At 54.4% G+C, this 57,671-nt stretch carries 52 protein-coding genes, 2 pseudogenes and 1 other annotated feature (2 of these 55 cut by a window edge); of the genes and pseudogenes, 2 read left to right on the top strand and 52 right to left on the bottom strand.

The window, feature by feature from the left end; translation table 11 throughout:
* From ysxE to hemA, 8 genes are all read right to left on the bottom strand, one after another.
* Positions 1–365: the start of a spore coat protein YsxE gene (ysxE, locus tag AP057_RS10420; protein ID WP_053532389.1), read on the bottom strand. It extends 664 nt beyond the left edge of the window; 365 of the gene's 1,029 nt are visible here — the first part of the coding sequence; the start codon lies at positions 363–365; the stop codon falls past the left edge of the window.
* Positions 366–409: 44 nt separating this feature from the next.
* Positions 410–1,456 (bottom strand): stage VI sporulation protein D, encoded by a 1,047-nt coding sequence (gene spoVID / locus AP057_RS10415; RefSeq protein WP_055358689.1) that lies wholly within the window; start codon positions 1,454–1,456, stop codon positions 410–412.
* A 118-nt stretch (positions 1,457–1,574) separates the two neighbouring features.
* Positions 1,575–2,864, bottom strand: a complete 1,290-nt coding sequence (hemL, locus tag AP057_RS10410; RefSeq protein ID WP_049624176.1) for a glutamate-1-semialdehyde 2,1-aminomutase — start codon at positions 2,862–2,864, stop codon at positions 1,575–1,577.
* Between the two features lie 16 nt (positions 2,865–2,880).
* Entirely contained in the window at positions 2,881–3,855 is a 975-nt protein-coding gene (hemB, locus tag AP057_RS10405; protein WP_011232119.1) for a porphobilinogen synthase, read from the bottom strand.
* Positions 3,856–4,623, bottom strand: a complete 768-nt coding sequence (locus AP057_RS10400) for a uroporphyrinogen-III synthase (protein ID WP_055358688.1) — start codon at positions 4,621–4,623, stop codon at positions 3,856–3,858.
* Entirely contained in the window at positions 4,620–5,552 is a 933-nt protein-coding gene (gene hemC, locus AP057_RS10395) for a hydroxymethylbilane synthase (protein ID WP_015375525.1), read from the bottom strand. Before hemC ends, AP057_RS10400 begins: the two co-directional genes overlap by 4 nt.
* Positions 5,553–5,567: 15 nt before the next feature.
* Positions 5,568–6,386: a cytochrome c biogenesis protein gene (gene ccsA / locus AP057_RS10390; protein WP_055358687.1), complete on the bottom strand. Its 819-nt coding sequence runs from the start codon at positions 6,384–6,386 to the stop codon at positions 5,568–5,570.
* A 10-nt stretch (positions 6,387–6,396) separates the two neighbouring features.
* On the bottom strand, positions 6,397–7,761 hold the full coding sequence (gene hemA / locus AP057_RS10385) for a glutamyl-tRNA reductase (protein ID WP_033014323.1): 1,365 nt from the start codon (positions 7,759–7,761) through the stop codon (positions 6,397–6,399).
* A gap of 166 nt (positions 7,762–7,927) precedes the next feature.
* Between hemA and AP057_RS10380 the strand changes: the two genes are divergently transcribed.
* On the top strand, positions 7,928–8,413 hold the full coding sequence (locus AP057_RS10380) for a LiaI-LiaF-like domain-containing protein (RefSeq protein ID WP_033014324.1): 486 nt from the start codon (positions 7,928–7,930) through the stop codon (positions 8,411–8,413).
* Between the two features lie 41 nt (positions 8,414–8,454).
* Here the strand turns inward: AP057_RS10380 and yihA are convergent, their stop codons facing one another.
* The 24 genes from yihA to AP057_RS10260 form a co-directional block, all read right to left on the bottom strand.
* Entirely contained in the window at positions 8,455–9,042 is a 588-nt protein-coding gene (gene yihA, locus AP057_RS10375; RefSeq protein WP_013144582.1) for a ribosome biogenesis GTP-binding protein YihA/YsxC, read from the bottom strand.
* On the bottom strand, positions 9,039–11,381 hold the full coding sequence (gene lon / locus AP057_RS10370) for an endopeptidase La (RefSeq protein WP_055358686.1): 2,343 nt from the start codon (positions 11,379–11,381) through the stop codon (positions 9,039–9,041). Before lon ends, yihA begins: the two co-directional genes overlap by 4 nt.
* Positions 11,382–11,611: 230 nt before the next feature.
* On the bottom strand, positions 11,612–13,285 hold the full coding sequence (gene lonB / locus AP057_RS10365; protein WP_050367631.1) for an ATP-dependent protease LonB: 1,674 nt from the start codon (positions 13,283–13,285) through the stop codon (positions 11,612–11,614).
* Between the two features lie 143 nt (positions 13,286–13,428).
* Positions 13,429–14,694 (bottom strand): ATP-dependent protease ATP-binding subunit ClpX, encoded by a 1,266-nt coding sequence (clpX, locus tag AP057_RS10360; RefSeq protein ID WP_033014328.1) that lies wholly within the window; start codon positions 14,692–14,694, stop codon positions 13,429–13,431.
* 229 nt (positions 14,695–14,923) lie between these two features.
* A complete protein-coding gene (gene tig, locus AP057_RS10355; RefSeq protein WP_055358685.1) occupies positions 14,924–16,210 on the bottom strand; it encodes a trigger factor in 1,287 nt (428 codons plus the stop codon).
* Between the two features lie 164 nt (positions 16,211–16,374).
* The gene (locus tag AP057_RS10350) at positions 16,375–17,355 is read right to left on the bottom strand and encodes a M48 family metallopeptidase (RefSeq protein ID WP_055358684.1); all 981 of its coding nucleotides are present in this window, start codon (positions 17,353–17,355) and stop codon (positions 16,375–16,377) included.
* A gap of 204 nt (positions 17,356–17,559) precedes the next feature.
* Positions 17,560–18,153, bottom strand: a complete 594-nt coding sequence (leuD, locus tag AP057_RS10345) for a 3-isopropylmalate dehydratase small subunit (RefSeq protein ID WP_011232131.1) — start codon at positions 18,151–18,153, stop codon at positions 17,560–17,562.
* Between the two features lie 96 nt (positions 18,154–18,249).
* Positions 18,250–19,665: a 3-isopropylmalate dehydratase large subunit gene (leuC, locus tag AP057_RS10340; RefSeq protein ID WP_055358683.1), complete on the bottom strand. Its 1,416-nt coding sequence runs from the start codon at positions 19,663–19,665 to the stop codon at positions 18,250–18,252.
* A gap of 20 nt (positions 19,666–19,685) precedes the next feature.
* Positions 19,686–20,801: a 3-isopropylmalate dehydrogenase gene (gene leuB / locus AP057_RS10335; protein WP_055358682.1), complete on the bottom strand. Its 1,116-nt coding sequence runs from the start codon at positions 20,799–20,801 to the stop codon at positions 19,686–19,688.
* Positions 20,802–20,818: 17 nt separating this feature from the next.
* Positions 20,819–22,366, bottom strand: a complete 1,548-nt coding sequence (locus AP057_RS10330) for a 2-isopropylmalate synthase (protein ID WP_055358681.1) — start codon at positions 22,364–22,366, stop codon at positions 20,819–20,821.
* Positions 22,353–23,378, bottom strand: coding sequence for a ketol-acid reductoisomerase (gene ilvC, locus AP057_RS10325; RefSeq protein WP_033014337.1), 1,026 nt, complete (start codon positions 23,376–23,378; stop codon positions 22,353–22,355). Before ilvC ends, AP057_RS10330 begins: the two co-directional genes overlap by 14 nt.
* A gap of 121 nt (positions 23,379–23,499) precedes the next feature.
* Positions 23,500–24,018 carry an acetolactate synthase small subunit gene (ilvN, locus tag AP057_RS10320; RefSeq protein WP_055358680.1) on the bottom strand — a complete coding sequence of 173 codons (519 nt, stop codon included), beginning with the start codon at positions 24,016–24,018 and terminating at the stop codon, positions 23,500–23,502.
* The gene (gene ilvB, locus AP057_RS10315) at positions 23,997–25,724 is read right to left on the bottom strand and encodes an acetolactate synthase large subunit (RefSeq protein WP_055358706.1); all 1,728 of its coding nucleotides are present in this window, start codon (positions 25,722–25,724) and stop codon (positions 23,997–23,999) included. Before ilvB ends, ilvN begins: the two co-directional genes overlap by 22 nt.
* A gap of 70 nt (positions 25,725–25,794) precedes the next feature.
* Positions 25,795–26,062 (bottom strand) — a binding site (T-box leader).
* A gap of 22 nt (positions 26,063–26,084) precedes the next feature.
* The gene (ilvE, locus tag AP057_RS10310) at positions 26,085–26,984 is read right to left on the bottom strand and encodes a branched-chain-amino-acid transaminase (RefSeq protein ID WP_033010640.1); all 900 of its coding nucleotides are present in this window, start codon (positions 26,982–26,984) and stop codon (positions 26,085–26,087) included.
* Positions 26,985–27,321: 337 nt separating this feature from the next.
* Entirely contained in the window at positions 27,322–27,828 is a 507-nt protein-coding gene (locus AP057_RS10305; RefSeq protein ID WP_033014339.1) for a metallophosphoesterase family protein, read from the bottom strand.
* On the bottom strand, positions 27,825–28,439 hold the full coding sequence (locus AP057_RS10300) for an XTP/dITP diphosphatase (protein ID WP_049624965.1): 615 nt from the start codon (positions 28,437–28,439) through the stop codon (positions 27,825–27,827). Before AP057_RS10300 ends, AP057_RS10305 begins: the two co-directional genes overlap by 4 nt.
* Entirely contained in the window at positions 28,436–29,209 is a 774-nt protein-coding gene (gene rph / locus AP057_RS10295; protein WP_033010643.1) for a ribonuclease PH, read from the bottom strand. The genes AP057_RS10300 and rph overlap by 4 nt, the downstream gene beginning before the upstream one ends.
* 384 nt (positions 29,210–29,593) lie before the next feature.
* Complete coding sequence (locus AP057_RS10290; RefSeq protein WP_033014341.1) at positions 29,594–30,670, bottom strand: GerMN domain-containing protein; 1,077 nt, start codon at positions 30,668–30,670, stop codon at positions 29,594–29,596.
* A 105-nt stretch (positions 30,671–30,775) separates the two neighbouring features.
* Positions 30,776–31,570 carry a glutamate racemase gene (gene racE, locus AP057_RS10285; protein ID WP_033014342.1) on the bottom strand — a complete coding sequence of 265 codons (795 nt, stop codon included), beginning with the start codon at positions 31,568–31,570 and terminating at the stop codon, positions 30,776–30,778.
* Between the two features lie 9 nt (positions 31,571–31,579).
* Positions 31,580–32,023, bottom strand: coding sequence for a MarR family winged helix-turn-helix transcriptional regulator (locus tag AP057_RS10280; RefSeq protein WP_033014343.1), 444 nt, complete (start codon positions 32,021–32,023; stop codon positions 31,580–31,582).
* A gap of 453 nt (positions 32,024–32,476) precedes the next feature.
* On the bottom strand, positions 32,477–32,701 hold the full coding sequence (locus AP057_RS10275) for a response regulator transcription factor (protein ID WP_049624963.1): 225 nt from the start codon (positions 32,699–32,701) through the stop codon (positions 32,477–32,479).
* 219 nt (positions 32,702–32,920) lie between these two features.
* Complete coding sequence (sdhB, locus tag AP057_RS10270; protein ID WP_049624962.1) at positions 32,921–33,682, bottom strand: succinate dehydrogenase iron-sulfur subunit; 762 nt, start codon at positions 33,680–33,682, stop codon at positions 32,921–32,923.
* Between the two features lies 1 nt (position 33,683).
* Complete coding sequence (gene sdhA, locus AP057_RS10265; protein ID WP_033014351.1) at positions 33,684–35,441, bottom strand: succinate dehydrogenase flavoprotein subunit; 1,758 nt, start codon at positions 35,439–35,441, stop codon at positions 33,684–33,686.
* Between the two features lie 151 nt (positions 35,442–35,592).
* Positions 35,593–36,201 carry a succinate dehydrogenase cytochrome b558 subunit gene (locus AP057_RS10260; protein ID WP_049624961.1) on the bottom strand — a complete coding sequence of 203 codons (609 nt, stop codon included), beginning with the start codon at positions 36,199–36,201 and terminating at the stop codon, positions 35,593–35,595.
* A 242-nt stretch (positions 36,202–36,443) separates the two neighbouring features.
* Here AP057_RS10260 and AP057_RS10255 point away from each other — a divergent pair, with 242 nt between their 5' ends.
* Positions 36,444–36,896 (top strand): YslB family protein, encoded by a 453-nt coding sequence (locus tag AP057_RS10255; protein WP_033010653.1) that lies wholly within the window; start codon positions 36,444–36,446, stop codon positions 36,894–36,896.
* 49 nt (positions 36,897–36,945) lie between these two features.
* Here the strand turns inward: AP057_RS10255 and uvrC are convergent, their stop codons facing one another.
* From uvrC to zapA, 20 genes and pseudogenes are all read right to left on the bottom strand, one after another.
* A complete protein-coding gene (gene uvrC / locus AP057_RS10250) occupies positions 36,946–38,718 on the bottom strand; it encodes an excinuclease ABC subunit UvrC (RefSeq protein WP_055358705.1) in 1,773 nt (590 codons plus the stop codon).
* 10 nt (positions 38,719–38,728) lie between these two features.
* Entirely contained in the window at positions 38,729–40,168 is a 1,440-nt protein-coding gene (locus AP057_RS10245) for a hypothetical protein (RefSeq protein WP_033014353.1), read from the bottom strand.
* Between the two features lie 183 nt (positions 40,169–40,351).
* Positions 40,352–41,275: an FTR1 family protein gene (locus AP057_RS10240; RefSeq protein ID WP_033014354.1), complete on the bottom strand. Its 924-nt coding sequence runs from the start codon at positions 41,273–41,275 to the stop codon at positions 40,352–40,354.
* 26 nt (positions 41,276–41,301) lie between these two features.
* A complete protein-coding gene (locus AP057_RS10235) occupies positions 41,302–42,063 on the bottom strand; it encodes a hypothetical protein (RefSeq protein ID WP_055358679.1) in 762 nt (253 codons plus the stop codon).
* 93 nt (positions 42,064–42,156) lie between these two features.
* On the bottom strand, positions 42,157–42,918 hold the full coding sequence (locus tag AP057_RS10230) for a glycosyltransferase family 2 protein (protein WP_033014358.1): 762 nt from the start codon (positions 42,916–42,918) through the stop codon (positions 42,157–42,159).
* Positions 42,915–44,375 (bottom strand): alkaline phosphatase family protein, encoded by a 1,461-nt coding sequence (locus AP057_RS10225; protein WP_152968876.1) that lies wholly within the window; start codon positions 44,373–44,375, stop codon positions 42,915–42,917. Before AP057_RS10225 ends, AP057_RS10230 begins: the two co-directional genes overlap by 4 nt.
* Entirely contained in the window at positions 44,372–45,304 is a 933-nt protein-coding gene (locus tag AP057_RS10220) for a lysylphosphatidylglycerol synthase transmembrane domain-containing protein (RefSeq protein WP_055358678.1), read from the bottom strand. The genes AP057_RS10225 and AP057_RS10220 overlap by 4 nt, the downstream gene beginning before the upstream one ends.
* Positions 45,294–46,238 (bottom strand): NAD-dependent epimerase/dehydratase family protein, encoded by a 945-nt coding sequence (locus AP057_RS10215; protein ID WP_033014381.1) that lies wholly within the window; start codon positions 46,236–46,238, stop codon positions 45,294–45,296. Before AP057_RS10215 ends, AP057_RS10220 begins: the two co-directional genes overlap by 11 nt.
* A 206-nt stretch (positions 46,239–46,444) precedes the next feature.
* A complete protein-coding gene (locus AP057_RS10210; protein WP_049626565.1) occupies positions 46,445–47,650 on the bottom strand; it encodes a hypothetical protein in 1,206 nt (401 codons plus the stop codon).
* A 205-nt stretch (positions 47,651–47,855) separates the two neighbouring features.
* A complete protein-coding gene (gene trxA, locus AP057_RS10205) occupies positions 47,856–48,170 on the bottom strand; it encodes a thioredoxin (RefSeq protein WP_055358677.1) in 315 nt (104 codons plus the stop codon).
* 265 nt (positions 48,171–48,435) lie between these two features.
* Positions 48,436–48,792 (bottom strand): annotated as a pseudogene (locus AP057_RS10200) (electron transfer flavoprotein subunit beta); the annotation flags it as partial.
* Between the two features lie 86 nt (positions 48,793–48,878).
* Positions 48,879–49,673 (bottom strand): enoyl-CoA hydratase, encoded by a 795-nt coding sequence (locus AP057_RS10195; RefSeq protein ID WP_055358676.1) that lies wholly within the window; start codon positions 49,671–49,673, stop codon positions 48,879–48,881.
* A 25-nt stretch (positions 49,674–49,698) separates the two neighbouring features.
* Positions 49,699–50,286, bottom strand: a complete 588-nt coding sequence (locus AP057_RS10190) for a TetR/AcrR family transcriptional regulator (RefSeq protein WP_055358675.1) — start codon at positions 50,284–50,286, stop codon at positions 49,699–49,701.
* A gap of 52 nt (positions 50,287–50,338) precedes the next feature.
* Positions 50,339–52,054, bottom strand: a pseudogene (locus AP057_RS10185) (long-chain-fatty-acid--CoA ligase).
* A gap of 86 nt (positions 52,055–52,140) precedes the next feature.
* The gene (locus AP057_RS17525) at positions 52,141–52,305 is read right to left on the bottom strand and encodes a hypothetical protein (protein WP_162839634.1); all 165 of its coding nucleotides are present in this window, start codon (positions 52,303–52,305) and stop codon (positions 52,141–52,143) included.
* A 13-nt stretch (positions 52,306–52,318) separates the two neighbouring features.
* The gene (locus AP057_RS10180) at positions 52,319–52,726 is read right to left on the bottom strand and encodes a DUF350 domain-containing protein (RefSeq protein ID WP_033010786.1); all 408 of its coding nucleotides are present in this window, start codon (positions 52,724–52,726) and stop codon (positions 52,319–52,321) included.
* A 14-nt stretch (positions 52,727–52,740) separates the two neighbouring features.
* A complete protein-coding gene (locus tag AP057_RS10175) occupies positions 52,741–55,095 on the bottom strand; it encodes an endonuclease MutS2 (protein ID WP_310794014.1) in 2,355 nt (784 codons plus the stop codon).
* Positions 55,096–55,115: 20 nt separating this feature from the next.
* A complete protein-coding gene (gene polX, locus AP057_RS10170; RefSeq protein ID WP_055358674.1) occupies positions 55,116–56,840 on the bottom strand; it encodes a DNA polymerase/3'-5' exonuclease PolX in 1,725 nt (574 codons plus the stop codon).
* Between the two features lie 42 nt (positions 56,841–56,882).
* Entirely contained in the window at positions 56,883–57,422 is a 540-nt protein-coding gene (locus tag AP057_RS10165; RefSeq protein WP_033014375.1) for a CvpA family protein, read from the bottom strand.
* A protein-coding gene (gene zapA, locus AP057_RS10160; RefSeq protein ID WP_014196491.1) for a cell division protein ZapA crosses the window boundary here: on the bottom strand, positions 57,415–57,671 show its 3' portion. 19 nt of this gene lie beyond the right edge of the window; the window shows 257 of its 276 coding nt (coding positions 20–276); its start codon lies beyond the right edge, outside the window; its stop codon occupies positions 57,415–57,417. Before zapA ends, AP057_RS10165 begins: the two co-directional genes overlap by 8 nt.

Here is a 57,671-nt window from a genome sequence, read left to right as displayed (position 1 = left end):
TCACTCACCTCGATCGTACGGACGGTGGCGCGATGGAGGCGGGCGAGCTCGCGAAAAAAGGCGTCCACCGCATCCTTCTCCACCTTTGATTCGCCGTCATGCCATGCTTGCAAATAATAAAGGCGCCTGCCTTCTGTGGCAAACAGCGACCGCCGCCGCGTCAGGTAAAGCGGGAGACAATGGGGGCCGCCATGCTGAAGAGACTGCCAAACGGCGGCGGCTTCTTGCTCGCTTTCAAGCGGCTTTAAGGCGAAAACACCGCGGTTCGTGTATACTTTGACGGCTTTGCCTCGCTGCTCCATGCGCTCTGGACGAAGACCGTACTGGGCGAGCACAGCCTCATATCGGTCAGCCTGTGCGGCCATTTGTTACGCCCCCTTATCGGCAAAAGAAACGGAAAGCGTTCCTTTCATGAGAAAGGACGGCTTCCCGCCATGGCCGGAATATAGAGCAGCTGCCCCTCGTGCACGTCATCTGGGCCTTCCAAATCGTTGGCGCGCAAAAGCTGCGAGACGGTCACATCATACCGTTCGGCAATCTTGTCCAATGAATCTCCTTGCTGGACGATGCAAATTTTCAGTTTCGTAAACTCTTTCTCCTCGCTTTTCGCAAACAGTTTCGTCAAGTAAAGCGCATTTTCGCTTTTTGTTTTCGTTTCTTCTTCCTCAACCGCCTTTTTCGCCGCCCCGATCGATACCTTCGCCTCAGTTGGCGGCAGCAGCGAAGCGATGTCTTCCTCCGTCTGTGCGCTGACCTCCTTCGTTTCCGTCTCAAGCGGCAAAAACGGCTCTTTGGCCTCCTCTTCTTCCTCAGCCTCCGTTTCTTCATGACGCATGGCGGCCGGCTCCATGACGGAAACGGTCGTTTCGTCGGCGGCAAAAACCGGCTGTTCATCCGCCTCATCGGTGAGATCATCCGCGGAAGCAAACGCTTCCTTACCGGCCGCTTCCTTGCGGGCGATTGATTCAAACGGGGCAAACAGCGGCTCATCGTCCTCCTCATCGTCCGGCAAATCATCGTCAAGCGGCGCTTCACTGATGCCGCTGATCGAAATGTCGGCAGTGATCAGCAATCTTCCGTTTTCATCCAAATCATAATCAAACGATTCAACCGTCACGTACACATCCTCAAGGGAACGAATGCGGTTTTTTGGAATCGTAATATCGATTGGAAAGCGGTGCGACAGTTCGCTGATCCCGTCTTCGCGCACCGAAATGTGCTGAATGAACCGATAACCAGCCAGCTCAAACACGTCGTCATCCGCTTCAGCCTGCCCTTCGCCCGCTTGGCGGAATTCGCCGCTCAACTCAAGCGCGCCGCGGATCGTAATATATTGGTCGTACTCATCGACGGAAATGACCGGATCAAGAGAAATGGATAAAAACTCGGCGACTTCCTGTCCTCTTTTAAACCAGACCGATTCTTCCAATGAAAAACGCAAATACGATTGCTCCAACCGGGCCTCCTCCTTCCGTCCCTTCGGCAAATAGTTTCTATGACATTATCCATTGTATGAACGGAAACGAGGCGGTATGATAAAAAATTGGGCTGCCGACCGTCGGCAGCCCCTTTCCTTATCCGCGCAGACGGGCAAACACCCGCTCAGCAGCGGCAATCGTATATTCAATATCATCATCACTGTGCGCCGTCGACAAAAACAGCCCTTCAAATTGCGACGGCGGCAGGAAAATGCCTTCATTCGCCATTTCCCGATAATAGGCGGCAAACAGCTCCAAGTCGGACGTTTTCGCTGTCTCGTAGTTGACCACCGGCTCGTTCGTGAAGAAAAAGCCGATCATCGACCCAGCGCGGTTGATCGTATGCGGGATATCGTATTTCTCTGCTGCCTGATGAAGCCCATCCGCAAGGCGCGCCGCTTTGCGGCCAAGCTCTTCGTACGTTTCCGGCGTCAGCTGGCGGAGCGTCTCGTACCCGGCCGTCATGGCGAGCGGATTGCCGGAGAGCGTGCCGGCTTGGTACACCGGCCCGCTCGGCGCGACAAGCTCCATGATCTCGGCTTTGCCCCCGTACGCCCCAACCGGCAAGCCGCCGCCGATCACTTTGCCAAGGCACGTCAAATCCGGCTCAATGCCATAATACCCTTGGGCGCAGTGGTAATCGACGCGGAACCCGGTCATGACCTCGTCGAAAATCAATAAGGCTCCGTATTGTTTCGTCACCTCGCGCAGCCCTTCCAAAAAGCCAGGCACTGGTGGAACGACGCCCATATTGCCGGCGACCGGTTCGACGATCACCGCGGCGATGTCTTCGCCAAACCGCTCAAACGCATAGCGGACGCTGTCGAAATCGTTGTACGGCACCGTGATGGTATGCTGGGCGACCGATTCCGGCACGCCCGGGCTGTCCGGCAGGCCGAGCGTCGCCACGCCGGATCCGGCTTTAATGAGCAGCGAATCGCCGTGGCCGTGGTAGCTGCCTTCAAATTTGATAATTTTGTTGCGCTTCGTGTAGCCGCGCGCTAAGCGGAGGGCGCTCATCGTCGCCTCCGTACCGGAGTTGACCATCCGCACGATTTCCACCGACGGCACCCGCTCAATCACGAGCTTGGCGAGCTCATTTTCAAGCAATGTCGGAGCGCCAAAGCTTGTGCCTTGTTCCGCCACGCGCTTCAACGCTTCCACGACCTGCGGGTTGGCATGCCCTAAAATGAGCGGACCCCATGACAGTACGTAATCAATGTACTCATTGCCGTCAATATCGTAAATTTTCGCTCCTTGGCCGCGCGCCATGAAAATCGGCGTCATCCCGACCGACTTGAAGGCGCGCACCGGGCTGTTCACCCCGCCCGGCATCAATTTCACCGCTTCTTCGTAAGCGGTTTTTGACCGTTCGTAGCTTCGCATGCTTCCGCCCTCCTCTCTATTCAGCCAGCCAGCGGGCGACATCTTTGGCAAAATACGTAATGATCAAATCTGCGCCCGCCCGTTTCATCCCTGTCAACATTTCCATGACGACCGACTTCTCATCGATCCAGCCGTTTTGCGCCGCCGCTTTGACCATCGCATACTCGCCGCTCACGTTATAGGCGACAAGCGGAAGCGGAAAACGGTTTTTGACGTCGCGGATAATATCCATGTAGGCAAGCGCTGGCTTCACCATCAAGAAATCAGCGCCTTCTTTGACATCCGACTCCGCCTCGCGAAACGCCTCAAGGCGGTTGGCCGGATCCATTTGGTACGTCTTCCGGTCGCCAAACTGCGGCGCGCTGTCGGCGGCATCACGGAACGGGCCGTAAAATGCCGAAGCGTATTTGATTGCATACGACATGATCGGCACATACTCAAACCCTGCTTCATCAAGCCCACGGCGAATGGCGGCGACAAAGCCGTCCATCATGTTCGACGGCGCGATGATGTCGGCGCCGGCTTGCGCTTGGCTCACCGCCGTTTTGGTGAGGAGCTCGAGCGACGGGTCGTTCAGCACGCGCTCGTTTTCGACGACGCCGCAATGGCCGTGGCTCGTATATTCACATAAACACGTATCCGCAATGACGACTAGATCTTTGTGTTCAGCTTTGATTTGGCGGATCGCCCGCTGAACAATCCCTGTTTCGCAATACGCCTGCGAACCGACTTCATCTTTTTCATTCGGCACACCAAACACCATGACGGCGGGAATGCCAAGCTTGGCGATGTCGTCCACTTCCTCAGATAAACGGTCAAGCGATAAATGGTAAACCCCTGGCATCGACGGCACTTCCCGCTTAATGCCGCTTCCCTCGACCACAAACAGCGGATAAATGAGATCCTCGACGCGAAGATGCGTCTCACGCACCATCGCCCGAATCGCAGCCGTTTGCCGCAAACGGCGATGGCGGTCAAATGACAGTGCCATTCATCGTCCCTCCATGGAAAAATATTGTTCCATCGCTTTGATTATACCATCCGTGGTGTAATCCGTCGGACAAATATGGACCGAAATGCCCGCCCGCTCGGCCGCTTCTTTCGTCACCGGTCCGATGCAGGCGACCGCAACACCGGAAAGAAGGGCATCCACTTCTTTGTCGAGAAGGCGGACAAGGCTGTCAACCGCCGACGGGCTCATCAAGGTGACCGCATCAAGCTCCCGCCGGCGCAGCAGCGACAACAACCGCTCCCGGCCGTTTTCATCAGGCTCGGTCTCATACACCGTGAGCTCGTCGACCGCGGCGCCGGCGTTTCGCAACGCCTCAGGCAAGGTCGGGCGCGCCAAATTGCCTTTGACAAACAGCACCCGGTCGCCTTGTTTGACGCGCGGCATGAGCAAGTCAGCCAGCCGTTCAGCGGTGTAATCATCCGGCACAAGCGCCGGGGAAAGACCATGCTCGGCGAGCGCCGCCGCTGTTTTCCGACCGACGACAGCCATCTCGGGCAGCGGCCGCGGCAACGAAACGTGCGGAAAAAAGAAGCGGACGGCGTTCGCGCTTGTGAAAACGAGCCAACGGTATTCGCCAAGCCGCTCAACCATAGAAGCGATTTCTTCCGGCGCCGCCGGTCGGATGGCAATGAGCGGGATCTCGACCGGCACGGCGCCGACAGCGCGCAGCTTGGCAGAAAACGATGCCGCCTGCTCTTTGCCGCGCGTCACGAGCACCGTTTTGCCGGCGAGCGCGCTGTGTGTCATGATTGGCTCAACTCCTGTTTCACCCGCTCGATGAGCGCTTTCGCCCCTTGTTCGATCAAGACAGCAGCCGCCTGTCGGCCGACCGCTTCCGGATCGGCGCCAGTAACGATTTCTTTATACATTTCTTTGCCATCCGGGGAGGCGACAAGCGCGGTAAGACGCACCGTCCCCTCCTTCACTTCCGCGTAGCCGGCAATCGGCACTTGACAGCCTCCTTCCATTTGCTGCAAAAAGGTGCGCTCCGCCCGAACAGCCCGCTCGGTTTGCTCGTCGTTTAACCGGCTGAGCCATTGGCGCAATTCGTCATCATCCTCCCGGCATTCGACCGCCAGCGCCCCTTGGCCGACCGCCGGAACACAGACATCAAAAGGAAGATAGTCGCTGATGACGTCATCGCCCCAACCCATGCGCGCAAGACCCGCCGCCGCTAACACGATCGCATCGTACTCTTCGCTTTCGAGCTTCGCCAACCTTGTGTCAATATTGCCGCGAATCCATTTGATCGTCAAATCCGGGCGATAGGCAAGCAACTGCGCCGAACGGCGCAAGCTGCTCGTGCCAATGACCGACCCAGGCGGCAAGTCGGAGAGCATCCGGTTTCCTTTGCTGACAAGCACATCGCGTGCATCTTCGCGGCGTGGAACCGCACCGATCACTAAACCTTCGGGCAGCACAGCCGGCATATCTTTCATGCTATGGACCGCCATATCGATGCCGCCGGCGAGCAATTCATGCTCAATCTCTTTCACAAACAACCCTTTGCCCCCGACTTTCGAGAGCGTAACATCAAGCACCCGATCTCCTTTCGTGACGATTTCTTTCACTTCAAACGTAAACGGCGCCCCAAGCTGTTTCAATTCGTTGATCACCCACTTCGTCTGGGTCAAGGCAAGCTTGCTGCGCCGCGAGCCAACGACAATGTTCCGCATCTCGTTCCACCTCGATTACGAATACCAGAAATGAAATTTTGACAAACTACCAAACAAGAAAAAGTTGACAAGCAAAAATAAAAACGAACCGATATTCCATAGCGCGATCGCCTTCCCTTGCATCTGCCGGACGACTCGCTTGTAAAAATAGACGCCATAGACGAGAAGAACGACAAACGACCCGAGCACTTTCGCATCATACCAATGGAAATGGTCGATTTGAATATACGCCCAAATCACGCCAAGAATGAGCCCTAATAACAACATAGGTAAGCCGAGCGCGTTTAAAACATACGACAAACAATCAAGCCGCGACAAATCCGCCATGCGCCAAAGGCGCGCCCCCCACTTTTTCTTTTTCAGCAAACTGTACTGCAACATGTAAAGCACCGAAAACAGAAACGACAGCGTAAACGCCGCATACGCTCCGAGCGAAAGGGTGATGTGGATGATCAGCAGCTCCGAGACGAGCCGCTCCGCAACAGCCGGCGACTGCGAAGACGGTGCAAACGTATGAATGGCCAAAATAAAAAAAGCAAGCACGTTCGTAAAAAAGACGATGAAATCGACGCGCAGCAGCCGATTGATGACGAGCGACAGCGTAATGAGCAGCCAAGCGTAAAAATAAAGCCCTTCCGACATCGTTAAAATCGGAAAGCGCTTCGTCTCCATGATGCGAGAAACAAACGTCACTGTCTGCAAAAGCCACACAATAGAAAGCAACCAGAAGGCGATGTCGTTCGCCTTCCGGTTTTGTTGCAAAAAATCGATGAAATAGAATAGGATCGAAGCGATGTAAAGCAAAATGGACAACTCATACAACAGCGCCACCATCCATCCCACCTTACAGCTGCCATGATGGGCGGGCGGCACGGACCGCTTCCGCGTCTTGTTCATCGCATTGCACGGATTTCGCCTGCTCTATATGCCGCTCGGCTTTCACCGCATCTTCGATATTGAAAATTTTCATAAACAGCAAAAGCGCCTCCTCGGCATTCGGGCCGGCGGCGAGTTCCTTCGCCTGCAAAATCGGATCGCGGAGCAGCTGGTTAATAATGCTTTTCGTATGCTTATTCAACACTTTCCAGTCGCGCTCCGACAAATGCGGCAGTTTCCGCTCCAAACTTTTCATCGTTTCTGCTTGAATGGCCAGCGCCTTTTCGCGCAATGCGGCAATGACTGGCACGACGCCGAGCGTCTGCAGCCATTGGCTAAACGCCATAAGTTCCGCTTCGATCATCGTTTCAATGCGAGCCGCTGCCTTTTGTCGTTCCGCCAAGTTGGCCGCCACCACATCTTGCAAATCGTCAATGTCGTACAAAAACACCGTTTCCAAATCAGCCAACGCCGGATCCAAATCGCGCGGCACCGCGATGTCAACCATAAAGAGCGGGCGGCCTTTGCGCATTTTCTCAAGCGGCGCCACCATTTCCTTCGTCAAAATATAGCCTTTGGCTCCCGTCGAGCTGATGACGATATCTGCTTCCAGCAAAGCGCATGACAATTCGCCGAGCGGCTTCGCTTCGCCGGCAAACTGCTTAGCAAGCTGTTTCGCTTTTTCAAGCGTCCGATTGACAACCGTCACCTTCCCGACGCCGCTGCCGTACAAGTTTTGCGCCGCCAGCGTCCCCATTTTGCCGGCCCCGATAATCAAGACGTGCTTGCCGGCAAGGCGGCCGAAAATTTTCTTCGCCAGCTCAACCGCCGCATAGCTGACCGATACAGCGTGCGCGCCGATGCCCGTTTCCGAGTGGGCGCGCTTCGCAAAGGTCACCGCCTGCTTGAACAGATGATTGAAAATCGTGCCGCTCGTCCCGACCTCTTGAGCGAGCAAATAGCTGTCTTTCACTTGCCCTAAAATTTGCGTTTCCCCAAGCACCATCGAATCAAGGCCGGCCGCCACGCGGAACAAATGCTTTATGGCCGCTTCTCCTTCAAGCACACGCAAATACGGAGCAATCGCTTCCACTTTGACGCCAAACCATTCGGCTAAAAATGCTTTCATATAGTAACGTCCGGTATGCAGTTGATCAACCACTGCATAAACTTCCGTCCGGTTGCACGTCGAGACGATCACATTTTCGAGTACGCTTTTTTGCTCGGCGAGCTGTTTCATCGCCGCACCGAGTTCCGCTTCTGCAAACGCGAGCTTTTCGCGGATTTCTACAGGGGCGGTTTTATAGTCGACGCCAACGACTACGATTTGCACGATGCCATCCCCCTTATTGACCGAATCCCTTCCATCATTATATCACAACCGTCCATCGTTCCGATTTGAAAAAATTGTGAACATACCCCCAAAGCTATGCTAAACTGTAGACAGTGATCATTCTATCATAAACATGTCCAAAAGGGAAACGGAGGACGCGACGATCATGAAAACCCGAACGGTATTCGCCGGCATCTTGTTCATCGGCCTCGGGCTGTATTTTCTCGCCGGACAGTTGGAATCCCCCCTTTTCCATTTCTTCCAAGGGTGGCCGGCCTTGCTTGCCATTTGCGGCGCGGCTTTGCTTGGCCAGGCGCATTCAGCGCGTGAATATGCTTACCTTTTCCCCGGCTTTCTTTTACTCGGATTTGGCGTTGAGTTGCTCCTTGCGAGTGCATTTTCGGCCTGGCCCCGCGGCGTGAACATGTTTTTTTTCCTCATCGCGTTCGCTTTTTTCGCCAGCAGCCGCAAACAAAAAGGCGGGGCCGGCTTTGGCGTGCTTTTCTTGCTTCTCGCTGTCGTGCTGACGTTTTCCGGGCGCGGCCAGCCGTTCTTTCACCTCGTCCAAGCCGGACTTTCCTCTGTCTGGAAGTTTTGGCCGCTCGGACTCATCGCCATCGGCGTCTATCTATTATGGACTAGGCGAAAATAGCCTTGGAAGTGAAAACACCAGCGGAATCGCTGGTGTTTTCGTCATGAGGCCACAAACGGCAAAAGCGCCGCCCATGCTTCGTCTTTCCCTTGTCCGGTCTCGGCGGAAAACAAAATGAGCGGGTCGCCGTCAGCCATCCGCAGCGTCTCGCGCGCGATTTTCGCGTGTTTTTGATGCTTGCCGCGCGGCACTTTATCCGCTTTCGTCGCGATGACGATCACCGGGATCTCGTAATGTTTCAAAAACTCGTACATCATCACATCGTCTTTCGTCGGCGGATGGCGCAAATCAACGAGCAGGACCGCCGCCTTAAGCACCTCGCGCGTCGTAAAGTACGTCTCCATCATGTTCCCCCATTTTTGCCGCTCCTGCTTCGACACGCGGGCGAAGCCATAACCTGGCACGTCCACAAAGTAAAACGAGTCGTTAATCAAATAAAAATTCAACGTTTGCGTTTTCCCTGGCTTTGAGGAGGTGCGCGCCAAGTTTTTCCGGTTGATCATTTTGTTGATGAATGATGATTTGCCGACGTTCGAACGGCCGGCGAGCGCCACCTCTGGCCGTCCGCCGTCCGGATATTGTTCCGGCTTGACGGCACTGGTCACAAGCTCTGCTTTCTTCACATTCATCGCTTCCACCCCACCAGCGCGTGCGGCAGCACCTCATCGAGATGGGAGACGAGCACAAAGCGCAAGTCGCGCTTCACCGTTTCCGGAATGTCAGCCAAATCTTTTTCATTGTCTTTCGGCAAAATGACGGTTTTCAATCCGGCACGATGGGCGCTTAACGTTTTCTCTTTTAAGCCGCCGATCGCAAGAACGCGGCCGCGCAGCGTAATTTCCCCGGTCATGCCGACAAAGCGGCTCACCGGCTTGCCCGTCAAAGCGGAAATGAGTGCGGTGGCGATCGTAATGCCTGCAGACGGCCCGTCTTTTGGCACCGCTCCTTCCGGAACGTGAATATGGATGTCGTACGTTTCGTGAAATTTCGGGTCGATGCCGAGTTCCTCAGCGCGCGATCGAACATAACTGAACGCCGCTTGCGCTGATTCTTTCATGACATCGCCGAGCTTGCCGGTCAAAACGAGTTTGCCGTTTCCTTTCGCGAGCGACACTTCGATGGCGAGCGTATCGCCGCCAAACGCGGTGTACGCAAGACCGGTCGCCACGCCGATCTGGTCCTCCGCTTCCGCCTGTCCATAGCGGTATTTTCGTTTTCCTAAAAATTCTTCGAGATTGTTTTCTGTGATGACGACCCGTTTTTTCTCACCGGAGACAATGAGGCGGGCCGCCTTCCGGCAAATCGCCGCCAACTGTCGCTCCAGCTCCCGCACTCCAGCTTCGCGCGTATAATGGCGGATGATGGCAAGCATCGCATCATCGCGCACTTGCAGCGCCGCTTTTTTCAAGCCGTGCTCATCGAGCTGCTTCGGCAGCAAATGCCGCTTCGCAATATGGAGCTTTTCAACTTCGGTATAGCCCGGAATCTCAATCACTTCCATCCGGTCCAACAGCGGCTGCGGAATCGCCGCCAAATAGTTGGCAGTCGCAATAAACATTACCTTCGACAAATCGTACGGCTCTTCAATGTAATGGTCGCTGAACGTATGATTTTGCTCCGGGTCAAGCACCTCCAGCATGGCCGCCGATGGATCGCCACGGAAATCGCTCGACATTTTGTCGATTTCATCAAGCAAGAAGACGGGGTTGATCGTGCCTGCTTTTTTCATCCCTTGGATAATGCGTCCCGGCATGGCGCCGACATACGTGCGGCGATGGCCGCGAATTTCCGATTCGTCGCGGACGCCGCCGAGCGAAACGCGGACGAAGCGGCGGCCGAGCGCTTTGGCGATCGAGCGGGCGAGCGACGTTTTGCCGACCCCCGGCGGTCCGGCGAGGCAAAGAATCGGACCTTTTAACGATTTCGTCAGCTGCTTGACAGATAAAAATTCAAGCACCCGTTCTTTCACTTTATCGAGTCCGTAATGCTCCTCGTTTAAAATCGCTTCCGCCTGCTTAATGTCGTGGATGTCTTCTGTTTCTTTCGACCACGGCAAGGCGATGAGCCAATCGAGGTAGTTGCGAATGACTGTGCTTTCCGCTGAGGTCGCCGGAATTTTTTCATAGCGGTCAAGCTCCTTCAATGCCGTTTGTTTCACATGCTCCGGCATGCCGGCCGCCTCGATTTTTTCTTTCAGCTCCTCGACTTCGCCCGTTTTTCCTTCTTTTTCGCCAAGCTCTTTTTGAATCGCCTTCATTTGCTCGCGCAAATAATACTCTTTTTGCGTCCGCTCCATCGACTGCTTGACGCGGGCGCTGATCTTTTTCTCAAGCTGGAGCACTTCTTTTTCGTTGTGCAAAATTTGGATGATTTTATTGAGGCGCTCTTTCACGTCGATCGTTTCTAAAATACGCTGTTTTTCCTCAAGCTTAAGCGGCAAGTGCGAGGCGATGATGTCCGCCATTCGCCCCGGCTCATCGATGTCGACGATCGAGGCGTAAATGTCGACCGACAGCCGCTTGGACAAGTTTATGTACTGCTCGAAATATTCAAGCATCGTCCGCTTGAGCGCCTCATCTTCTAAATCTTTCGCCGCCCGATCAGCAAACTTTTCGACTTTGACGAGAAAGTACGGCTCCTCGCTGATCACTTCCGTAATGAGCGCCCGAGCGACGCCTTCGACAAGCACGCGGAACGTGCCGTTCGGGAGTTTTAGAAGTTGCTTGACGCGCGCGATCGTTCCCATTTTATATAAGTCATCCATGTCCGGTTCGTCGATGGCAACGTCTTTTTGCGACGTCAGCAAAATCATATGATCCTCAACCATGGCTTGTTCGAGCGCTTTGACCGATTTCTCGCGCCCGACATCCAAATGGAGCACCATCGTCGGAAACACGAGCAGCCCACGCAGCGGCAAAAGCGGAACGACCGTCTCCTTTTTCTTTCCGTTCACGCCGAACACCTCCATCTCTCGCTTCTATTCGTTTATTGTATAGTACGGTAGCCGGGTTTGTAAAATTTGACGAACGAAAAAGCGCGCGGCGCTCCATCTGCATGCAAAGAAAAACCGACTTCAGCGACGATCCGCTTGCGCCGAAGCCGTACATAAAAGAGAGGCCGGGCGAACCGCCCGACTCGGTTGCGAGCGGATCGCCCGCTTTCGTTGCCAATCGTTCGCCTTGCCGCCGTTTCCTTTGGCTAGACGAGCTTTTTCTCCGAGCGGTCCATAGCCGCTGGCAGCAGCGCGGAGCCGCGGCGGAGCGCCTCTTCGCCGAACACATGGACGAGCACTTCCTCGAGGCGGCGGACGGCGATGATTTGAATGCCGCTGACTTCGCCTAGCAACGATTGCATATTCTCAATCGGGATGATGACTTTTTTCGCCCCGGCTTGTTTGGCCGCTTTGATTTTGGCGAACACGCCGCCGACCGGTTTCACGCAGCCACGGATGCTGATTTCTCCGGTCATCGCGACCGTATGATCGACTGGAAGCTGGTAAATGGCGGAATAAATGCCGACTGCAATCGCCACCCCGGCTGAAGGGCCGTCAACCGGCACCCCGCCCGGGAAGTTGACATGAATGTCGTAACGGTCGGCCGGCACGCCCATCGCCCGCAGCACGGTGATGACGTTTTCTGCTGAACCGCGCGCCATGCTTTTGCGGCGCACCGATTTTTCGGCGCTGCCGATGCTCTCTTCCTCAATAATGCCCGTGACGTTGATCGTCCCTTTTCCTTTCGCCGGCAAGGCGGTCACTTCAATTTCAAGAAGCGCGCCGGTGTTCGGGCCGTACACGGCAAGGCCATTGACGACGCCGACCGCCGGGGCGGACGCAATTTTCTTTTCATAGCGTGGGGCCATTTGGCTTGAATGAATGACCCATTCAATGTCTTTATCCAAAATTTTGTCGCGGTTTTCCGTAATGGCAAGACCGGCGGCGATTTGCATCATGTTCACCGCCTCCCGCCCGTTGCGCGCATAGGCGGCAAGCAGGCGAATGCCGCTTTCTGACACGTTCAGGCGGATTTTTTCCGCCGCCTTTTTGGCGATGAGGGCGATCTCATCTTGGTCCAATTCACGGAAAAATACTTCCAGGCAACGAGAGCGAATGGCCGGAGGAATTTCGTTCGGCGTGCGCGTCGTCGCCCCGACAAGACGGAAATCAGCCGGCAGTCCATTTTGGAAAATATCGTGAATATGGCTTGGGATTTGCAGATTTTCTTTGCTGTAATAGGCGCTTTCAAAAAATACTTTCCGGTCCTCAAGCACTTTCAGCAGCTTGTTCATTTGGATCGGATGAAGCTCGCCGATTTCGTCGATGAATAAAACGCCGCCGTGGGCGTTCGTCACCGCCCCTTGCTTCGGCTGGGGAATGCCGGCTTGCCCCATCGCCCCGGCCCCTTGGTAAATCGGGTCGTGCACCGAGCCGATGAGCGGATCGGCAATGCCGCGCTCGTCAAAACGTGCCGTCGTCGCGTCAAGCTCCACGAACACCGCATTTTTCTTAAACGGGGAGAGCGGATTTTTTTTCGCTTCCTCAAGCACGAGCCGAGCAGCTGCCGTCTTGCCGACGCCAGGGGGGCCGTAAATGATGACATGCTGCGGGTTGGGGCCGCATAAAGCAGCTTTTAACGCCTTGATGCCGTCTTCCTGACCGACGATATCGTCAAAACTTTTCGGCCGCACTTTTTCCGCCAGCGGCTCGGTGAGCGAAATCGAACGCAGCTTGCGGAGCTGTTCCATCTCTTTGCGCGACTCTTTATCAATCGAAACTTTTTGCACACGTTGCCCTCTTAGCAAATTCCAAAAATAAAGGCCGATGATGACCCCGAAAAACAGCTGGATGACCAGTACGATGTTCGTCCAATCCATGCCCCGATATCCTCCTGCCTTTAGATGGTATGTAGTATGATAGTATCTCCGCGAACGAGCGGGAATAAACAAAAAAAGCGCCGACCGGCGCCAAGGGCATGGGCGGCAAAAAAAGAAACCGCCGAAAAAAGGCGGTTTTCCCATCAGGCAGATGTTTTCCGTTCCAGCTCGATGACGGTGCCGTCATGACGGATCAGCGTCGGCGGCTTTGTGCCGCGCACCGTGTCGAGCGTGATGATGCACTTTTGCACATCTTCGCGCGACGGCAGCTCAAACATCACATCGAGCATAATGCCTTCGATGATCGAGCGAAGGCCGCGCGCGCCCGTTTTCCGCTCAATCGCTCTTTTCGCGATTTCCCGGAGCGCCGCTTCTTCAAACTCGAGTTCAACGCCGTCAAGCTCCAGCATTTTTTGGTATTGTTTCACGATCGCGTTTTTCGGCTTCGTCAAAATATCGATCAACGCCTGTTCGTCAAGCGGCTCAAGCGTCGTAATGACCGGCAGACGGCCGATGAACTCCGGAATAAGCCCGAACTTGAGCAAGTCTTCCGGCAGCACTTTCGACAGCAAGTTTTTCTCATCAACATCGGCTTGGTTCATTTCCGCACCGAATCCGATCACTTTTTTGCCGAGGCGGCGCTTAATGATCGGCTCGATGCCATCAAACGCCCCGCCGCAAATGAACAAAATGTTCGTTGTGTCGATTTGGATGAACTCCTGATGCGGATGTTTGCGACCGCCCTGCGGTGGAACGCTGGCGATCGTTCCCTCCAAAATTTTGAGCAGCGCCTGTTGCACCCCTTCACCGGAAACATCGCGGGTGATGGAAGGGTTTTCCGATTTACGGGCGATTTTATCGATTTCATCGATATAAATAATGCCTTTTTCTGCCCGTTCCACATCATAATCCGCCGCTTGGATGAGCTTTAACAAAATGTTTTCGACGTCCTCGCCGACATAGCCTGCCTCCGTGAGCGATGTCGCATCGGCGATGGCAAACGGCACGTTTAAAATGCGCGCCAATGTTTGCGCCAGCAGCGTTTTCCCGCTCCCGGTCGGTCCGATCATCAAAATGTTGCTTTTCGACAGCTCGACATCATCGATTTTGCTGCCGGAATTGATCCGTTTATAATGGTTGTAAACCGCAACGGCGAGCGATTTTTTCGCGTCATCTTGGCCGATGACGTATTCATCTAAAATTTCCCTGATCTCCATCGGCTTCGGCACGTCTTTAAATTCAAATTCTTCCTCGTTTCCAAGCTCTTCCTCGACGATCTCCGTGCACAATTCAATGCATTCATCACAAATGTAAACGCCCGGGCCGGCGACGAGCTTGCGCACTTGGTCTTGCGTTTTGCCGCAAAACGAACACTTTAGCTGCCCTTTTTCATCATTAAATTTAAACATGTCATTCACCCCTTGCTAACAAAATCGCACCTGCGTTATGTATCATGTCTCTCCATCCCATGTTGCAAAAAACTTATGTATTCGCTATTTTACCATACATGCGTCAAAAAAAGCGAATGAAAAACCTGTGGTGTATTAGAAAAGTTTGAAAAATCACCTCCAGGCGCCAATGACTGAGATAAAGAACAAGGCACGAACGTCTCGCGCCTTGTTCCTTCTACCTTTATTATTATGCCGCAACCGTGCTGTGCTCCACAAGAAAATCGATCGTTTTCCGCCATTTTAAATCTTCTTTGACGCCATCCAAGCTGCCGAGCAGCTCTTTTAACTTGTCCACGCTCAAGTTGTAGGCTTCCGCCATTTTTTGGAGTTCTTCCTCCACCTCTTCATCGGTTACCTCGATGTTTTCTGCTTTGGCGATCGCTTCGAGCGTCAAGGCCGCACGCACCCGTTTTTCGGCGTCTTCTTTCATTTGCTCACGCAGCGCCGCTTCATCCTGACCTGAGAATTGATAGTACAGCTGCAAGTTCAGCCCTTGCATTTGCAGTCGTTGATCAAATTCGCGAAGCATCCGGTCCGTCTCGTTTTGCACCATGACAGCCGGAATATCGATTTCCGCATTGGCAGCCGCTTTTTCGACGACCGCATTGCGCAACGCCGTTTCCGCTTCATTCTTTTTCGCTTCTTCCAGACGGGCGCGGATTTTCGCTTTCAGTTCGTCAAGCGTTTCAACTTCTTCATCGATGTCTTTCGCAAACTCGTCGTCCAAAGCCGGCAATTGCTTCGCTTTCACTTCATGCACTTTCACTTTGAACGTCGCCGGTTTGCCGGCCAGCTGCTCAGCGTGGTATTCTTCCGGGAACGTCACTTGAATTTCTTTTTCTTCGCCGGCTTTCATACCGACAAGCTGTTCTTCAAACCCCGGGATAAAGGTGCCTGAACCGATTTCGAGCGAATAGTTTTCCGCCTTGCCGCCTTCAAACGGCTCGCCGTCGACAAACCCTTCGAAATCGATGACGACCGTATCGCCGTTTTCCACCGTCCCGTCTTCTTTCACGACAAGTTCGGCGTAATTTTCTTGCAAACGTTTCAATTCGTTTTCGACATCTTCGTCCGTCACGGTTGTATCCATTTTTTCCACTTCAAGCCCTTTGTATTGACCGAGCTTCACTTCCGGCTTTACGGTCACTTTCGCTTTGAAAATTAAGCTTTTGCCTTTTTCCATTTGCTCAATGTCAATCTCCGGCATTGACACCGGTTCGATGCCTGCCTCTTCGACGGCTTTGGCATACGCCTCTGGCAGCAAAATATCGAGCGCGTCTTGATAGAGCGCCTCAACGCCAAACCGTTTTTCAAACAGGACACGCGGCACTTTCCCTTTGCGGAAGCCCGGCAGCGCAATATTTTTCACCACTTTTTTAAATGCGGCATCCAAGCCTTTGTTCACTTGCTCGGCGTCGACCTCAACGGTCAATACGCCTTCGTTCCCTTCAAGTTTTTCCCATTTGACTGACATCCTTGTTCCCTCCACCTGAAATCATTGCTCGGACCATAGCGCACTCCGCTTGTCCATATCTTTTTATGATGCCCAATTATGTAGACAAGTATGCGAAAACAGATACATAGCACAGCCACTATATTATAACATACAACAGCCATATTTCAACAGAGAACTAGCCATTAGAGGGAGGAAAGTTCCTCTATTTCGTATAGATTTTGGCAAATCGTTTCCATCTCCGCCGCCTCCACACCGTAGTGGTCGGCCAAGGCGGTCGCGTCAGCATCCAAGCCTAAAAACCGGCTCGCCATCCAATGGAGAGCAGCAAGCCAGGCCGCTGCATCCGCCGGCTCTGGCGGAAACGGGTACAACACATATGCATAGCGAAGCCAAATGTCCGCCGCCGTTTCATACAAACTCGGGCTTTCCGCCGCGAGCTGCTGTTCAAGCCGACCCAGCAGCGATGAAGCAAATTCCGTTTCCGTCTGTTCGTCCAACGCTGACGGGACGACCTCCATGCAACGGCCAAATTTCTCAACCGTCACCGTTTCGTTGACTTGCTTTCCTGTCAACAGGCGAAGGAGCATCGTTTTCGCCATCGGGCTTTTTTCCGGTGCGCGTAAATATTGCTTGAGCAACGGCAACACCGGCTCGATGTCTTCTTTTTCCAGTTGTTTAATCAGTTGCAGCTGCTCAGCAATGTCCCCGGACTCAAGCAGCCGTCTCACCCGCTTCCACTCCGCGGGCGGAAGCGTGCGGGCATTCATTTTTTCACTAAACCGGAGCAGCTGATGAAGCTGTTCGCGCAACGAAGCGGATAGCGACGGATGGCGCAAGGCGGCGCGGATCACCGTTTCCGCCTTGCTGTATCGATTCGTTTGCAGCAGCACAGCGAGATACATTTGCAACAGATCGCTGTTGTTCGGCTGTTCGTCAAGTAAGGCGGCGAGGCGCCACTCCGCCTCATCGTAGTCTCCAAGCTCATAGCAACAGACAGCCAGCCCAAGGCGAACAGGAAAACTGTGGTCGCCAAGCTGTTCAGCAGCGCGCAAAAAGCGGAGCGCTTCTTTGTAGCGTTTCGCTTCAAGCGCCGCAAACGCTTCTTCCATCAGTCGTTCTTTCGTTTGCGGAAACATGATGATTTTTCCTTTTTTCCCGGTCATCTTCGCCCGCTCCCATTTGCATTTACCATCAGTGTAACAAGTTTTCCCTAGCGAAACAACCCGCGCCTTGCTGGGTAACACAAACCGCTTGTTTGCCAAAAAGCAGCCGGCCTCTGGACGCAGGCGCCGTCAAACGCGAAAAAGGCTGCGCCCGCCGATTGGCAGAGCAGCCCATCTCTCCTTGCCTCCCGTAACACATGGCGCTTACGGCCGTGGACAATGCCGTCGTTCGTAGGCGGCGATATGCGCTTCGTACACAAACGTCAAATCAATTTCGTCCCATCCTTTTAGCAACAGCTGTTTTCGATACGGGTCGATGTCAAACGGACGCGAAAATCCTTCATCGTCAAATACCCGCTGTTCTTCAAGCGAAACCGTCAGTTCATAGTCTGCGCGCTCGCTTTGGCGCAGCAAGTAGCGGACATCCTCTTTATCCAGCCGGATCGGCAACAGCCCGTTTTTTAAGCAGTTGTTGTAAAAAATATCGGCAAACGATGGGGCAATGATGACGCGAAATCCGTAATCTTGGAGCGCCCACGGCGCATGTTCGCGCGATGAGCCGCAGCCGAAGTTTTCATCGGCGACTAAAATCGTCGCCCCTTCGTTTTCCGGGCGGTTGAGCTCAAACTCCGGATTTGGCGTGCCGTCGCTCAAATACCGCCAATCGTAAAAGAGAAACTGGCCAAAGCCGGTGCGTTCAATCCGTTTCAAAAACTGCTTTGGAATGATTTGATCGGTATCAATATTCGCCCGGTCGATGCCGGCGGTTTTCCCGCGGTGAATCGTAAACGGCTTCATCCCGTCTCTCCCCTTCCGTCCCGTGTATCGTTCGTTTCTATGCCGCTTTTGAGAAGATAGCCCTAAAACGGGGGCGGCCATATCAAGGAGCACCCGTCATCGGACCAGCTCAGCTTCAAGCTGGCGCACATCGACAAAATGTCCGTAAATCGCAGCCGCCGCGGCCATCACCGGGCTGACGAGATGCGTGCGCGCCCCTTTTCCTTGTCGCCCTTCAAAGTTGCGGTTCGACGTTGACGCACAGTGCTCGCCTTCCGGAATGATGTCCGGGTTCATGCCCAAACAGGCGCTGCAGCCAGCCTCACGCCATTCAAAACCGGCATCGATGAAAATTTGCGCCAACCCTTCCGCCTCGGCTTGTTTTTTCACTTGCTGCGATCCAGGCACGACGAGCGCCCGTACACCCGGAGCCACTTTTTTCCCTTTCACGATGCTCGCCGCCGCGCGCAAATCGCTGAGGCGTGAGTTGGTGCACGAACCGATGAAGACGTGCTGCACCGGAATATCCGCAATCGGCGTGCCCGGCTTGAGCCCCATGTACTCAAGCGCCCGGCGCACCGCGTTTTGCTCTGTTTTGCTTTCAAACTGCTCGGGATGCGGCACGACACCATCGACCGATGTGCTCATCGCCGGGGTTGTACCCCATGTCACCATCGGGGCGATCGTCGACGCGTCGATTTCAATCGTCTTGTCGTATTCCGCCCCCTCATCGCTTGCAAGCGCCCTCCACCGTTCGACCGCTTGCTCAAACGCTTCGCCTTTTGGCGCATATTTGCGGCCGCGCAAATAGGCGAATGTCGTTTCATCCGGGCTGATGAGCCCGGCTCTCGCCCCCGCTTCAATCGACATGTTGCAAATCGTCATCCGTTCTTCCATCGACATGCGGCGGATCGCCTCACCGGTAAATTCAATAATATAGCCGGTGCCGACGCCAACGCCATAGCGGCCGATAATGGCCAAGATGACATCTTTGGCGGTCACCCCTTTGCCGAGGCGGCCGTTGATGCAGATTTGCAGCGTTTTCGGCTTATGCTGCCAAAGCGTTTGCGTCGCCAGCACGTGCTCGACCTCGCTTGTGCCGATGCCAAACGCCAACGCGCCAAACGCCCCGTGCGTCGACGTATGGCTGTCGCCGCAAACGATCGTTTTCCCCGGTTGGGTCAAGCCGAGCTCCGGACCGATGACGTGCACGATTCCTTGCTCTTCGCTATGCAAATCTGCCAGTGGGATGCCGAACTCGCGGCAGTTGCGCTCAAGCGCAGCGATTTGGTTGCGCGCCACTTCGTCGGTAATCACAAATCGGTTAACGGTCGGCACGTTATGGTCCATCGTCGCAAAGGTCAAATCCGGCCGCCGCACCTTCCGCCCTTTTTGCCGCAATCCTTCAAAGGCTTGCGGCGAGGTCACTTCATGCACTAAGTGCAAATCGATGTACAATAAATCCGGTTTGCCCTCCTCACGGTAGACGACGTGGTTTTCCCAAATTTTATCGATGATCGTTTTCGGCTTCATTGGTTTTCACCTCGCACGTCTTAGGTATAAACGGTCCTAATTTGAGCAATGGTCGTATAATCCAGCACCGCCGCTTTGATTTCTTCGACCATTTCGTTCGTGGATACGATGCGGCCGCCGCTTGGCGCCAAGTCGGCGGTGCGCAAACCTTGATCGAGCGCCTGCCACACCGCGTGCTCTACCGCCTCCGCTTCCGCGGTGAGCCCGAACGACAGGCGAAGCATCATCGCGGCCGACAAAATCGCGGCAATCGGATTGGCTTTGTTCATACCGGCAATATCAGGCGCCGAGCCGTGAACCGGCTCATACAAACTCGGCCCGGAAGCGGATAAGCTGGCTGACGGCAGCATCCCGAGCGAACCGGACAGCATCGAGGCCTCGTCGCTCAAAATATCGCCAAACATGTTTTCTGTCACAATGACATCAAACTGCTTCGGCGCGCGGATGAGCTGCATCGCGGCATTGTCAACAAGCATATGCTCAAGCGTGACGTCCGGAAATTCCTTCGCCACCTCTTCGGCCACTTCTCGCCATAATCGGCTTGACGACAGGACGTTCGCCTTGTCGACCGACGTCACTTTTTTCTTCCTCCCGCGCGTAAGCATAAACGCCATGCGCACGATCCGTTCGATTTCTTCCTTTTTATATAAGAGAGTGTCAACCGCTCTTTCTTCCCCGTTTTCCACGACGCGGCCGCTCGGCTGGCCGAAGTAAATGCCGCCGGTCAGCTCGCGGACGATGACAAAATCGACGCCTTTCACGAGATCCGGTTTTAACGGCGAAGCGGAAACCAAACTGTCATAGCAAACAACCGGCCGCAAGTTGGCATATAAGTCGAGCTGCTTGCGAATGGCAAGCAATCCTTTTTCCGGGCGCAAATGCGGAGGGTTGTCGTCCCACTTCGGACCGCCGACCGCCCCGAGCAGCACCGCATCGCTCTGTTGGCAAAGGCGAAGCGTCTCTTCTGGGAGCGGCGTCCCGGCTTCATCGATCGCGACTCCGCCAATCAATCCATACTCAAACGCAAACTCGTGGCCAAACCGGATGCCGACCGCTTTCAAAACCTCGACCGCTCCGGACGTCACTTCCTTGCCGATGCCATCGCCCGGCAAGACGGCAATCCGATAGTTTCCCATGTTTGAATCCCTCCGTTTTATGATGTTGCCACCTTTTCGTTTTCAGCACGCATCGCTTCGATCATAAACACGCGGTTCATGGCGTTGATGTACGCTTTCGCCGACGCCTCAAGCACGTCTTGCGCCGTTCCGCGCCCGCTCGTTTCAACATCGCGCACGCGCACTTTCACAAACACTTGCGCTAGCGCATCGCGGCCGCCGCCGACCGACTCAATCCGGTAGTCAAGCAGTGTCACTTCCGTTTGGAAGCAGCGCTCGAGCGTATTGTACAGCGCCTCGACGCTGCCGGAGCCGGTCGCCGCTTCTTGGATTTCATTCCCCTTCCCGTCTTTCAGTACCACGACCGCTGTCGGAATTTGATTCGTCCCGTATTGCACTTGAATGGAAGACAATTGATAAAAATCTTTGAAGTGGTCGAACTTCTCTTCGAAAATCAACGCGATTAAATCGTCGTCGGTAATATCCTTCTTTTTGTCCGCCAGTTCTTTAAAACGGACAAACAGCTGATTGATCTCTTCATCGGACAACGTGTAGCCGAGCTCCTCAACCCGGTTGCGAAGCGCATGGCGGCCGGAATGTTTGCCGAGCACCATCGAATTCGACGGCACGCCGACGAGCTCCGGTGAAATGATTTCGTACGTCGTTTTTTCTTTTAAGACGCCGTCTTGATGGATGCCGGATTCATGCGCAAACGCGTTTTTGCCGACGACCGCTTTGTTGGGAGGAACGACGACCCCGGTCAGCTTGCTGACAAGATTGCTTGTGCGCTTAATTTCTTGCAAATTGAGGCGCGTTTCCACTTGATAATAATCTTTGCGAATGTGAAGGGCGACGGCGATCTCCTCAAGCGCCGCGTTGCCGGCCCGCTCGCCGATGCCGTTGATCGTGCACTCGACCTGCGTCGCCCCATGCTCAATGGCCGACAACGAGTTCACCACCGCCATGCCCAAGTCATCATGACAATGAGCGGAGAGTGAAACATTTTCAATATTCGGAACATTGTTTTGCAAATAGAGGAAAATTTCCCCGTATTCTTTCGGCGTAATATAGCCGACCGTATCCGGGATGTTGATGACCGAGGCGCCGGCTTTGATCACTTCGGCGACGATTTTCGCCAAAAACGGCAGCTCGCTCCGGCACGCATCTTCTGCCGACCATTGGACGATCGGGAAAAAGCGCTTCGCGTATTTCACTGCCTCAACCGCCGCTTCAATCACTTGTTCCGGCGTCATCCGCAATTTATGCACCATATGGATCGGCGAGGTGGCGATGAATAGGTGGAGCCGCGGCTCCGCGCCGCCTTTTAACGCCTCCCACGCCGCATCAATATCGCTTCGGACCGAGCGCGACAGCCCGGTGACCGAGCATGTTCTCACCGTTTCGGCGATTTGTTTGACCGCCTCAAAATCGCCTTTTGACGAGGCGGGGAAGCCCGCCTCGATGATGTCAACCCGCAGCCGTTCAAGCTGACGGGCAATTTCCAACTTTTCTTGCAAGTTCAAATTGACGCCGGCCGACTGTTCCCCATCGCGCAATGTAGTATCAAAAAACTTAATGTTTCGCACCTGGCACCACCGCTTCTTTTTGTTTTGCTTTCACAAACGGCATCATGCTCCGCAGTTCGCGTCCGACGACTTCGATCAAATGCTCGTTCTCGCGCCGGTTGATGGCGTTGAACTCCGGACGGTTTGCTTGGTTTTCCAAAATCCAGCTTTTTGCGAATTTGCCGGTTTGGATGTCATCGAGCACCTTTTTCATTTCCGCTTTCACGGCGTCGTTAATGATGCGCGGACCGGTGATAAAGTCGCCCCATTGCGCCGTATCGGAAATCGAGTAGCGCATCCACGACAAGCCGCCTTCATAAAGAAGATCAACGATGAGCTTCATTTCATGCAAACACTCGAAATAGGCGACTTCCGGCTGATACCCGGCTTCAACGAGCGTTTCAAACCCGGCCTTGATGAGCGCCGTCAGCCCGCCGCACAGCACCGCTTGTTCACCGAACAAGTCGGTTTCCGTCTCTTCTTTGAACGTTGTCTCCAACACCCCAGCTCGAGCAGCACCAATCGCTTTCGCATAGGCGAGCGCCGTTTCTTTCGCGTGTCCGGTCACATCTTGATAAACGGCGATGAGCGCCGGCACCCCGGCTCCTTCCGCATATGTGCGACGCACGAGATGGCCTGGTCCTTTCGGCGCCACCAAGAAGACATCGACATGCTCCGGCGGGACGATTTGGCTGAAATGAATGTTAAACCCGTGCGCAAACACAAGCGCGTTGCCCGGTTCAAGCCCCGGTTCAATCTCTTCCTTGTAGACAGCCGGCTGTTTCTCATCCGGCAGCAACACCATCACAATATCCGCTTGTTTTGCCGCTTCGCGCACCGAGTATACTTCAAAGCCGTCCTGTTCCGCCTGCTCCCACGATTTCCCTTTGCGCAACCCGACAATGACGCGGACGCCGCTGTCGCGCAAGTTTTGTGCATGGGCGTGGCCTTGTGAGCCGTAGCCGATGATCGCGACCGTTTTCCCTTGCAAATATTGTTCGTTTGCATCCCCGTTATAGTAGACTTTTGCCATGATTACCCTCTCCTTTGTCGTATAGTGTAAATGGGCCGCCATGCGCCCTCATTGCGCACAGGCGCGGTTATTCGTATCGACAATGTTTTGACAACGATCGTTGCAACGGAGACAGCGACCGTTAAATGATAAACGCCGTTTTCTGGTTGGCTGCCGCTTTTTGCGCCCCGCGGGTGAACGCGGTCGTACCGGTGCGCGCCACTTCTTTGATGCCATAGGGGCGCAACAGCTCAATCAACGCCTCGACTTTTTCCGGCTCGCCGGTGACTTGAATGACGAGGCAGTCTTTGCTGACGTCGACGATCGAGGCGCGGAACGGCTCAATGAGCGTGTAGATTTCTTGGCGGATCGCCGGAGCAGCCGACACTTTCACAAGCGCCAGCTCACGGGCGACGATCGCCTGATCCGTGATGTCACTGACTTTCAATACATCGATCTGCTTGTTTAGCAGTTTGATAATTTGTTCCGCGGTCCGTTCGTCGTCGACATTGACGACAAATGTCATCCGCGAGACTCCATCGATTTCCGTATGCCCGACGGTGATGCTTTCGATATTGTAATGCCGCTTCGTAAACAGCCCGGTGATGCGGTTTAACACGCCCGGGCGGTTGTTGACCGTCATCGTGATAATTCTTCGCACGCTTTCACCCCCACCATTTCATGAAGCCCTTTGCCGGGCGCCACCATCGGATACACGTTCTCGTCGGCGCGGACGTGGAAATCCAACAGCACCGGGCCGTCCATCGCAAACGCTTGTTTTAACACTTCAGCTGCTTCCGCCTCCGTCTTCGCCCGCAGCCCCAGTATGCCGTATGCTTCAGCGAGTTTTACAAAATCCGGATGATTCGGGATGAGCGAATGGGAGTACCGTTTTTCGTAAAACAGCTCCTGCCATTGCCGCACCATGCCGAGCGCCTGGTTGTTGACGATGACGATTTTAATTGGCAACCCCAGCTCTTGAATGACCGACAGCTCTTGAAGCGTCATTTGGAAACCGCCGTCGCCGACGATGGAAACGACGGTCGCGCTCCGATCCGCCAGCTGGGCGCCGATCGCTGCCGGAAGCCCAAAGCCCATCGTGCCGAGCCCCCCGGACGTCACCCACCGGTTCGGTCGATTGAACTTGTAATATTGCGCCGCCCACATTTGGTGCTGACCGACGTCTGTTGTGACGATCGCTTCGCCATTTGTCAATTCGTAAATCATTTCGATAAGCTTTTGCGGCTTGATCGTCCCGGCTTCCGGCTCGTAATGGAGCGGGAAGCGCCGCTTCCACTCATTGAGCTGTTCGAGCCACGCCGCGTTGTCAGCCGGTTTGCCTTGCTGGGCGATCAGTTCCTGCAGCGCCGCTTTGGCGTCGCTGACAATCGGAATTTTGGTCGGCACGTTTTTGCCGATTTCCGCCGGGTCGATGTCGATATGAGCGACAGTCGCCTTTGGCGCGAAGTATTTCAAGTTGCCGGTGACCCGGTCGTCAAAACGGGCGCCGATGTTGATAAGCAAATCGCACTCATAGAGCGCCATGTTCGCCGTGTACGTCCCGTGCATGCCCGCCATCCCCAAGAAAAGCGGATGGTCTGCTGGGAAGCCGCCAAGGCCAAGAAGCGTATGAACGACCGGAATGTTTTGCTGCTCGGCGTACTGCCGCAATTCGTTTGCCGCGTCGGCGTGCAAGACGCCAGCGCCGGCTAAAATGACCGGCCGCTTCGACTGGCTGACCGCCTCGACAAGACGGCGGATTTGCCAATGGTTCGGCTGTGTCGTCGGCTGATACCCAGGCAAGCAAACTTCTTCATCGTAATCGAATTCCCCTTCGGCCGTTGTGATGTCTTTCGGAATATCGATCAACACCGGCCCCGGCCGTCCAGTCGTTGCGATGTGGAACGCCTCTTTGATGATTTTCGGCAACTCACTGATGTCGCGCACTTGGTAGTTGTGTTTCGTAATCGGCATCGTAATCCCGACGACATCGGCTTCCTGAAAGGCGTCCGAGCCGATGACGCTCGTCGCTACTTGCCCAGTGAACACGACGAGCGGCAACGAATCCATCATGGCGTCGGTCAGTCCGGTGACGATGTTGGTCGCTCCCGGCCCCGATGTCACGATGACGACCCCCGGTTTTCCCGAAATGCGCGCGTACCCTTCCGCCGCATGAATGGCTCCCTGCTCGTGCCGCGTCAAGACGTGAAACACACCGGCTTTATACAGCTCATCGTAAAGCGGAAGCACCGCGCCGCCCGGATAGCCGAAAATGACTTCGACTTGCTCCGCCTTCAGCGCTTCGATCAACATCATCGACCCGCTCATCCTCGTCTTCGCCTGCTCCTCCACGTTCATCTTTGCCATCGTCGACCCTCCCCGTTGGTTGTGATCCATATAAAAAACCTTTTCACCCACCATGACTGGCATTTCCAGCCAAAGGGGCGAAAAGGTTTCCTTTCCGCGGTACCACCCTTCTTCACGGCCATGACGGCCGCCTCAGGAGCAGCCAGCCGAAACCGGCTGCTCGTTTTTTGTAACGGGTGAAGCGCACATCCCCACCCGTCCGGCCCTACTGGCGAATCTGCGTTCAAGCCGGCGCTCGGAGGTGAGTTCATCAAGCGGCAACATCACCGGTTCGCAGCTCCCCCGGCTCTCTGTGGATGTTGGCCCCGCTGACTACTTATCCTCGTCAACGCTTTCTCGCTATATGGTTGTCATTCTTGCTCAACTGACATTGGCGTTCGTCGGATACACCTTTACTCCTTCGACGACTACGCGGCGGCGGAATTCTTCAAGCAGCCGCTTCGTATGCGGACCCGGCGTCCCGTCGCCGATCGTCCGGCCATCGACTTTAATGACGGAAATGACTTCGGCTGCCGTCCCGGTTAAAAACACTTCATCTGCCACATACACGTCATGGCGGGTGAACGGCTCCTCTTTCACCGTATAACCGAGATCAACGGCAATTTCCATAATCGCCTGACGCGTGATGCCTTCCAGCGCCCCGACATACCCTGGAGGCGTGTAAATGACGCCGTTTTTAATGATGAAGACGTTGTCGCCGGAACCTTCGGCCACATATCCTTGGTCGTTTAAGATCAGCGCCTCGCTCACGTTGGCCAAATGCGCTTCGATCTTCACGAGAACATTGTTCAAATAGTTGAGCGATTTGACCTTCGGACTCAGCACATCAGAGCGGTTGCGGCGCGTCGCTACTGTCACCACTTCGATGCCGGTTTCATATAAATGTTTTGGAAAGAGCGCGAGCGGCTCCACGATAATGACGATTTGCGGCGTTTTGCATTTGTACGGATCAAGGCCCAAATCGCCAACCCCGCGCGAAACGACTAAGCGAATGTATGCATCCTGATAGCCGTTGCGGCGGACGGTTTCAAGCACATGGCCGATCATTTCGTCCTTCGTATATGGAATGTCGAGCAAAATTGACTTGGCCGAATTGTACAGCCGATCTATGTGCTCCTCAAGGCGGAAGACGTTGCCGCTGTAGACGCGAATGCCTTCAAATACGCCGTCCCCATACAAAAATCCATGGTCATACACGGAAATTTTGGCGTTTTCTTTTGTCACAAATTCTCCGTTTAAAAAGATCCATTGTTCGCCCACTTCGGTTCCCCTCTTCCTTGATCAGTCAACGGTTGCTTTAAACGGCTCGGTGATGCGTTTGAATCGTTTCTCTTGTTTGAAAATTATAATAATCCGAAACGACCGCGCCGTCAATAACTTTTTTTGAAAATTTCGATTCGTCGAACTGCTTGTATACGCTTACAATTTGATAGAATCAAGGATTTGCCGTTTAAAAAAATTTTTTCTTCGCCCAGCAGTGAAGAGGGAAGAAGCTATGTTTCCCCATTCGCAAAAGCAACGCAACGCCTCCGGCTCGAGAAACCCGCCGGCCTCTTGAAAACGTCCGGAAAACGAAAAAGACGGACGCTTTGTCCGCCTAGATGGAAAACGTTTGTTGCAAGCCTGGGACCGGCTTCCCTGCTGTGTCGTAAAATTCCACTGTCGCCCGGCCGTTTGCAGCGGTCAGCACCGCGTACGTTCTTTCTTTTCTCCCGCGCGGCAAGGCGATGCTGCCGGGATTGATGAACAGCACCCCCTCGATTTGCTCGGCCCCAGCCAGGTGGGAATGGCCGAAACAAACGACATGGGCGCTCGTTTCTTTCGCCCGGTAGTAGAGGCGCAGCAGCGACGTTTTGACGCCGTACAAATGGCCGTGCGTGATGAGAAAGCGAAGGCCTTCCGCCTCCTCGGTCCGCTCATTCGGAAACGCCGCGAAATCGCAGTTGCCGCGTACGACGACAAATGGAGCAAGTTCGGCCGCTTGAGCCGACAGCTCAGAATCGCCGCAATGAATAAACAGATCGGCTTCATGGCGATGGCGCTCGACAATGGCGGAGAGTTCGCCGCTGAGCCCGTGGCTGTCGCTTACAACGACCGCTTTCATTCCGTCCGTCCCTCCCCTCCCATGATGTCATCCCATTGCTCGTCAAGCTTGGCCAACGCCTTCGCCCGGTGGCTGATCTCATTTTTCTCTTCCGGGGTGAGTTCCGCCATCGTCTTCCCCTTTTCCGGAAGATAAAAGACGGGGTCATAGCCAAAACCGCCTTCTCCCCGCGGCGCTTCGGCGATGTACCCTTCGCACGCCGCCTCCACAACGGCCGTCGGCCGCCCGGGGATGGCGACCGCCAGTGCGCAATGAAACCGGGCGGTGCGCTGTTCCATCGGCACGCCTTCCAACTCATGAAGCAGCTTCGCGATGTTGCGCGCATCGTTTTTGTCTTCACCGGCATAGCGGGCTGAATAGACGCCCGGCCGGCCGCCGAGCGCATCGACCACCAGCCCCGAATCATCGGCGATCACCGGGCAGCCGAAACGGCGAGATATGGCTTCCGCTTTTAACCGGGCGTTTTCGGCAAACGTGCTTCCCGTCTCCTCGACGTCCGGAACGTCCGGAAAATCAAGCAGCGATTTGACGTCGATGCCCCGCTTCGCAAACAAAGCGGCAAATTCGCGCACTTTTCCGGCATTTTTCGTCGCGATCACAATCTTGTTCACTCTGTCCCCTCCTCCTGCTTCGCTTCTTGCTTCGTCCCGATGCGAGCCGCCCAATCGCCCAAAACGCGGCGCTGCACGGCGATCAGCTGTTCAATGCCGATGTGCGCCGCCTCAAGCAATTCATCGAGCTCGGCGCGAGAAAAAGTCGCTTCTTCCCCGGTCCCTTGAATTTCAACAAACTGGCCGGATCCGGTCATGACGACGTTCATATCGACTTTTGCCCGCGCGTCTTCATCGTAATTCAAATCGAGCACAACGCCATGCTCCGGATCGATGCCAACGGACGTAGCGGCAAGAAAATCGCGGATTGGAAGCGCCTCGAGCTTCCCTTCGTCAACGAACTTGGAAAGCGCCAGCACGAGCGCCACGTAGCCGCCGGTGATCGAGGCGGTGCGCGTTCCGCCGTCCGCCTGAATGACGTCGCAATCGATCCAAACCGTTCGTTCGCCAAGCCGCTCCAATTCAACGACCGAGCGGAGCGCGCGGCCGATCAGGCGTTGAATTTCCATCGTCCTCCCCGACACTTTCCCTTTGCTTGCCTCCCTCGCATTCCGCTGCTCTGTCGCCCGCGGCAACATCCCATATTCGGCGGTGATCCATCCTTTTCCGCCGCCGCGCATAAACGGCGGCACTTTTTCTTCCACCGTCGCCGTGCAAATCACTTTCGTGTCGCCGATTTCAATCAACACGGACCCTTCGGCATGTTTCACATAATGCGGCTGTATATGTACAGGGCGCAGCTCACGGTTATGTCGTCCGTCTGCTCTCATTCACTCTTCCTCCTTTTTCCTTCCCGTTTGCCAGCAGGAGCCGGTCGGTCCTGCCTCCTTCCTTGCATCACGACTCCGTGCCGCCGTTGCCAAAAAACAAAGAGGCGGAGCACGCTTCCACCTCTTTGTTATACCATAACAGCCTATTCGTTTCCAGCTTGGGTGAACACCCCACCACTTACGCTTCGCTTAGAGGCGGGGGCTTCAAGCGACTTGTGCGTGTTCGCCGAACGGTAAGCCACACACAAGAACCCTTTACACTTTCCTTCGTTCCGAAGGGGTCCGTTCTAACCTTATTTTATCCTATTCGTTGGCTAACGCCAACCGACATTCATCTCCCACTTTCACTTTGCTGAGAAGCGGGAGACTTCTTTCGGAAAGATGTTAAAACGACCCGGTATTGACGTTTTGTGGGCGGGCGACCGGTTTTGTGAGCGGTTTGCCGTCTTCCGTAACAAGATCGGCTTTGCCGTTCACCGTAATCGTGACGCTCTCAACGCCGCTTTGCTCGGTGAGCGACAACACAAGCGAGTTCAAGACGACGTCAGAAATCACATTTTTCTTGTTGCTGCCAAAAATGCCTTCGTTAAAATTGAGCGTGACTTGGCCATCTTCGTATTTTGGCTTGTCAAGCAGCTTGGCGTCCGGCTGGAAGACGCCGACAAGCACACTGCCATGTTCCGGCCCTTGAATAAGTTCATGGACCGCCGCCGCGATATCATCTTTTTCTTGGTTGGAAACACGTCTTGTCACAGGGACATAATACGTCGTTTCTCCCTGTTGGGCAACAAAATACACGGTGACGGGATGCGTATTCGTAATGTCCGGCACACCGCCCGCCTCCATGTTGATGCCGTCGGCGCGGCTCACCCCGTCTTGAATCGGCGTTTTATTGACCGGCATCACCTCTTGGTCATAACCGTTAATGCGGATTTTGACGCGCTTAATGTTGTCAAACTGCGTCAACGTCCACGCAATGGCTTGCAAAATCCGCTTTTCGTCTTCCGGTTTGTATTGCTTGAATTCCGGTGAAAAATCGGCGATCAACGTCCCGTCTTTTTCAAGTTTGGTGCCAAGCACGGTTGTCCCTGCCGGAATGACGGCGCGGAAACCGTTCGGCAACATATTCGACACCGGTCCGTCTTCAACCAAATACTCAAGCACTTGTTTCGCAACAGCCTGCGTTTTTGGCAACTCAACCGTTTGCGGCACGACATATCCGTTTTTGTCAATCAGGTAAAGCTCTCGCTTGACCGTCTCGGTCGCCTTCTCTTCCTCTTTGGCCCCCTCTTTCCCTTTCGTTGCCTCCTCGAGCGCCTGGCCGTCTTTTACATAGCTCGTGTTTTGCGGCGGATCAATTTCCTTCACTGCTTCATCTTGGCCAAACAAGCCGCAGCCGCCGAGCAGCAAAAGCGAAGCGAGCACCGGCGCCGTCCATCTATGAACCGTCCGTTTGCCCATTGACGTTCCCTCCTACTCGTGGTTTGTACTACTATGTATACGAGCCACTGTCCAAAATAGAATAAAAAAATCCTTTAGCGTCTATGCGCTAAAGGATTTTTTTGCCTACAGGCGAATCGATTCCACCGTGCCGATCGGTCTGCCAAACCACTTTCTTGAAATCTTTTCAAAAAGCTCTTTCGGACCGGTCGTAAAAAACAAATGCTCCGGCTCGCGCTGGCCCGTATAAAGAAGGTGGCTGTGATGCAAAATGGCGCTCACTTCGCGGGCCATTTCACCGCCCGAGCAAATCAGTTTCACTTTTTTGCCCATGTAGGCCCGGATCAGCGGGGCAAGCAGCGGATAATGCGTGCAGCCTAAAATAAGCACGTCAATCGGCAGCGGGCGCAGCGGAGCGAGCGACTCGGCGACGACCGCCTTCGCTTTCTCCCCTTCAAAATCGCCACTTTCGACCAGAGGGACAAACTTCGGGCACGCCAAGCTTTCGACATGGACGTGCGGATTGATCGATTGGAGCGCCTTTTCGTACGCCTTGCTTCTCACCGTGCCGATCGTGCCGATCACGCCAATATGCCCATTTTTTGTCGCCTTCAAGGCGGCGCGGGCGCCGGGATGAACGACGCCGAGCACCGGAATGTCAAGCCGCTCCCGCACTTCATCGAGCGCGACCGCGGTTGCCGTGTTGCAGGCAATGACAAGCATTTTCAACGGATATTGCCGCAAGTAGTGAATCATCTGCCATGTAAATCGGCGAATTTCTTCAACCGGGCGCGGCCCGTACGGACAGCGGGCGGTGTCGCCAAGGTAAATGATCTGTTCCTTTGGCAGCTGCCGCATAATTTCTTTGGCGACGGTTAAGCCGCCGACTCCTGAATCAATGACACCAATTGCTCTTTCCAAGTGATCGCCTCATTCTTTCATCATTTCTTGATGCAGTTTGCGCAAACAGCGCTCAAAAACGACAATTTCTTCATCCGAAAAGTTTTCCAGCACTTGGGCCAAATCGCGCTGGCGTTTTTCAATCACTTCCTCAATGATGCGCTCGCCTTTTTCGAGCAGGTGAATGCGGACGACGCGCCGATCATGTTCATCACGCACTCGGGCGACGAGACCGTTTCGCTCCATGCGATCGACCAAGTCGGTCGTCGTGCTGCACGCCAAATACATTTTGTTCGATAACTCGCCAACCGTCAAGTCCCCTTCTTCAAGCAGCCATTGCAACGCAACAAACTGCGGAGGCGTGATGGGATAGTTCGTTAAAATTTCGCGGCCGCGCTGTTTTAAGTTGGCGGCGATATAGCGAAGCAATTTTTCCAACTCGGCAACCGTTTTTTCGTTCATCGCAGACGGCATACAATCTCCCCTTGATCATTTTCGCGGCCTGGCCCCAAAACAACGTGCCTCAGCCAACGGCCATTCTATTTTTCATTTTACAATACCGGGGGGCATAATCAATACAAAATATAGAACGCCGCTGCAGACAAAAGGCCAGACAGACGGCAAAGCCTCGTCCGGCCGCAAAGGAACATAACAGCCGGCCACCCGGAAAGGGAAAAGCCGGCATTGTGTGAACTACCCACCACCTACGCTTCGCTTAGAGGTGGGGGCTTCAAGCGACTTGTGTGTGTTCGCTGAACGGTAAGCCACACACAAGAACCCTTTACGCTTCCCTTCGTTCCGAAGGTGTCCGTTCTAGCCATATTCTATCATATTCGTTGGCTAACGCCAACCGAAATTCATCTCCCACTTTCACTGGTGCTGGCGCACCTTCACGTTTAGAAGTAGGAGACTTCTTTCGGAGGGAAGTTAAAGTTTCAGTTCGCCCATTCGAAGCAATTCAATCACAGCTTGCGAGCGCCCCTTGACCCCAAGCTTTTGCATCGCATTCGAAATATGGTTGCGAACGGTTTTTTCACTGATGAACAGTTCTTTGGCGATTTCCTTCGTCGTCTTATCTTGCACGAGCAATTCGAAGACTTCTTTTTCTCTTTTTGTCAAAAGCGGCTTCGATTGAAACGATTGATCCCTCAACGGTGGTAACCCTCCTTGCTCTCAATGGGCCCGAACTGCCGGATGGGTATTTCCTCACCATATCGTATGTGAGAGCAAGGACGGCGGTGACGAAATTTTGCTTATCTAATAGAAAAATAGATCTTTTTTTCGCCTCCCCGCCTGATCAAAGACAAGGGGGCTGGGCAAGCGCAAAATCCCCTCCATGGCTGGCCACGGAGGGGATGAGAGGTCCAACTGTTACACTTCGTCGCTTCCAAAGAAATCGCGGAACATTTGAATCGTCGTTTCGCGGTTTAACGCCGCGATCGATGTCGTCAACGGAATGCCTTTCGGGCACGATTGCACACAGTTTTGCGAGTTGCCGCAGTTGGCCAAACCGCCGTCGCCCATAATCGCCCGCAGCCGTTCGGCTTTATGCATCGCTCCGGTCGGATGGGCGTTAAACAGCCGCACCTGCGACAGCGGCGCCGGGCCGATAAAGTTCGACTTGCTGTTGACGTTCGGGCACGCTTCAAGACAGACCCCGCACGTCATGCATTTGGACAGCTCGTACGCCCATTGCCGCTTCCGCTCCGGCATGCGCGGACCCGGACCCAAGTCGTACGTTCCGTCGATTGGAATCCATGCTTTGACGAGTTTTAGCGCATCAAACATCCGGCTCCGGTCGATGACCAAGTCGCGGATGACCGGGAACGTGCGCATCGGCTCCAGGCGGATCGGCTGCTCTAATTTATCAATGAGCGCCGCACATGCTTGCCGCGGCTTTCCGTTAATGACCATCGAGCAGGCCCCGCACACTTCTTCCAAACAGTTCATTTCCCAGGCGACCGGCGTCGTTTTTTCCCCTTTGGCGTTGACCGGATTGCGGCGAATTTCCATGAGCGCCGAAATGACGTTCATGTTCGGGCGGTACGGAATGACAAACTCTTCTTCATACGGCGCGGAATCCGGACGATCTTGGCGCGTGATGATGAACCGAACCGTTTTGTTTTCGCTCATCTTACTTCACTTCCTCTTTCTTTTTGCTGTAGTCGCGTTTGCGCGGCTTAATCAACGAGACATCGACATCTTCGTAATGGAACGCCGGACCGTCTGGCGTATAGCGGGCCATCGTCGTTTTCAGCCATTCTTCGTCATTGCGCTCCGGAAACTCCGGCTTGTAGTGCGCCCCACGGCTTTCGTTGCGATAGTACGCGCCGAGCGTAATGACGCGGGCAAGCTGGAGCATGTTGTACAGCTGGCGGATAAACGTCGCCCCTTGGTTGCTCCATCTCGACGTATCGGTGACGCTGATGTTTTTATACCGCTCCATCAGCTCTTGAATTTTCTCATCGGTCTTCAGCAGCCGGTCGTTGTAGCGGACGATCGTCACGTTTGCCGTCATCCATTCACCGAGCTCTTTATGCAGCACGTAGGCGTTTTCCGTGCCGTCCATCGCCAAAATGTTTTCCCATTTTTCCTGCTCTTGTTTGACATAACGGTCGTACAGCGTCGACGGCATCGCATCGGCCGATTTCTCGAGGCCGCGGATGTAGCGGACTGCATTCGGGCCGGCGACCATTCCACCGTAAATCGCCGACAGAAGCGAGTTTGCCCCGAGACGGTTGGCGCCATGAATGGAATAATCGCACTCACCGGCGGCAAACAGCCCTTTGATGTTCGTCATTTGGTCATAGTCGACCCATAAGCCGCCCATCGAATAGTGAACGGCCGGAAATACTTTCATCGGCACTTTGCGTGGGTCTTCGCCCATGAACTTCTCATAAATTTCGATAATGCCGCCGAGCTTGATATCGAGCTCTTTCGGATCTTTATGGGAAAGATCGAGGTACACCATGTTTTCGCCGTTGATGCCGAGCTTCAAGTCGACGCACACATGGAAAATTTCCCGGGCGGCGATATCGCGCGGCACCAAGTTTCCGTAAGCCGGATATTTTTCCTCAAGAAAATACCATGGTTTTCCATCTTTATACGTCCAGACGCGGCCGCCTTCCCCGCGCGCCGATTCGCTCATCAACCGAAGCTTGTCATCGCCTGGAATCGCGGTCGGATGGATTTGGATAAACTCGCCGTTCGCGTAGTAAACCCCTTGCTGATAGGCGATGGAAGCCGCCGATCCGGTATTGATGACCGAGTTCGTCGATTTCCCGAAAATGATCCCCGGGCCGCCGGTCGCCAAAATGACGGCATCGGCAGGGAACGCTTTAATTTCCATCGAACGCAAGTCTTGCGCGACAATGCCGCGGCAAATTTGTTCGTCATCCAAAACGATCCCTAAAAATTCCCAATGCTCATATTTCGTCACAAGCCCCGCTACTTCATGGCGGCGCACTTGTTCGTCAAGCGCATACAAAATTTGCTGTCCGGTCGTCGCCCCGGCGTACGCCGTGCGGTGGTGCTGCGTCCCGCCGAAACGGCGGAAATCAAGAAGCCCTTCCGGCGTGCGGTTGAACATGACGCCCATCCGATCGAGCATGTAAATGATCCCTGGCGCCGCCTCACACATCGCTTTGACCGGAGGCTGGTTCGCCAAGAAGTCCCCGCCATAGACGGTATCGTCAAAGTGTTCCCACGGCGAATCGCCTTCCCCTTTCGTGTTGACCGCTCCGTTAATGCCGCCTTGGGCACAGACGGAGTGAGAACGCTTTACCGGAACGAGCGAAAACAACTCAACAGGCACTCCTGCTTCGGCGATTTTAATCGTGGCCATCAAGCCGGCCAACCCGCCGCCGACAACGATGATTTTTCCTTTTTTCATGGCTACTCACTCCCTAGAAAATTGCTGCTTTTGCTTCAATGTCCCTCGGTTTGCCTCTGTCGATCAAGCGTTCGTTCGACAAACGGCTGCAGCGTGATCCATCAAGAGCCAACGCAGCGGTTCATGTCATCCAACAGCTGAAATCAATTTTTTACGCAAAAGCCAAAATGGCGCGAATGCCGACAATCGAAAGCGCGACAAAGATGATCATCGTAATGTACGTGAACACTTGCTGTGAACGAGGGGATACCGTTAAACCCCAGCTGACGAAGAACGACCATAAACCGTTGGCGAAGTGAAAGACGGTCGACAAAATACCGATAATATAAAACCAAAGCATAAATGGATTATCGACAATATTGGCCATCATATCATAATTCACTTCAGCGCCAAACACGGCTTGCACCCTTGTTTCATACACGTGCCAGACGACAAAAATCAATGTGATAATGCCCGTAATCCGCTGAAGCATGAACATCCAGTTGCGGAAATAGCCGTACTGGCGCGTGTTGAATTTGGCTGTAAACGCGATGTAAATGCCGTATACCGCGTGGAACAGCAATGGAAGGAAAATAATGAAAATTTCCAAGAAAATACGGAACGGCAAGTTTTCCATAAATGCAGCCGCCCGGTTAAACGCTTCCGGTCCGCGCGTCGCAAAATGGTTGACGACCAAGTGCTGCACTAAAAACACCCCAACGGGGATAACCCCGAGCAGCGAATGGAGCCGGCGATAATAAAACTCGCGATTCCCTGCCATTATGTAACCCCCCTTTAACGTAAGTAAAAATAAATTCTCCTCGTTACAGAATGGAATAGAAACGCCTTCCATTTCCATCTTGCATTTGTCACATTCATTGTACTCCCACATTATACAAGCGTCAAGAAAACATCGTCACAAAGTGTTCAAACATTCTCCGTTCACGTTTTTTGCAAGAAAGAGAGTGCATACCGGCGGCTGTTTGGCTATAATGGGAAAATGGATAGAAAGAGGGGAACATGATGAGACAGCCATCATTGGAAAAACAGTACGAAACATTTCGATCGATTACCCAATCGGCGTTTGGCGCTGAGCTGCTCCGCCATTCGCTTCTTCCCGAGCTGCTCGGCAAAAACGCCCCGTCCCTTTTATACTGGGCGGGCAGACAGCTGGCGCGTCGCTATCCGCTTCGCGACTTGGAACAAATCGCCGCTTTTTTTGAGGAGGCCGGCTGGGGAACGCTGACGGCTGGCGAAGAACGGAACGACGAGCTGCCCATCGAGCTGTCCGGCTCTATCATCGCCGCTCGCTTTTCCTTGTACGGCAGCTGCTCGTTTCAGCTCGAAGCCGGATTTCTTGCCGAACAGATTGAGCAGCAAAAACGTCTTGTCACCGAAGCGGTTGAACTGCCGGCCAAGCGAGCCGGCCAGGCGCGCATTTTAGTCAAATGGGACCGGAAGCAGCCCATCGAGTAACGAAAGGGCGTCCCGGCTCGGCCGGACGCCCTTTCGTTTCCGTTTGCAGTTATTCATGCAGCTTCTCATAAATCTTCTCCGCCACCGCCCGCGGAATGTTCGCCTGTTGCAGCTCTTCCACCGTCGCCTCTTTCATCTTTTTCACCGAGCCGAAATAATTCAAGAGTGCTTTTTTCCGCTTTTTCCCAACACCCGGGATGTCATCAAGCACGGAATGGAACATCGTCTTCTGCCGCGCCTGGCGGTGGAACGTGACCGCAAACCGGTGCACTTCGTCTTGAATGCGCTGCAATAAATAAAACTCTTGGCTTTGCCGGTCAAGCGGCACGACCGTTGGCGGGTCGCCGGCCAAAAGCTCGGATGTGCGGTGTTTTTCGTCTTTCGCCAGCCCGGCCAGCGGCACATCGAGGCCAAGCTCGTTTTCCAATACATCCCGCACCGCCGACAAGTGTCCTTTGCCGCCGTCGATGATGATCAAATCGGGAAGCGGCAATCCTTCTTTCAACACGCGCGTATAGCGGCGGCGCACAACTTCGCGCATCGTTTCATAATCGTTCGGTCCCGCCACTGTTTTTACCTTATATTTCCGGTATTCTTTTTTCGCCGGCTTGCCATCGAGGAAAACGACGAGCGCCGAGACCGGATCGGCCCCGTAAATGTTCGAGTTGTCAAACGCCTCGATGCGGCGCGGCGCCGGAATGCCAAGACGCTCTCCGAGACGTTCGATGGCTTTGATCGTCCGTTCTTCGTCCCGCTCGATGAAATAAAATTTTTCTTTCAGAGCAATGGCCGCGTTTTGGCTCGCCAGCTCCACAAGCTCTTTTTTCTTCCCTTTTTTCGGCTGGACGACGGCTACGCCGAGCAATTCACGGGCAAGCTCCCCGTCAATGTCGGACGGGAGGACGACTTCTTTTGGCTTCAAATGATGCGCTTTCGCATAAAACTGGCCCAAAAACGTCAGCATTTCCTCATCCGGGTCTTGATAAAGCGGAAAAATGGACACGTCGCGCTCGATCAGCTTTCCTTGGCGGAGGAAAAACACTTGCACGCACATCCAGCCCTTGTCGTACGCATAGCCGAATACATCGCGGTCGATGAAATCATTGAACATCATTTTTTGCTTTTCCATCGTCATCTCAATCGCCGCGATTTGGTCGCGGTATTCTTTCGCCCGCTCAAATTCGAGCGCTTCCGCCGCCTCGTGCATTTTCTCGGCCAACTCCCGCTTTACGTCTTCATAGCCGCCGTTTAAAAAGCGGACGATTTGTTCAACGATCGCCTTATTTTGTTCGTCCGACACCGGGTTGACGCACGGGGCGAGGCATTGGCCCATATGGTAATACAAACAGGCGCGCGAAGGCATCGTCGAACATTTGCGGAGCGGATACAAACGGTCGAGCAGCTTTTTCGTTTCGTTCGCCGCCTGCACGTTCGGATACGGGCCGAAATATTTGCCGCCGTCTTTTTTCACTTTGCGGGTGATGAGCAAGCGCGGATGTTGTTCCGCGGTGATTTTAATAAACGGGTAGCTTTTATCATCCTTGAGCATGACGTTGTATTTCGGATCATGCTTTTTGATCAAATTCATCTCCAAAATGAGCGCCTCGGCGTTTGACGAGGTGACGATGTATTCGAAATCGGCGATTTCCTCCACAAGCCGCTGCGTTTTGCCATCATGCGTCCCGGTAAAATACGAGCGGACGCGCGCCTTCAACGACTTCGCCTTGCCGACGTAAATGACCGTTCCGTGTTTGTCTTTCATTAAATAGCAGCCCGGCTGTTCCGGGAGCACGGACAGCTTTTCCTTCAGCCGGTCGTTCATGGCCATCCCCTCACTCTCCGTCCACCCATTCATACAGTGTAATCGTTCCATACACCGGGTCGGCAAGCGGACTGGAACGATACGTTTTCACTTTGCGCACATGGCGGGAAATATCGATCCCTTGAGCCTCGAACCCTTGGACAACGTGATTGGTCATATATATCATAGCATGGCGGTAGTTTTCTTTGTCTTGCAAAAAGAAGGAAAAATGGAGCACATCTTTATGTGGAAAGGGCACGTTCAAATAGTCTAGGACGCGCGTCTCTTCCCACGTATATACCACAAACGGCTGCGGCTTGTCACGCAAATCGTCGGCAAGCTGATACACTGCCGGGGGCGTCTTTGCCTGCTCGTGCAGCAGCCCGATGCCGATTGCAGACTGCAGCAGCACAACCGCCGCTGCCAGCGCTAATCTCCATGCCTTCGGCGCAGCCAAAAAGCGGCCCCACACATAAAACAGCGCAAAATGAACCAACGGAAGAAGGTGGCGCGGTTTGTCAATATTTTGTCCAAACAGCGCCCAGACAGCATACAGCAACGCGGAAACGACAAGCGCACGCGGCAGCTGAAACCGCCCCGTGCGCCAGGCGATGGCACCGATTGCCGCATAGGCGGACAGCAATGAAACGTGCTGGCTGGCGATGCCGGTCCAAACAAAGTTGTGGACGATAAAGCGGTACAATCGCTCAGAAAACGGCAGCGGGCTCGTTGCCGCCGTTCCGCCCCATTCGCTGAAATGACCGGCAACAAACGCCCAACCAAGCTTGAAAAACGGCCAAAGGCCGCCTTCCGTCGCCGCGACCGCCGCCACCCAAACAAATTGAAAGGCGGCCGCCGCCAACAGCGATGCCGCCACGCGGCCGAGGCGGCGGTGCGTTTTCCAGTCTTCATGCCAAAGGATCAACAACGCGGCAGCAAACGGGGCATAAGACAAACGGATGCCCATGAGGATGCTAAACAACGCGGACGGCCAAAGCTGCGCCATCCATGTTGTTCGCCGCCGCGCCCATTCCACCGCCCATATGTACCACCAAAGCACGCCAAGCGCCGCGCCGTCCGACATCGGTCTGGCGGCGGCAAGGAGCACGTAGCTTGAAGAAAGCACCGAAAGCGCCGCCCATAGCGCCGCTGAGCGCGGCATATGGCGAGCGAGCAGCCAAACGATGGGAAAGACAGCGGAATACAACACAAGCACGTTCAAAATCGAAAGCGCTTTGGCTGGATTAGCGATTGCGGCATGAACAGCCATCCCGCCCAAAACGAAATATGGATAGCCTGGAAAATGCGGCTGCATCGCCAACAAATCATAGCGCTCCAGCGCCCGCGCAAAGTCAACTTCGTCCCACGAGGCCGCGTACGGACTGGCGTAACGCAGGCCGGCCCCCAACAAAACGGCAGCCAAGCCGATGCTGAAGCCAAGCCAAACGCGGTCAAGAAACGCTCGTTTCATCGCATCCCCCCTAAAGGGCTGGTGATTTAATACAAAATACTGCTATTCCCATCTGTTTCTCAATTAGATAAACCATGCGAAATCAACCTTCTTTTTTGGGGCGAAATGCCACTGATTTACTGGTGGCCGCGGTTTTTCACCAGCCTTCTAAAGAAAAAGTACAAGGCATCCGCGCCTTGTACCTTACATCACCCGTTTTATCTGTTCCTCCAATGCCGCCGATGGTTGCTCCTGTTTGCCGCTTTGTTGCCCATGGCGGCTCGTCACGAGCAAGTAAATCACGACAAAATAACCGATATAGGCGATCATTTCCTCGAGCGACGGCATTGATGAATAGCCAAACAACGCTTTTAAAAAGACGCCGACTTCGCCGGAAAAGACAGGGGCGACGCCATGGTCGCGCACGTAATGTTCGTAATCGATCGGATGTTCCGGAAGCAGCCACGTCAAATCGTATACATGCGGCATGACGCTGCCGATGAGGCCGATATCTTGCATCATCGAAATGGCTTGCACGAGCAGTCCAGCGGCAATTAGGACGATAAACGCGCCGGTGACTTTAAAAAACGTCTTCAACGGAATGCGCATCGTCCCTTTAAAGAAGAAGTAGCTGACGAAAGCAGCAATGGCAACCCCAGTTGCCGCTCCCCATCCTTGCATCGCCGCTCCGATGTTGCCGTGCGTAATCGCAGCGAAGAAGAAGACCGTTTCCACCCCTTCACGCAACACGACCAAAAACGAGTGAATGACCATGCCGACGACATTGCCGGCGGTGACAAACTGATCCATTTTCCCTTCCAAGCTTTTTTTCATGTCCCGGCTGTGTTCGGCCATCCAGAACACCATTTGCGTCAACAGCAGTGTGGAAACGACCATGATGCCGATCTTTAAATATATCTCGCTTCCCATTGCCGCAAAACCGGTAAAGACAAGCTGAAACAACATGGCGACACCGACGCTCGCCGCCACAGCGAGAGCGGCGCCAAGCCATACGTATTTCGTGTATTCGCGGTGACCGACCCGTTTCAAATACGAGGTGATGATGCCAACGATCAGCAGCGCTTCCAGTGCTTCGCGAAACGTAATGAGCAGCGCTTGAACTTCCATGCCCCCGCCTCCCCTTCACATGTAAACTAAGCCCGTTTCCGACGTCGCACATAAATCAAGGCAGTGCCAATGATGATCGCAACGATGATAATGAGAGGAATCCAGTTTTTTGGTTTCGACAAATCCGTCCATTCCTTTTTTTTCACTTCATCCGGTTTTTCTGTAGCACTGTCCGAAAAATGGCCAACTTCTAAGCTTTTCAAACCGAATTGTTGTTGCAGCACGGTTAAAATAGTCTCTTTGCTTTTTTTAAACGCATTGATGTCCGATTTTTTCTCGCCGACGCCAAATAACCCCGGGTTGCCAAGCGAATGCAGAGCCTTGTCAAACTCGGTGCGCAGCTGTTTGTCAAGCGCAGGGTCTTTCCCTTGGATGATTGGCGACAGCGCCTCATACGTCGCAAACGCCTTCGCCAACAGCCGCTTGCTCGTGTCGTACTGATCAAAGTTCGCCTCAATATTGTCCAAACGTCGGGCGATATTGAGCACTAAAATTTTTTCCATATCTTTGATCACCGCCTGGCGGTCCTTCGCTTCGATGGCTGCAAGCACGGCCTTGGACGGCTCAAGTCCCATATGCATGTCGATTTCTTCTTTTATGGTTCCGAAAATTTCCTTCGCTGCGGCAAAGTTCGGCGGCTGCTCGTTCAACTTTTCTTTCATCTCTTTATACGCCTCAGCAACCGCTTCTTTGTTCGGATCTCCATACGAATAGGCGAACGCTTTCAGCGGAATGAGATTGAGAATAATGATCACTGCTATGTAAAAAAAGAAACGGGATGTTTTCACGTTTCTGATCCCCCTCCATCAAGATCAATGATAATCATTATCACCATCATTGTCAATATTGGGAAAAATGGCCGGCGGCCCAAGGCGGCCGCCTCACGAACAATGGCGCTCCCGCTCCAAAGAAAGCAGATGCGCTTTTCGGTCAATGACCGCTTTTGTTACCGGGCGGCGCATTTCCTTCCAGATGGCCGGGATGACCGCGGTCATATAGGCGGTGAACTTGATGAACGAACGGCCGGTCGTCCGCACTTGGTAGCGGATCGGCACTTCCTTTAGTCGAAACCCTTTGCGCACTAAGTTGAGCGTCAACACTTGGGCGTAATTGTAATCGTGGATGATTTCCGCCTCTTCCATCGCTTGGCGGGAAAACGCACGCATCCCCGACTGCCCGTCATACAACCGCTGGCCGAGCAGGAGCGACTGCAGCCACGTAAAGGCATAGTTGCCGAGGCGGCGGTGCCATTTCATGCCGCGAATCGTGCCAAGAAAGCGCGAGCCGATCGTATAGTCGGCCTCACCGGCGAAAATCGGCGCCAAAAGGTCAGGAATTTGTTCCGGCGGATATTCGTTATCGGCATCGATCATCACGCCGATATCCGCGCCAAGACGGACACACTCTTCAAGCCCTCGCCGCACCGCCGCACCGAGGCCGCGGTTTTCCGGCCAGCGGCAAATGTAGTCCGCTCCCGCTTCTTGCGCCGCTTCAGCAGTCCGGTCGGTTGACCCGTCATCAATGACCAAGACGCTGACCTCTACATCGGGATGGAAATGACGCGGAATGCGGCGAATCACTTCCCCAATCGCTTCTTCTTCATTGTGCGCCGGCAAAAAGACGATGACGCGCTGCTTCTTCATCGCTCTCCTCCTTTCTTTCGCATCGCTTCGATCAAAACCGGACCGCGGCTATGGCTCGGATACGGAGCGCCAAGCAAATAGGCGATCGTCGGCGCCAGCGAAACGAGGCTTTTTTTCTCATCGACTCGTTTTCCTGCTTCAATCGCCGGGCCGTATAAAAAAAACGGCACATACCGCTCCCCTTCATCGAGGTGGCCGTGGCCGCCGATGCCATCCGCTTGGCCATGGTCGGCGCAGACAATCAATGTCGCGCGCTCGAGCTCGCCCCGTTCCTCAAGCCAGCCGACAAACTCCGCGATCAACGCGTCGGCTTCTTCAATTTTTTCGATATACTCGTCATACAGCACACCGCGGCTATGGCCGGTCTGATCGGTGGCGATCAACTGTACGACAAGCAAATCCGGGTTTTGTTCCTCGACGATGCGTTTCGCCCGCTCGATGATATAACGGTCGGCGAGGTCGTTCGGCATGACGGCCGTCACCGTTTCGACATCGTCGCCGAACGAATCGACCAAATGAGCGATGCCAAGCAAGCGGCCGGTTTTTCCGATTTTCCGGAGCGAATCGAAAATCGTCTCCACTTTTGCCCCAAGCTTCCATACCATATTGGACCGGATGCCGTGCTCAAACGGATACGTCCCCGTCAGCATCGAGGTGAAGCAAACGACCGTGCGCGCCGGATAGACGGTTTCCATTTGCGCAAATTCCGTCCCTTGAGCGCGCAACCGTTTCAAAAACGGGGCGTTGGCCGCTTCAAACCGGTCTTTGCGCATGCCATCAATCACGATGACATACACTTTGTCACTGATCGGCACGGTTGGACTCGGCACATTGTTCGTATAAGTCGGAATGATCTCCGGCTGCCAGTCGAACAAATTCCGATGCAAAATCCATGAAAACAGCCACACCCCAGCGGCAAACAGCCAAAGCGCCCCGCACAGCGGCGCCAAAGCCGCTCCTTGATCGATCTGCTGCGAAGCGTATTCCCATACAGACAAAAGAAGAAAACATTTTGGCAGCTGCTCTTGGGCGTTGCCGCTCGTCGAATCGCTGTTTTTCAACACCAGCTTCCAAAAGCGGGTGAAATTCCACCACGACGTGCCGATGCGCAAATGGTAATACAGCGTCCCCCAAAAAAAGACGGTAAAGAAAAAGTAAAGCCCCGACGCCAACAACAACAACGACGCATCAGCGAACGACCAAACGATGAGAAACACGACATAAGGGATCCATAAATAATTGCGCAAAAACAGCGGATAATCATAGACATAGTAGATGACAAACAGCGGCAGCGCCGCCGCCAGACCAAGCATCCATCCCCATGAGCCGCCCATCCAATCAGCGGCATGGTAGATCGTCATCGTTCCCGCGACAAAAATCGGCGTAAACGGCTTTCCTTCATTCAGCAAATTCCAGCAGCGCGCCGCGATTTTTTCGAATCGTGATGCTTGTTTCATCGCTTCTCCCTTTCCTTTTTCCATACACCTCGCACCATCTGCCAGTCGGACCGCCAAAACCACAATACCGCGGCACCAGCGGCGTAAGAAAACAAAAACTTAAACGCATGGGTCAACACTGCCGCCGCATATGCTTTCTCCCACGGTGCGCCGAGCCGGGTCAACGCAAACGCCATCACCGCCTCGTATGTTCCGATCCCGCCGGGGGCGACTTGGGCGATCTGGCCGGAAACGGTCGCGCTGTTTGCCCACACCGCCTGTCCAAAGGAAAGCGGGATGCCGACTGCTTTCGCGATCACGCCAATGACGGCCGCCTCACACAGCCAGCTCGCCGCCACCGCCCCGACCATCGCCGCGCCGCTCCAGCCGTGAAATACGCTCCGCCATCGCCGCCATAACCGATCAAGGCGGAGCGGACGGCGAAACACGATCACGGTCAGCACGAACCCGGACGCAACGGCCGCTGCCAAGAGAGAAATGCGGGGAATGTAATGCATATACGCATACATCCCAATGACAGTCAATCCACCAAGCACCGCCATATCAAGGAGCCGCATCACCGCCACCGATTCAATGGCCTCGCTGGCTGAAACACCGGGCTGGCGGGCAAGCAAAGCCATACGCACAGCATCACCGATTTTCACTGGGGCTAGATGGTTAACAAACAAACTAAGCAGCACGGCACGCCAATAAACAGAGAAGGCGATTGGCTTTCCGACATATCGCTTCCACGCCCACGCCCGCAGCCAAAACGACAAGCCATATACGAAAGCAGCGGCAGCCATCTCGATCGGGCGGCTGACTATCCTGGATAGATGATGGAGCATCTGCCGGCCGTCAAAGCAGCGGTATGTCAACCAAGCGGAAAAGAAAAGAAGCGCGAGCCCAGCTGCTTGCAACGCTGCTTTAGCCGCCGGTTTACCGCTCATATTCGCGCGCCCACGCCACCGTGCGGGCGAGCCCTTCGGCAAACGCCACCTTCGGCTTGTAACCAAACGCCCGCTCCGCCTTCGTGATGTCCGCCCATGTCGCTTTCACATCGCCTTTCCGCTCCGGCGCGTGCACGATTTTCAGATCGGGAAAGTGCTTCCGCAACTCAGCGAGCAGCTGCTCCATGGTGACGGGCGCCCCGGCGCCCAAGTTGAACACTTCGCTTCGCCCACCGCTACGGTGAAGTGCTGCGATCATGCCCTCCACAATATCATCGATGTACGTATAATCACGCGCCGTTCCTTTGCCATATACGACAATCTCCTCGCCCGCCAGCAATCGGCGCAAAAACGTGCCGATCGCCATATCCGGACGACCCCACGGCCCGTAAACGGTGAAATAGCGGAAAATCGTCATTTGGTAGCTATACAAATGGGCATAGGCATGACAAAACGATTCCGCTCCGTATTTCGCCGCCGCATACGGCGACACGACGCGGCCATCAGCCATCTCTTCCCGGAGCGGCACATTGCCTCGGTCGCCGTACACCGATGACGATGAGGCAAACAGCACGTGCGCCGCACCCGCTTCCCCCGCCGCCGCCAACACATTGACCGTCGCTTTGATGTCATAATCGATATACGCGAGCGGCTCCTCGAGGGAATACGGCACGCCCGGCAGCGCCGCCAAATGGTAGACGACATCGGGGCGAAACTCGACCAGCCACCTTTTCGTTCGCTCCCCATCAAGCAAATCCAAGCGGACAAGCGGCACCCGGCCGCCGGTGAGCGTCTGAAACTGCCGCTCTTTCCGTTCAGCAGAATAATATGGATGAAAACAATCCACTGCAGCCACGTCATATCCGAGTCCGCTTAACCGGGCGGCTAGATGGCTGCCAATAAATCCGGCTCCCCCGGTCACCACCACTTTCATCGCCTTCACCTCATCATCGAATTCCATTGTCCATTAGCATCTTACCATAAACCGTCGGGGAACGTCGTGGCCAATCGGCAAAAACCAAATGTTTTCATTTCCCGCCTTGGCTCGGTGAGGCAAGCGGCAGCCCAGCCATCGCTGCCTTCGCTCCGGATGGACGCCTGCAAAAAAAGGAAGCCGCGCCGGACACCCTTGCTGATCATTTAGTTCGCTTTCTGGATCACTTGCTGAAGCGCAGCCTCGATTTGCGGCAGCCATTTGTCACCCTCAGCTTTGTTCTTTGCCTTTGCCGCCTCTAGGTAGCGTGTCGCCTGTTCGTTCAAGTCGGTGTATGCTTTGTCGCCAAGCAGCGTTTTGATATCCTGTTCGATCATGTTAATAAAGAGCGCGCCTTCTAAGGCGGTGATCACCGACTTGTCTTGCCCCCAATTTTCTTTGCTTTCTTCATATTCATGAAGCGCCACTTTCGCCCATCCGCGCACGAACGCATGGTTCACCGCTTTCGGATCGAGCATTTTGACATCGGTTTGCAGGTCAAACTGTTTCAAAATGTAGTCCGCCTCCTCCGCGGCATGCCGTTTCATATACGGATAGACGGACTGATAAAACGCCCAGCCTTCCGCCTGCTCCACTTTGGCTTCTTCGGCGTTTTCCTTGGCCGCAGCCGCCGCCTTCGCCGCATAGCCGTGCGGCAGCGCTCCGCTCGCTAAATAGAATGTTTTCATCAATGTTTTGTCCACGACTTGCTTACCGAGGGCAAATGAGAGCGCATCATCGTTTTGGACCGATTGCTCCATTTGGGCAAACGCCCCGTTGATCGCGTTAACCAACTTCGTTCCGTAAGCCGCATCGCGCTTTTCCACGGTCGACTGCAAAATCGCGTAAAAGGTTTTGGCTTCCTCAAGCTCTTCCTTTACTTCTTCCTTATTGGCCCAATGTTCTTCTGCTTCGGTAAACTCATGCTTGATCGTCGTGTAAAACACTTTTTGCATCAGCTTGTCAAAAATTTGCTTGACAACCAACGGCTCAAGCGACCCGTCTTTGCCGGCGGCCAGTGCGTTGGTAATATGTTGGTCAAGCGTATCTTCAAATTCCGCGTCACGTTTTTGTACAAGCGGCTGCAGCTTTTCTTTGTAGATGCTCTCCACTTTGCCGAAGTCGACCGCCCCGCCTTGCTTCGCCTTCTCAAGCTCCGCGAGCGCTTCGCTGAACGCTCCCGCATAATCGACTTCCGCTTCTTCCTTCTCGTTCTCCGTCTTCTCTTCCTCTTTCGGCTTTTCTTGTTTTTCCACAGCCGTTTGGTTGCTGCTTTCTTTTTCTGTTCCCGCCGTCTGTTTGCTCTGGCCGCACGCGCCAAGCGCCAACGCCGCGGCGGCCAACAAGGCCAGCCACTTCCATTTTAATGACATTATGTATCCCCCCGTTCACACATCCAAAAATGATAATCAATATCAATACAATAAGATTATAAGAGAAAATGAATTTCAATGTCAACACATGATGAAAAAGAGAGGACTCCCTTCTTGCTGAAAATCCTCTTTTCCTAGCTGATCACACCTTAAATAAAGAAATCCAGAGGCTTCTTCCCCTCTGGATTTCCTTCTTTCTCCGTTATCACACATGTTTGCCAACCAGCTGCACAAGCGCCTCTTTCGGCTGGTAGCCGATCGCTTTGTCGACAAGTTGACCATCTTTGAACAGAAGCAGCGTCGGGATGCTCATGACGCCGAACTTCGACGCTGTTTCTTGGTTTTCATCGACATTCACTTTGACGATTTTCACTTTGTCGCCCATTTCGCGGTCAAGCTCTTCCAGCACCGGAGCGATCATGCGGCACGGTCCGCACCATGGCGCCCAAAAGTCAACGAGCGTGAGGCCGTCTTTCGTTTCTGCGGCGAACGTTTGGTCAGTGGCGTTGACAATCGCCATATGGATTCCCTCCCATCTTCTTGAATGCTGCAAGCAAAGTATACCATGGAATGCATGTCGGCGCGAATGTTTTGCTTCGTTTCTACTATTCGCTTTTGCCGCGGAATTTATCCGTCAAAAAACGGACGGCTGCAGCCGCCCGTGTTGTTCATTACGAATGCACTTTCAGTTTTTCTTTTCAAACGCTTTGCCGGAGTAGATCGGACGGGCAAAGACGATGTTGCCGCCCGCCTCTTCGACGGCGATGACGTCGCCCGCTTCGGCGCAAGAACACTTCAATCGTTTTCGTCTTCGCTTCAACATCGTCTTCGTCGAGGTCCAAATCGTCAAGCTCTAGCTCTTCAAGCGGTTTCTTTTTCGCTTTCATGATCCCCGGCAGCGACGGATAGCGCGGTTCGTTCAAGCCTTGTTGAGCGGTGACAAGGAGCGGCAGCGACGTTTCGATGATTTCCTCATCCCCTTCGACATCGCGCACGACCGTCACGTTGCCGCCGTCGGCAATGTCGAGCTTTGTGATCGTCGTTACATATGGAATGCCGAGCAATTCCGCCACACGCGGGCCGACTTGGCCGGAGCCGCCGTCAATGGCGACGTTGCCGGCTAAAATCAAGTCCGGGTTTTTTCTATAACTGATTATATTGTAATACACAAAAAAGAGACAATTTTAGGCTATACCTAACCGAAATTCATCTCCCACTTTCACTTCGTTTAGAAGTGGGAGACTTCTTTCGGAAAGATGTTAAAGACGGGCGGCCGTTTTTCCAAAAACGCCTGCACGCCTTCTTTTGCATCCTCGGATCCAAACACGTGGCCAAACCATTCCGCTTCCTCGCGCACGGCCTCAACGAACGTTTTTTCCTTGGCGGCGTTAAGCAACTCAATAACCGCCCGAACGGAAAGCGGACTTTTGGCGGCAATCTTTTTCGCCAACGCTTTGGCTTCATCAAGAAGCCGCTCTTCCGGCATCGCCTTGTTGGCAAGCCCCCATTCAACCACTTCGAGTCCGGTGATCGGCTCGCTCGTCCACATCATTTCCGCCGCTTTGTCAAAGCCGACGTAGCGCACAAGCCGCTGCGTGCCAGCAAATCCAGGGATGATGCCAAGCTGCAGCTCCGGAAGGCCGAGTTTGGCGTTTTCCGCCACCACACGAATGTGGCAGCTCATAGCCAGCTCCAACCCACCGCCTAATGCGGCGCCGTGAATCGCCGCAATGACTGGTTTGGAAAAGCGTTCGATCCGCTCCATCACGAGTTGGCCGTTGCGCGACAAGCCGGATGCCTCCTCGACGGAAGCGATGGGCGTGAATTCTTTAATATCGGCGCCGGCCGAGAAAAACCGCCCCTCGCCATGAAGCAACACGACGCGCACGTCCGGGTCGGTCTCAAGCTCGTCCAACAAGGTTGAAAGCCCTTTCAAAACAACGGATACAAGAGCGTTCGCCGGCGGCCGCGAAAACGTCACGACGGCGACGAACTCCTCTTTCGCTACGCGAAAAAAATTCATGAAGTCTCTCCCCTTTCTGCCTTTCCTAACGCCCGGCGGCGCACCCTTTGATGAGCAGTTCGTACACCGGATCGGCGAGCGCGGCTAGGTCGTACTTTTGCTCGTTCATCACCCACGTCGTCACCGTTTCATCAAGGGTGCCAAAGATCATTTGCCGGGTGAGCCGGACGTCTAAATCTTGGCGAAATTCCCCTTTTTCCATCCCCTCCATGATGATGCGGTCGATGAGCCGCAAATATCCTTTCAGCACGTCATTAATGCGATGGCGCAGCTCTTTGTTCGACTGACGCAACTCAAGCTGCGTCACGACCGCCATATGCGGATCAGCAGAGAGGGCGGAAAAATGAGTTTTCACCAACACATACAATTTCTCTAGGGGGCTTGAAATTCCTTCTGTCTCTTGTTCAATTTTCTCGATGAACGCCCCCATCTTTTCCTGAAAAAGCGAAATTAAAATATCCTCTTTGTTTTTAAAATAAAGGTAGATCGTGCCGTCGGCGACACCGGCCTGCTTGGCGATTTTCGACACCTGTGCTTGATGGTAGCCGTGCTCGGCGATGACGACGACGGCCGCGTCAATAATTTGCTTGAACTTCGGCTTTTCTCTGCGCAATCGTCATTCTCCTTTGCTTCCGATCCCCATCTTCAAATGAATGAATGAATCATCATTCATATCCCCATTTTACGAATTGTTCCGACGATTTGTCAAGCCTTATTTTTTTCTTGCTCTGCGAGAACACGGCGCAAAATTTTGCCGACCGCCGTCTTCGGCAATTCGCTGCGGAACTCGTACAGGCGCGGCACTTTGTAAGCAGCCAGGCGCTGGCGCATAAACGCGTCAAGCTCCTGTTCGCTGCACATCTCCCCGGCTTTAACACGACGAACGCTTTCACCGTCTCGCCGCGGTACGGATTCGGAACGCCGATCACGGCCGCTTCCTGCACTTTCGAGTGCTCATACAGCGCTTCTTCGACTTCGCGCGGGTAAATGTTGTAACCGCCGGCGATAATGACATCTTTCTTGCGGTCGACGATATAAAAATACCCACGCTCATCCATATAGCCAATGTCGCCGGTGTACAGCCATCCGTCACGCAGCACTTGCTCAGTCTCCTCCGGCTGGTTCCAGTAGCCTTTCATCACTTGCGGCCCGCGCACGACGAGTTCTCCACGCTCGCCGGGCTTTGCTTCCTCACCCGTTTCCAAGGAAACAATTTTCGCGTCCGTATCCGGACGCGGAACACCGATGCTTCCTTTCACCCGCTCCCCGTCCCAAAGGAAGTTGCTATGGGTGACAGGGGATGCCGCGGTCAACCCGTATCCTTCAATCAATTTTCCGCTCGTCACCTGTTCAAACTGCTCCTGCACCTCAACCGGTAGCGGAGCGGATCCGCTGATGCAGACGTTGATCGAAGATAAATCATATTTCGGCAAATCCGGATGGTTCAACAAAGCGATGTACATCGTCGGTGCGCCTGGGAACATCGTCGGCCGGGTGCGCTCGATTGCTTTTAATGTTTGCTTGACATCAAAGCGCGGGAGCAGCACCATTTTGCTCGCCATCATCACGGACAAATTCATCACCGTCGTCATGCCGTACACGTGGAAAAACGGAAGCACACCGAGCACCGTTTCTTTTCCTTTTTCGCATTTATACACCCAATGGGCGCACATGAGCGTATTGGCGATCAAGTTGCGATGCGTCAACATGGCCGCTTTCGGATGTCCCGTCGTGCCGCCTGTATATTGCAACAGCGCCACATCTTCCACGGGGTCGATGTCCACCCCGATCGGATCGGTTTCCTTGCGGCTCATGATCGTGCGGAACAGATGAACAGTTTCGCTTTCCGCGATGCGGACAATCAGCATGTTTTGCTTCCATTGCACAAGCGGATACAGCCATTTCTTCACCGTGGGCAAATACTCTTGCATTCTCGTGACAATCCAATGCTTGACCGGCGTCCCCCCTTTCACCTTTTCCGTCTTTGGATACAAAAGATCCATCGTCACGAGCACCGAGGCGCCGCTGTCGTTCAGCTGGTATTCAAGCTCATCCTCGGTGTAAAGCGGATTCGTCTGCACGACGATGCCGCCCGCTAGGAGCGTCCCGTAGTAGCTGATCACCGCCTGCAGGCAGTTTGGCAGCATCACCGCCACCCGGTCTCCTTTTTTGAACACCAAGGCGGCGCAAAAAGTGGGCGAATGTGAGCGCCTGTTCATACACTTGGCGGAACGTCATCGTCTTTCCGAAAAAATCGATGGCGTCTTTGTCGCCATATTGTTCCGCCGTCTCCCACAAATAATCGGAAATCGTTTTCTTTGTGGATAGTCGAGCGTAGCAGGAATGGACGGCGGATAATGAGCGAGCCACGGTTTTTCCATATGCATCCCTCCTTGTTTCTATTTTATTTCACTTTTTGTAATTTTTTACCAAAAAAAAAAAAAAAACGCCTCGCCTGAGCGAGACGTCACCAAAACCAGTACACCAAACCAATGAAGAAAAAGCACGCGCAAATGACAAACAAGATTTTCGCCAGCACATCGACCGATCGGTTGCGCACCGCCATATACGCGATGCCGGCGATCAAAAACAGCCCGACCGCAATCAACAACCATTTGACTACTGCGTTCATTCGTTGCTCCCCTTTACTGAATCCCTTCGCCGATGACAAACGACAAACCGACGGAAATGACCATCGAGATAAAGCCGACCGCCCGGTTGTCGTTGGCGATTTCATCATCGATGTTAAACTTCGGCGTCAAAAATTCATAAATAAAATACGCGGCGAGCAGAAGCAAAAACCCGTACACGCCCCAGCCGACCATCGACAACAGCGACTCATGGTGGGCGAGCGCGTAACGAAAAATATTGGCAATGCCAAAAATCTTTCCGCCGGTTGCCATCGCCACTGCCATATTGCCTTTTTGAATTTCTTCCCAGTTTTTATACTTCGTGACGAGTTCAAACACGGCCAAAAACACCACGATGCACAGCACGGCGACGCTGAAATTGGCAGCGGTTCTCACCATTTCGTGCTCCCAAAACGGCGCCATCATTCTCGCCCCCATCATTTCAGTTCCACGACCGTCACCCCGGTCCCGCCTTCATTCGCCTCACCAAATCGGAAGCTTTTGACCGCCCTGTGCTGCTTTAAAAACTGCTGCACCCCTTGACGGAGCGCGCCTGTCCCTTTGCCGTGGATGATGGAGACGCGCGCATATCCGGCGAGCACGGCGTCATCCAAGTATTTCTCAAGCCGAAGGAGCGCATCTTCGTACCGTTCGCCGCGCAAATCAAGCTCAAGGCTCACATGGGCGTCCTTGCCTTTCACGGTCGCAATCGGCGTCACGTCGTTCACCGGCGCGCTGCCGATGTATTCTAAGTCACGCTCGTGAATTTTCATTTTCAAAATGCCGAGCTGCACTTGCCATTCATCGTCCGACACTTTTTCGATCAAGTAGCCTTTTTGGTTGAGGCTCGTCACCTTCACTTCATCACCCGGCTGGAATACATGGCGCGGCGCCTGTTTTTTTGCTCTTTTCCGTTTCTCGACTTTCGGCACGGCGGCGGCGAGCCGCTGTTTTGCCTCGGCGAGCTCATGTTCTTTCACTTCCGCCTGCTTTTCTTTTTGCAGGCGGCGCAGTTCATGGATCACCCGCTCGGCTTCGCGCTCGGCGGCGCGGATGATGTCCGTTGCCTGCTTCGCCGCTTCAGCCAGCCGCTCTTCTTTTTCCTCTTCGAGCGCTTCGAGCTTTTGCTCCCACTCGGCGCGCAGCCGCTCCGCTTCCTCCAACGCCGCGCGCGCCCGTGCTTCGTCTTCCTCGGCTTGCTTTTTGCTCCGTTCGAGCGACGCGATCATGTTTTCCACGTTATGGCTTTCCGCGCTCACTTGCGCTTTCGCCCGCTCGATAATCCGCTCATCCAACCCCAAGCGGCGTGAGATGTCAAAGGCGTTGCTGCGGCCGGGAATGCCGATCAATAGTTTATACGTCGGACGGAGCGTTTCGGTGTCAAATTCAACGCTCGCGTTCACCACCCCGGGGCGGTTGTAGCCGTACGCTTTCAATTCGGGATAATGCGTCGTCGCCACCGTCCGCGCCCCGCGCCCGTGCACTTCATCCAAGATGGCGATGGCAAGCGCCGCCCCTTCCTGCGGGTCGGTGCCTGCTCCGAGCTCATCAAACAGCACAAGGCTTTGGCCATCGACATGGCGCAAAATGTCGACAATATTGACCATATGGGACGAGAACGTGCTCAAGCTTTGTTCGATCGACTGCTCGTCGCCGATATCCGCGTACACTGCGCGGAACACCGCCGCTTCCGATCCGTCGGCCGCCGGGATAAACAGCCCCGCTTGCGCCATTAATGTCAACAAGCCGACCGTTTTTAACGTCACCGTTTTCCCGCCGGTGTTTGGGCCTGTTATGACGATCGTCGTATAATCGCCGCCGAGTTCAATGTCATTCGGCACCGCCTTTTCTTGATCAAGCAGCGGATGGCGGGCCTGCACAAAGCGAAGATAGCCTCGGTTATTGACCGCTGGCTTCGCGGCTTGCAGCCGGCGGGCGTATTTCGCCTTGGCAAACGCAAAATCGAGCGCCGCAAGCGACTCAACCGCCCGCGCAAGCGGTTCAGCCTGCTCAGCGACTTTTGCCGACAGTTCGCGCAAAATGCGTTCGATTTCTTGCTTTTCTTTCGCCCGCGCTTCGCGGAGTGCGTTGTTCAACTCGACGACCGCCTGCGGCTCGATAAACAGCGTCGCCCCGGACGCCGACTGGTCGTGGACGATGCCGCCATAGGCACTGCGATACTCTTGTTTCACCGGAATGACATAGCGGTCGTTGCGGATCGTAATGATGGCGTCCGACAGCCGCTTTTGCGCCGACGGCGAGCGAATGATGCTCTCAAGCTTCTCGCGGATGCGCGCTTCCACTGACCGAATTTGCCCGCGGAGCGAACGGAGGCGGTCGCTTGCGGCATCCAATACCTCGCCATGGTCGTCGATCGAACGGCGAATGTCATGCTCAAGCGCCGGCACCTCCACGAGCTCATCGGCATAAATGGACAGACGATCCAATCCCCCCTGCTCTTCATGCAGATCCATAATCAGCCGTTTCATCTGCCGGCTTGCGGTCAAGGTGGATGCCGTTTCCACGAGTTCTTGCGGACTGAGCACGCCGCCGATCGACGCCCGTTTCAAATGAGGGCGAATGTTGACAACTCCGTCAAGCGGCGCATAGCCAGCAAGTCGCAAAACAGCGGCCGCTTCATCCGTTTCCTCAAGCCAAGCGGCCACCTCCTCCAAATCGGATGACGGCATGAGCGCCTCGATTTTTTCCAAACCGAGCGGCGAGGACGCATGCTCAGCCAACTGCTCTTTCACTTTATCGAACTCCAAGGTGTGAAGCACTTTTCGTTGCACGTATCTGACCCCCAGCTCATTCATTTCGTTCGTTTGTCGCGCAAAAACTGCCGCAGCTTGTCAAGCGGCCATGTGTTGATGACCGTTTCGTTCTTGATCCAGCCTTTCCTTGCCGTCGCCACGCCAATAGCCATATCATCAAGCATGTCCAAATGGTGGGCGTCCGTGTTAATGGCAATATACGCCCCCGCTTCCTCGGCTTTTTTCACGTAAGCTGCCGACAAATCGAGACGGCTCGGGTTGGCGTTTAACTCAAGCACCGTGTTCGTCTCGGCCGCGAGTTTCATGAGCCGATCGAGATCGACGTCATAACCGCCGCGCTGGCCGATGAGCCTTCCGGTCGGATGGGCGATGACATCGACGTACGGATTGCGAAACGCCGCCTCGAGCCGCTTCATGATCGCCTCGCGCGGCTGTTTGAACGCAGAGTGAATGGCGGCGATGACAAAATCCAGCTCCTTGAGCACGTCATCATCGTAATCGAGCGTCCCGTCCGGCAAAATATCCATCTCAATGCCGGCGAGGATGGTAAAATCCGAATAGCGCGCGTTCAGCCGTTCGATTTCCTCGCGCTGGCGCCGCAATCGATCCGGCGTCAAACCGTTGGCGACTTTCAAAAATTGCGAATGGTCGGTGATGGCCATATACCGATAGCCGCGGCGGCGGCACGCCTCAACGAGCTCCTCAAGCGAACACGCCCCGTCGCTCCATGCCGAATGCATATGCAAATCGCCTTGAATGTCTTCAAGGCGGACAAGCGGATATCGGTCCGAATAGCACTCGATTTCCGTGCCGTCTTCACGCAGCTCCGGGGGAATGTGCGGCAGCCCGAAATGGGCGTAAAACGCCGCTTCATCCGGGAACGTTTTCACCTTGCCAGTCGCTTCGTCTTCCACGCCGTATTCGCTGATTTTCTCCCCGCGTTCTTTGGCGAGCTGGCGCATGCGCACGTTATGCTCCTTCGATCCGGTGAAATGATGGAGCGCGGTCGCAAACTGCGCCCCGCTGACCAGCCGGAAGTCGACGGCCACATCGTCGTCATAGCGAAGCAGAAGCGACACTTTCGTTTCCCCAGCAGCGATGACCTCGCGGACACGCTCAAAACGAAGAAGCCCGTCGCGCACCGCAGCCGGACGGTCGGTGGCGATGACATAATCCAAATCTTTCACCGTTTCGTTTACGCGACGCAAACTGCCGGCCCGCGAGAAGCGGATCACGCCATCAAGACAAGCAAGCTGGCGTTCCACATCCGCCGCGGCGGCGAGCACCCGAGCGAGCGGCAGCCGCTCAGGGCGTTTGCCCGCCTCCTCAATCGCCGCCAACAACTTTTCCTCCGTTTTCGCGCCGAAACCGGGAAGCTCCCGCACTTTTCCCACCAGACACGCTTCTTTCAATCCATCCATATCGACAATACCGAGCTCTTGATGCAGCTTGGCGATTTTTTTGCCGCCAAGCCCCGGGATCTTAAGCAAGGAAAGAAGCGTTTCCGGAATATCGCGCTTTAATTCCTCGAGCACCGATGATGAACCGGTTTCGACAAACTCGGTGATGATCGCCGCCGTGCTTTTGCCGATGCCGGGAATGGCGGTGAAGTCGCCGATTTCCGCGAGGCTCCGCTCATCCGTTTCCAAGGCGTTCGCCGCTTTGCGGAAGGCGTTGACCTTAAATGGATTTTCTCCTTTGATCTCCATATACAGTGCGATCGTTTCAAGCAGGCGGATGACTTCTTTTTTATGGACGCTCATCCCCATTTCCTCCCTTTCCCGCAAAACCGCGGCCACGCCCGGTCAGACGCGGCCATGAATCCACCAGTTGCCAAGCATCTCCGACAACACCGGCGTATGTTTCACAATCACGGTCGCCATAAGCGAACGCTGCAGCTGCTCCTGCACGCTGTCAATCGGCACGAGCGCCCCGATATACAACAGCAAAAAGACGAGCAAATACACTTCCGCAAACCCGAGCGCCGCCCCCGCCAGACGGTTGACGCTTCGCAAGAGCGGCAACTGGGCGACGAAATCAAGCATCGAGCCGATGATTTGCAGGACGATTTTCACAGCAAAAAACAAAAGCGCAAAGGAAATCGCCCGATAATAGGCATCGTCCAAATGCGTGCTCTGAAACAGCAGCTTCATCGTCTCCGGGTCTCCCAACGTCGGATACGGAATCCAAAGGCGCAATGTCGGCACAAACCGTTCATAATAGCGATAGGCGACGAAAAAGGCGATGAGAAACCCGGCCATATGAATGAATTGAAGGATAAAGCCGCGCTTCAGCCCGATCATCGCCCCCATCAACAGGACAAACAGCAGCACGACATCAATCATCCTGTTTCCCGTCCTTTTCCTGTTTCAGCTGTTCCGCCAGCCGTTGATATTGTTCTTTCAGTTTGAGATACTCACTGGCGATGTTGACGGCTGTCAACACGGCCAGCTTCGGCACATCAAGGAGCGGATTTTTCTCGCTGAATTCATGCATTTTATCATCAACGAACGCCGCCACGAGCCGGATGTGGGCCGGGCTTTCCGCGCCGACGATCGTGTAGTCTTGTCCATAGATGCGGACGCTCACTCGCG

Origin of the sequence: Geobacillus sp. Sah69, assembly GCF_001414205.1 — a bacterium.
In the GTDB taxonomy this organism is placed as follows: Bacteria; Bacillota; Bacilli; order Bacillales; family Anoxybacillaceae; genus Geobacillus; species Geobacillus stearothermophilus.
Note: the sequence above shows the minus strand (reverse complement) of the source record. Positions and strands in the feature narration are given on the sequence as shown.

What these genes read in the sequence shown, in the direction of transcription:
- hemL (WP_049624176.1), bottom strand. Translation starts at nt 2,864, where the DNA reads ATGCGAAGCTACGAACGGTCAAAAACCGCTTACGAAGAAGCGGTGAAA.
- hemB (WP_011232119.1), bottom strand. Translation starts at nt 3,855, where the DNA reads ATGGCACTGTCATTTGACCGCCATCGCCGTTTGCGGCAAACGGCTGCG.
- AP057_RS10400 (WP_055358688.1), bottom strand. Translation starts at nt 4,623, where the DNA reads ATGACACACAGCGCGCTCGCCGGCAAAACGGTGCTCGTGACGCGCGGC.
- hemC (WP_015375525.1), bottom strand. Translation starts at nt 5,552, where the DNA reads ATGCGGAACATTGTCGTTGGCTCGCGGCGCAGCAAGCTTGCCTTGACC.
- ccsA (WP_055358687.1), bottom strand. Translation starts at nt 6,386, where the DNA reads ATGGTGGCGCTGTTGTATGAGTTGTCCATTTTGCTTTACATCGCTTCG.
- AP057_RS10380 (WP_033014324.1), top strand. Translation starts at nt 7,928, where the DNA reads ATGAAAACCCGAACGGTATTCGCCGGCATCTTGTTCATCGGCCTCGGG.
- yihA (WP_013144582.1), bottom strand. Translation starts at nt 9,042, where the DNA reads ATGAATGTGAAGAAAGCAGAGCTTGTGACCAGTGCCGTCAAGCCGGAA.
- lon (WP_055358686.1), bottom strand. Translation starts at nt 11,381, where the DNA reads ATGGAGGTGTTCGGCGTGAACGGAAAGAAAAAGGAGACGGTCGTTCCG.
- lonB (WP_050367631.1), bottom strand. Translation starts at nt 13,285, where the DNA reads ATGGATTGGACGAACATCGTACTGGTCATCCAGCTGTTTTTCGGGGTC.
- clpX (WP_033014328.1), bottom strand. Translation starts at nt 14,694, where the DNA reads ATGTTTAAATTTAATGATGAAAAAGGGCAGCTAAAGTGTTCGTTTTGC.
- tig (WP_055358685.1), bottom strand. Translation starts at nt 16,210, where the DNA reads ATGTCAGTCAAATGGGAAAAACTTGAAGGGAACGAAGGCGTATTGACC.
- AP057_RS10350 (WP_055358684.1), bottom strand. Translation starts at nt 17,355, where the DNA reads ATGACCGGGAAAAAAGGAAAAATCATCATGTTTCCGCAAACGAAAGAA.
- leuD (WP_011232131.1), bottom strand. Translation starts at nt 18,153, where the DNA reads ATGAAGCCGTTTACGATTCACCGCGGGAAAACCGCCGGCATCGACCGG.
- leuC (WP_055358683.1), bottom strand. Translation starts at nt 19,665, where the DNA reads ATGAAGCCGAAAACGATCATCGATAAAATTTGGGAAAACCACGTCGTC.
- leuB (WP_055358682.1), bottom strand. Translation starts at nt 20,801, where the DNA reads ATGGGAAACTATCGGATTGCCGTCTTGCCGGGCGATGGCATCGGCAAG.
- ilvC (WP_033014337.1), bottom strand. Translation starts at nt 23,378, where the DNA reads ATGGCAAAAGTCTACTATAACGGGGATGCAAACGAACAATATTTGCAA.
- ilvB (WP_055358706.1), bottom strand. Translation starts at nt 25,724, where the DNA reads ATGGCAAAGATGAACGTGGAGGAGCAGGCGAAGACGAGGATGAGCGGG.
- AP057_RS10305 (WP_033014339.1), bottom strand. Translation starts at nt 27,828, where the DNA reads ATGAAAGCGGTCGTTGTAAGCGACAGCCACGGGCTCAGCGGCGAACTC.
- rph (WP_033010643.1), bottom strand. Translation starts at nt 29,209, where the DNA reads ATGAGAGCAGACGGACGACATAACCGTGAGCTGCGCCCTGTACATATA.
- AP057_RS10290 (WP_033014341.1), bottom strand. Translation starts at nt 30,670, where the DNA reads ATGGGCAAACGGACGGTTCATAGATGGACGGCGCCGGTGCTCGCTTCG.
- AP057_RS10280 (WP_033014343.1), bottom strand. Translation starts at nt 32,023, where the DNA reads ATGCCGTCTGCGATGAACGAAAAAACGGTTGCCGAGTTGGAAAAATTG.
- sdhB (WP_049624962.1), bottom strand. Translation starts at nt 33,682, where the DNA reads ATGAGCGAAAACAAAACGGTTCGGTTCATCATCACGCGCCAAGATCGT.
- sdhA (WP_033014351.1), bottom strand. Translation starts at nt 35,441, where the DNA reads ATGAAAAAAGGAAAAATCATCGTTGTCGGCGGCGGGTTGGCCGGCTTG.
- AP057_RS10260 (WP_049624961.1), bottom strand. Translation starts at nt 36,201, where the DNA reads ATGGCAGGGAATCGCGAGTTTTATTATCGCCGGCTCCATTCGCTGCTC.
- AP057_RS10255 (WP_033010653.1), top strand. Translation starts at nt 36,444, where the DNA reads ATGAGACAGCCATCATTGGAAAAACAGTACGAAACATTTCGATCGATT.
- uvrC (WP_055358705.1), bottom strand. Translation starts at nt 38,718, where the DNA reads ATGAACGACCGGCTGAAGGAAAAGCTGTCCGTGCTCCCGGAACAGCCG.
- AP057_RS10245 (WP_033014353.1), bottom strand. Translation starts at nt 40,168, where the DNA reads ATGAAACGAGCGTTTCTTGACCGCGTTTGGCTTGGCTTCAGCATCGGC.
- AP057_RS10240 (WP_033014354.1), bottom strand. Translation starts at nt 41,275, where the DNA reads ATGGAAGTTCAAGCGCTGCTCATTACGTTTCGCGAAGCACTGGAAGCG.
- AP057_RS10230 (WP_033014358.1), bottom strand. Translation starts at nt 42,918, where the DNA reads ATGAAGAAGCAGCGCGTCATCGTCTTTTTGCCGGCGCACAATGAAGAA.
- AP057_RS10225 (WP_152968876.1), bottom strand. Translation starts at nt 44,375, where the DNA reads ATGAAACAAGCATCACGATTCGAAAAAATCGCGGCGCGCTGCTGGAAT.
- AP057_RS10220 (WP_055358678.1), bottom strand. Translation starts at nt 45,304, where the DNA reads ATGAGCGGTAAACCGGCGGCTAAAGCAGCGTTGCAAGCAGCTGGGCTC.
- AP057_RS10215 (WP_033014381.1), bottom strand. Translation starts at nt 46,238, where the DNA reads ATGAAAGTGGTGGTGACCGGGGGAGCCGGATTTATTGGCAGCCATCTA.
- AP057_RS10210 (WP_049626565.1), bottom strand. Translation starts at nt 47,650, where the DNA reads ATGTCATTAAAATGGAAGTGGCTGGCCTTGTTGGCCGCCGCGGCGTTG.
- trxA (WP_055358677.1), bottom strand. Translation starts at nt 48,170, where the DNA reads ATGGCGATTGTCAACGCCACTGACCAAACGTTCGCCGCAGAAACGAAA.
- AP057_RS10195 (WP_055358676.1), bottom strand. Translation starts at nt 49,673, where the DNA reads ATGAATTTTTTTCGCGTAGCGAAAGAGGAGTTCGTCGCCGTCGTGACG.
- AP057_RS17525 (WP_162839634.1), bottom strand. Translation starts at nt 52,305, where the DNA reads ATGAACGCAGTAGTCAAATGGTTGTTGATTGCGGTCGGGCTGTTTTTG.
- AP057_RS10180 (WP_033010786.1), bottom strand. Translation starts at nt 52,726, where the DNA reads ATGGCGCCGTTTTGGGAGCACGAAATGGTGAGAACCGCTGCCAATTTC.
- polX (WP_055358674.1), bottom strand. Translation starts at nt 56,840, where the DNA reads ATGAGCGTCCATAAAAAAGAAGTCATCCGCCTGCTTGAAACGATCGCA.
- AP057_RS10165 (WP_033014375.1), bottom strand. Translation starts at nt 57,422, where the DNA reads ATGATTGATGTCGTGCTGCTGTTTGTCCTGTTGATGGGGGCGATGATC.